Source organism: Adlercreutzia shanghongiae (genome assembly GCF_035830635.1).
In the GTDB taxonomy this organism is placed as follows: domain Bacteria; phylum Actinomycetota; class Coriobacteriia; order Coriobacteriales; family Eggerthellaceae; genus Adlercreutzia; species Adlercreutzia shanghongiae.
In genome coordinates this window covers 1-57,671 of sequence record NZ_JAYMFI010000015.1, presented here as the reverse complement: position 1 = coordinate 57,671, position 57,671 = coordinate 1, and the positions used below count along the sequence as shown (strand labels likewise).

Below are 57,671 nucleotides of genomic sequence, written 5' to 3'. Positions count from 1 at the left end.
GAAACAACAAGCAATCCCTGAGCGAGGTGCGCCGATGAAGGCTCATCTGCTTGCGGCCTTCACCGTTTTCGCGTGGGGCATCACGTTCGTTTCCACCAAGGTGCTGCTCGTCGATTTCTCGCCGATGCACATTCTGTTCATCCGGTTCGCGCTCGGTTTCATGCTGGCTATGAGCGGCGTCGCCGTCGTGAGCCTCGCCAGCGGGGGTTCCGCGGGTGCCGATACGACGTCCAACCTCATCGGCTGCGGCCTTGCGCTCGGAGCCGCCTGCGTGTGGGCCGCGTACTCTACCACGGTGGACCGCATCGCGGGCGCCGGCTACGAGACCCTCGCCTCAACCAAGCGCATTTTCGGCTGGGGCCTGCTGTTCATGATGCCCATGATCCCCTTCGGCGGCGCGCTTCCCGACATCTCCGCCCTCGCCAGCCCTGTCAATGCCGGCAATCTTTTATTCTTGGGCCTCGTCGCCTCGGCTGCCTGCTTTGCTACCTGGGGATTCGCCGTGAAGCACCTGGGGCCTGTTACCACGAGCACCTATATTTACCTCGTGCCCGCCATCACAGCCGCCACTTCGGTCATTATCCTCGGCGAGCCTTTCACTGCCACCATCGCCGCTGGCCTCGTCCTCACCATCGCCGGCCTCGTCATTTCCAATCGCTAATCTTCCTCATTCCGCTTGACGAGTGTGTATAGGTGTGTATATACTGTGCATGTAGGGTATATACACTATTCGCGCTTTCACGGAGCGGGGGACGCCCTTTCCGCGGAAGCCGACCAGAGCGCGCGCCTGGCCGGCCATCTTGGGGTAACCATCCGAGGCGGCCGGCAAGGTGGCGCGCCCTCAAGAAAGAGGCACCTTGGACATCATCATCGCAAACGGAAGCAGCGAGCCCATCTACGAGCAGATTGCGCGCCAGGTGAAGGCGGCCATCATGGCCGGCGACCTGGCCGAGGGCGACCCCCTTCCCTCCATCCGCGCCCTGGCGAATGACCTGCGCATCAGCGTTATCACCACCAAGCGCGCCTACGCCGAGCTGGAGGAGGCCGGATTCATCGACACGGTGCAGGGCAAGGGGTCGTTCGTGGCCGGCGGCAACCTGGAGCTTCTCCGCGAGGAGCGCCTGCGCCAGGTGGAGGGGCACCTCGCCCGCGCCGTGTCCGAGGCGGCCGGCGCGGGCATTGGAGCCGCCGACCTGCACGCCATGCTGGACGTGCTGCTGGAAGAGGAATAGCCGGTACGCGAGCTTTCGCGGGACGGGTTTTGACCTACTCGCGAATCGGAAGCCGAGCGGGCGGACTGAAGCCCGCCCCTACGGGACGATGCCGGGCGAGCGGGACGACGCCGGGGCGAGCGGGCGGGCTAAAGCCCGCTCCCACGGGAGGCCCGGCAAGAGAGCAAGTGAGGAACGAATATGACCAACTTAATAGAAATAGACAACCTGGGCAAGCGCTACGACGGGTTCATGCTCGCCGACGTGAACCTGGCCGTGGAGCCGGGCAGCGTCGTCGGGTTCATCGGCTCGAACGGCGCCGGCAAGACCACCACCCTGAAGGCGGCTCTCGGCCTCATCGGCGCCGATACGGGCACGGTGCGCCTGTTCGGCGAGGAGGTTCGCCCGGGCGCGTCCGCGCTGGACGCATTGAAGGCGCGCATCGGCGTGGTGCTGGACACCTGCGCCTTCCCCGGCACCTGCACGGTGAAGGCGGTGGGCTCCATCGGGCGCGCCGCCTACGCCAGCTGGGACAGTGCCCGTTTCGCCGCGCTGACCGAGCGCTTCGAGCTTGCTCCAAAGAAGAAGGTGTCCGAGCTGTCGCGCGGCATGGGCATGAAGCTCACACTGGCCTTCGCCCTGGCCCACCACCCCGAGCTGCTGATCCTGGACGAGGCCACGGCGGGGCTGGACCCGCTCGCCCGCGAGGACGTGCTCGAGCTTCTGCGCGAGTTCATGGCCGAGGGAGAGCGCGGCATTTTCATGTCCACCCATATCACCTCCGACCTGGAGAAAATCGCCGACGAGGTGATCTGCCTGGATGCGGGGCGCGTGGTGTTCTCGCTGCCGAAGGACGCCATCACCGACGAGGCCGGCGTGGCCCGCTGCCGCACCGCCGAATTGGAAGCGGTGCTGGCCGCGGACTTCCTGAGCGCCGATGCCATCCGCATCGAGCGCCACGGCTTCGGCTGCAACCTGCTCGTGCCCGACCGCTTCGCCTTCGCCCGCGCCTTCCCCGATATCCCCGTGGACGCAGCCACCATTGAAGACTACATGACCCTCACCCTGAAAGGGGAATCCCGATGAAGACCATGATGCTCTCCGATCTGCTCGTCGCCCGCAGTATGCTGCTGCAGATGCTCAGCATCTGCGTCTTCGTGGGCCTGGTGATGTGCTACGCCATGGACACCACCGTGGGCGGCATCGCCGCCGTTGCGGCCATGGTGCCCTTCATGTACCTGTTCACCATCGCCGGCATGGACGAGCAGAACGGTTGGGAGCGCTTCCGCCTCACCCTACCCGTAAGCCGCCGTCAGGTGGTGCTCGGCCGCTACGCCAGCGTGCTTCTGGTGGTGCTGGCCACTACCGTCGTGGCCATTTTGCTTGGGCTTGCCGTGGCCGCCGTTGCCAGCGCCATCGCCGGCGGCCAGCCAGACGCGCCCCTCGCGGGGCTGGCCCTGGACGCGAACCCGCCGGCCGCCATCGCCGCGAGCGCCCTTGCGGCCGCGCTCGTCATCTTGATGGGCGCGTCAGTGGCGCTTCCGCTCATCGCGCGGTTCGGCATGACGAAGGCAACCCGGTTCGCGCCACTTGTCGTGGTGCTCGTTTTGGCCGTGGGCGTCGGGCTGTTCGGAGAGAGCATTCCGGCCCTCGATTTGGTGACCAACCTGAACACCTGGCTGGCGGATGGCTCGTGGGGCGCAGTGGCAGCGCTGGTCGCGGGCGTTGTGGCCGGGGCACTGGCCGTCTACGCCGCAAGCGCATTCGTGGCCGTGAAGCTCTACGAGCAGCGCGCGTTCTAGCGCCTACCCGCTTCCAACCGCCCATTCGCTGGAAGGCCCTTCGCGTCCGAAGGGCCTTCCGCTCATCTTCGCGAGGCACCGGGCGAGAATGCGCTATGCTCTCGCGCGAAAAAACCGCTTCGCTGCGGCAAATCACATTATTGGGAGAGCCGAAACCCTCTTTCGAGAGTCTTATGCAAGAAAAAGTGCGATTGTGCGAGTCCAAACCCCCATTTTCGGGGCTACGTGCAGAGAAATGTGCGATTGTGCGAGCCTGAAACTCGCACAATCGCACATTTCTCTGCGCAAAATCGGAAATTCCCGTCACGGAGCCTTGGAAACCTTGTGAACCCCTTGCGTTAGTCTGATTTCGGACTATACTAACGTACTCGTTAGTCCGAAATCAGACCATTATTTGGGGAACCCATGAGCACCACGCCAGACGTCGCCCGCACCGCCCCGGCCCCTTGCCGCAGCGACGCACCCGCATGCGCCACCGCACCAGCAGGCGCCAACGACGCCGCCAAACACGCCCGCACCATGGACACCATCCGCGCCATCGACGACTTCTACCGGCGCACCGACGAGCTGTACCGCCAGACCGCCTGGCGCATGGGGCTCGCCGACTGCGCCTTCGACATCCTGTACGCGCTCCTCGACGAGGACGGCCTTACCCAAAAGCAGCTCTGCGAGCGCGGGTTCTCTTCGAAGCAGACGGTGCACTCCTCGGTGAAGCGCCTGCAAGCCAAGGGCCTCATCACCTTGCGCGGCGACAGTCCCCGCACCATGCGCGCCTACCTCACCGACCGCGGCCGCGAGGAGTACGGGGAGCACATCCGCGCCGTGCTGGAAGCCGAGAAGGAGGCCGTGGACATCTTCACCGACGAGGAGCAGCTCCGGCTCACCGAGGCCATGGCGCGCTACATCGACGCCCTGGACGCGCGCCTGTCGGCCCTCACCTTCCGCTAGCGGCACCGCGCGGCAACGGGCGAAGCGTCCTGCGCCTCGCGCCCCGCCCCGCACGACCGCCTGGCCCGCGGGGCGCAACCTACGCAGCCGGCCCCGGCGCCTCTGCGCACCTCGCAGACCTTCAGAGCCCTTCAAGCACCATCAGTACCATCCGAAAGGTTTTCCCATGTCAGTCGATATGTCCAAGCATTTCTCCACGAGCGCGCTTCTGCGCTTCACCCTGCCCACCATCGCCATGATGATCTTCACGTCGTGCTATACCATCGTGGACGGCTTCTTCGTGTCGAACTACGCCGGCAAGACGGCGCTCGCGGCCGTGAATCTGATCTTTCCCGCCGTCATGATCTTGGCATCGGTGGGCATGATGATCGGCACCGGCGGCAGCGCGCTGGTGGCCAAGACCCTCGGCGAGGGCAACCGTGGACGCGCCCGGCGCCATTTCTCGCTGCTCGTCATCTTCGCCTTCGTGGTCGGCTCGGTGCTGGCCATAGGCGGCTGGTTTTTCATGGAGCCCACCGCAGGCCTGCTCGGCGCCACCGGACAGATGGCGAAGGACGCCACGCTCTACGGGCGCATGATGATGATCTCGCTGCCCTTCTTCATCCTGCAGTACGCCTTCCAGAGCTTCTTCGTCACCGCGGGCAAGCCGAAGTACGGCTTTCTCGTCATCGTGGTGGCCGGCATGGCGAACATCCTGCTGGACTTCCTGTTCGTGGGCGTGTTCGGCTGGGGGCTCGTGGGCGCGGCGCTGGCCACTAACATCGGCGAGCTCATCGGCGGCGGCATCCCGCTCGTGTACTTCGCGCGCAAGCGCTCCACCCACCTGTACTTCGTGCGCCCGCACCTGCGCTGGCCCGTCATCGGGAAGGCCTGCGCGAACGGCTCGTCGGAGATGGTCACCAACATCGCCATGAGTCTCGTGGGCATCCTGTACAACTGGCAGCTGCTGCGGTTCATCGGCGAGGACGGCGTGGCGGCCTACGGCGTCATCATGTACACGGTGATGATTTTCTCGGCGGTGTTCATGGGCTATGCCGTGGGCACGTCACCGCTCATGAGCTTCCAGTATGGCGCCGGCAACCACACCGAGATGCGGTCGCTTCTGTGGAAGAGCCTGGGGCTGATCGGCGTGGCCAGCGTGGTGATGTTCCTGCTGGGGCAAGAGCTGGCCGCGCCCTTGTCGGCCATCTTCGTCAGCTACGACGCCGACCTGCTGGAGCTGACCACCAAGGCCTACCGCACCTACGCGCTGTGCTTTTTGTTCATGGGATTTGCCATGTACGCCTCGGCGTTCTTCACGGCGCTGAATAACGGCCTCGTCTCGGCGCTCATCTCGTTCCTGCGCACGCTAGTATTCCAGGTGGCGGCCGTCATCGTGCTGCCGATGATCTTCGGCATCGACGGCATCTGGCTGTCGGTGACCGTGGGCGACGCCCTCACGTGCCTGGTGGCCGCCACGTTCATGATCGCGCTCTCGGGCCGCTACGGCTACCGCAAGCGCGGCCTGAGCCCCAAGGCCCAGGCCAAGCTGGAGGCGAAGGCGTAAGAAGCCGATGCGGCGCTAGAACCGCAAAGAGCAAGGGAGCGAGGCGACCGAACCGCAACCGGGCAACGCGCCATTTCTTTGTAGGGGCCAGCTTTAGCTGGCCTTCGGCCCTGGCGCCGTCCGTTACCGGGAGCAGGAAAGGGGACGGCTGAAGCCGTCCCCTACGGGTTTCTTCCTCGCCAGAACGCCCGCGGGTTTCCTCCCCGGCAGAGCATCCGGAAAGATTCCGCATCTCCGACCGACAAAGAGGCGCCGCAGGCCCCTACACGGCGTCGGCGCGCAGGGCCTCCACCACGCTGTCGGCGCGGCAGCGGTGCATGCCGTAGGCCACCGAGATGCCCATGGCCGCCGCCGTGAGCCCCACAGCCAGCGCCACGTAGCCCCAGGGCAGCGTGAAGCCCAAACCGCTCATCGACTGGGTCACCACGGCCCACAGAAGCCACGCCACCAGCGCCGAGATGAGCAGCCCCGGCACCAGGCCGGCAATGCCGAAGCTCATGCACTCCTCGGCTATCATGCGGCGGAACTGGCGGTTCGAAAGGCCCACCGAGCGCATGACCGCGAACTCGCGGCGGCGCAGGATGAGGCCGTTCGTCACCGTGTTGAACACGTTCGCCATGGCGATGAGCGCCAGGATGACGGTGAACAGCAGGCAGAACACGTTCACCACCATCGCGAGCATCTGGGTGGAGTCCTGCTCGGCGATGAAATCGTTGTACGAGTAGAACGTGGGCTCGTAGCCCTCCACATCGTGGAAGTACTCGCCGCCCGCGCTCGACAACTCCTCGGCCAGGGCGACATGGTCGCCATCGGTCGGGTCGAAGTAGCTGTAGAACACCGGATCGGTGTTGCCGAACCCCTGGTAGGCGGCCACAGACATGGGCACGATGAGCTGCAGGCCGGCTCCGGGTCCGCCCACCACCGGGGGCGTCTCGTCCACCACGGCGGCCACCTCGAGCGAGACCGTCTGCACCTCCACGTCGGCCATGGTCAGGCTCGAGAGGGTGTCATCCGAACCTGCGGGGGCATAGGGCACGAAGGCGAACTGCAGCGAGTCATCGGCGCCAAGCTCCGCGCTCATGCCAAAGCCGGCCACAGGTTTTCCCTGATAGGTGGCCGTCGCGATGACGTCCACCACGCCCGGCTCGCGCAGCACGTCGAGCAGCTGGTAGAGGGAGCCGTTGTTGCCGTAGCCCCGGCCGAGCGCGATGGCGCGCAGGTGCACCGGGTCGCGGAAATCGGCGGGATCAAGCCCCGCCTCGCGCGCATAGGCGTCGAAGGAGGCATCGTCCAAATAGACCAGGGAGGCCACGGTGCCGTAGCGCCCGTCGGCCATCACGCCGCCCATCAGGCCGTCCTCATTCGTGAAGGCCTCCCCCACCATGGAGGCGGGAAGCACCACGTTCGCATCGCCTGAGAGCTTCCAGCCCATCGGGCTCGCGTTCGGAAGCGCACCTAAGGTGTCGAAGGCCTCCGCGAACACGGCGGCCTCGTCGGCAAGGCGCGCATTGTCCTCGGCCAGCAGGGCCTCGGGCGTGGTGGGCGCCGCGTCATCGGCGATCGCGTCGGCCCCATCGGCAGCGCCTTCCACACGCGCCGTGCCCGTCGCAGCGCCTTCCGCGCCCGGCACCTCGGCGGCAGCCCCATCGGCCGCAGTCCCGCCGTCGCCTTCGACCGCGCCCTCACCCGCGGAGCCTTCCGGCACCCCGTCGGCCTCGCCGTGGGTCACGGCCATGAGCTGGGTCGTCACCGACACCTGGCCGGCCGTCTCGCCGCCCCCGCTCACCACGTCGGTCAGCGTGCCCAGAAACACGTTCAGGGAGCCCGCCGTCATGAGCAGCACGATGGCCAGCGCCAGCGACACCGATGCCGCCCGGCCCTTCCCCGTGCCCCGCTTGCGGTTGATGCGCGCCAGCGTGCCGCCGATGCCGAACAGGCGCCCGGACACCCCGCGCGACTGCCACAGCCGGCATCCGGCCGCCGCCCGCGCCGCCGCCTTCTCGCCGCGCTTCGAGACGCGGGTTGCGCCCTGGGCCCGCAGCGAGTCGATGATGTTCGTGCGGCTCGCGCGCTTCGCAGGAATCCACACCGACACGAGCACCGTCACGAAGGTGAGCGCCGCCGCCAAGGCCAGCACCACCCCGTTCACCGCCAGGGTAAAGGGCACGTCCTCGGCGCCCGACAGCGTGGCGATCATGGGGCCGATGAAGGCGAAGGTGACCGCACAGCCGCCCAGGCCGACGAGCAGTCCCAGCGGAATGCCCACGAGCGCCACCAGGGCCCCTTCCAGCACCACCGCGCGGCGCAGCTGCCGGCGCGAGGCGCCCACCGACGACAGCAGGCCGAACTGCTTGATGCGCTCGGCCACCGAGATGTTGAAGGCGTTGAAGATGAGCGACACGCAGGCCACCACGATAACGCCCGCCAGCACCGCCACGATGCCGTAGAACGTGGACCACAGCGACGCGCCGTCGGAGATGCCCATGTAGCGCAGCATGGAGGTGTGCAGCACGATGTGGTCGTCGGAAAACAGCGCCTCGGCCTGCGCTGACACGTCCTGGGCGCTCGCGACGTCGCTCAGCGTGAGGTACACATTGGCGAAGGCATCCTCGCTGGCGGCCCCGGGGCCGGTGAGCGCCGTCATGCCCGCACCGGTGGACAGCGCGTAGCCGACCCTGTCGTAGAAGCCCACCACCGTGAAGGTGCGCTTTCCGGTATCCACCAGCTCCTCGTTGAACTTGCCGCCGTCGGAGGCCGCGTCGAAGACGCCCATGGACGAGTCGAGCGGCGTGCCGTCTTCGATGACGCTCTCCACGCCCTCACCGTCGTTCACGCCCCAGCCGAGCTCCTTCTCGCCGTGGACCTGCTCGCCCTCCTCGCCGGGGGCGAGCCGTGCCACGCGCCGGCCCACCTCCAAGGTGATCTCGTCGCCCAGCTCCAGGTTCTCATAGCTCTGCCAGGCGGCGAACAGCATGACCTCGTTTTCGTTCTCGGGCAGCCGCCCCTCGCTCGGCCGGATGCCGCAGATGGCGCTCACGTCGCCGGTAGCCGCGCGCACGGGCACGTAGGCGCCCAGCACGTTTTGCTGCTCGGGCGTCAGGCGCCCGAAGCCCACATCGCGCAGCGTGGCTACGGCCTCCACCAACGGGTCGGCCGCCGCGGCATCGATCCGCTCCTGCGTGGCGGCACCACCCGGCGCTTCCACGCAGGCCATCCACGTGCCCGACTGCTCGGCTTCCATGCGGTAGAGGAAGTCGTTCAGCGAGGCATAGGTGGTGAGCACCGCCGTGAGCAGGGCGGCGGCCAGGGCCACGCCCGCGATGGTCACCAGCGTGCGCACCCGGTTGGCGCGCAGCGATTTCACCGTGAAGTTGGCCATGGCGTTCATCGGCGGATCCTCTCGTCGCGCACGATGCGGCCGTCCTCCACGGCGATGATGCGATCGGCCGCCAGCGCAATCTCCTCGTCGTGGGTGATGACGATCATGGTCTGGCCGAACTCGCGGTTGGAATCGCGCAGAAGCTGCATGATCTCGCCGCTGTTGCGCGTATCCAGGTTGCCCGTGGGCTCGTCGGCCAGCACCACCGCCGGCGCGTTCATGAGCGCGCGCCCGATGGCCACGCGCTGCTGCTGGCCGCCGGAAAGCTGGCTCGGCAGATGCCCCTCGCGGCCGGCAAGCCCCAGGCGTCCCACCAAGCTCGCGAGGCGGTCCTCGTTCACCACGCGGCCGTCCAAGGCCACGGGCAGCGTCATGTTCTCCACCACGTTCAGCACCGGCACCAGATTGTAGAACTGATACACCAGCCCCACCTCGCGGCGGCGGAACACCGCCAGCTCCTCATCGCTTCGCGCGTACACATCGGCACCGTTTAAGAGCACGTGTCCCGACGTGGGGCGGTCCACCCCGCCGATGAGGTGCAGAAGCGTCGATTTGCCCGAGCCCGACGAGCCCACGATGGCCACGAACTCGCCCTCGGCCACGGAAAACGACACGTCGTCCAAAGCGCGCGTGGCCGCCTCACCCTCTCCGTAGATCTTCGTCAAGTGGCTGACCGTCAAGATGTCCATGCCAGATGCCTTTCTTCTCCTGGTTTCCCAATCTACGGAACAAGTATGGGCAAGCCTTCTTGCTCACCCCTAACGCGCCCATTACGATAGCGTAATGCAAAAGGCCCTTCACGTTAAGAACGAGAAGGGCCTTTATGCGACATCGCTTGATACATCAAGCGTACATTTGTTTTCTTAAACCAGGTAAATTATGTTATAATCAACGCACTGGGTGGTATGGCTATCTCATGATCCTCAGGAGGTATGCCATGGTTACTTGGATGGAATTGCTCACGCTCATCTTGGTTGTGATAGCGGTTGCTGATCTGACGGCGCGTCTCCGAAAGTGAAGTAGCCGCCCCCGTTAAACCGGAAGAACGGCTACTTCGGCAAGCTGAAAACTTGCAAAACGAGGTAGCCGCCGCTGCAACGGCAAGCCACCCAGCACCACGCAGTTTACCTCGCGAACCGTTTTCCGTCAATCAACCGAGTTTTCCATTTCTAATGGATGTTGACCCTTATACCGCCCTTATACCACCAGTTTGGGGAAGGATATCTCGAAGCGGGCGCCGCCGGCCGGGCTGTTCGCGGCGCGCAAGGTGCCGCCTTGGGCCGACACGAGAGCCTGGGCCAGGGAAAGCCCGATACCGAAACCGGCGGGCTGGCGCACATCATTGTTGCCGTCAGCCGCCCCCTCGGCCGTCCCCTCAGGCGCCACCGCGCCCGCGCTCCTTCCCCGATAGAAGCGCTCGAAGATGTGGGGCAGATCCTCGGGCGCGATGCCGGGACCCGTATCGGATACGGTAATGGAGCAGGCCAGGGCGTTTTCGCGCACGGCCACCGTCACCGTGCCGCCCGCCAGCGTGTGCTCCATGCAGTTCTTCGCGATGTTCTCCACGGCCTCGGCGGTCCACGGCGCATCGCCCTGGAAGGTGGCAGCCTCGTCCAGCTGAAGCACCAGGTTCACGTCGCGCAGGTCCATGGCCGTGGCCAAAGGCGCCACTGCCCGGCGCACCACGTCGGCGGCACGCACCTCGCGGCGCTCCACGTGCATAGCGCCGGCATCCACCTTCGCAATCTTCAAAAGCGTGGTCACGAGCCACGACACGCGTTCTATCATGGCCTCCAGCTCGCGCACAGCGCGTTTGCGCTCGCGCGGGTCGTCGGCGCGCTCCACCACCGGCAGCATAAGAGTGACGGCCGTCAGCGGCGTGCGAATCTGATGGGACACATCGGCCAAGGAATCAGCCAGAGCGTTGCGCTCAGCGGCCAGCTGGTCGCGGGTGCGCGACAGACGCGCCACCACCTTCCCCAGCTCGTTGGCAAGCACCGCCACGTCCCCCTCGCGGCAATTCGAGAAATCTACCGTACGGCCAGCATGCAGCACTTCGTCAATCTCCGCGGCAAGCCGGCGAATCTGGTGATGGCGGTACAGCGAGATGCCCGCAAAAATGGCCAGCAGCACGAAGCCCGTGCCCGCCACCCAAAGCTTTGCCTCAGCCGGAGCCGCCCAGGCGAGAACGGCCGCGACCATCATCACGAACGCGCACTGACGCAGCAGCGTCGAAAAGGACCCCACTTATATCCCCGCCCTTGCCTTGCGCCTGGTCGAGCAAGAGATCTTTCCGCTTTCCCCGACCATACCTGAAAGCCCTCTTCGACCCATCTATTTCCCCACCTTGTAGCCGAGTCCGCGCACCGTGACGATGAGCTGCGGGTCAGACGGGTCGGTTTCCACCTTCTCGCGCAGGCGCTTCACGTACACGTTCAGGGCATTGTCGGAAACGTACTCGCCGGCGCTGTCCCAAATGGCGTCGCGCAGGTTCTCGCGCGTCACGAGCTTCCCCTTATGCTGCAGAAAATAGAGCAACAGGCGGTATTCCAACGCCGAGAGGAACACCTCGCGGCCTTCTTTGGTCACCGCCGCTGAGGCCACGTCGAGGCGCACATCGCCCGCCGCGAGCACGTTGTCCGTGGGGTTCTTGCGCCGCAGCGCCCCCCGAATGCGCGAGACGAGCTCGCGGGCGCGGAAGGGCTTGGCGATGTAGTCCACCGCCCCCATATCGAGCCCGGCGACCGTGGAGTATTCGTCGTCGGAGGCGGTCAGGAAAATGACCGGCATCTCCGGCGCCGCCTCACGGGCTGCCGCGCACACGGCGAATCCGTTGCCCTGGGCAAGGGTCACGTCAAGCAGCGCGATATCGAACTCGTCGACGGCCAGAGCCGCGCAGGCTCCGTCCTGAGTTGCACAAGAGCGCACGGCGAAGCCCTCGCCTTCCAAAAGCTCCGTAAGCGCCCGCACGATGGCGTTGTCGTCCTCGACCAGCAAAACCCGCATAGGACCCCTTTCTCGTTAGGCACCATGATAGCGCGCCCCCGGCAAAAGACCCCTGCGCGACGGCGAAATCGGTCCACTCTTACAGATTCGTAATCCCCTCCCGTTGCGCACCCCCCGATCGAGGCGGAGCTATGCGCGCTCCTCAACCAACGCAGGGTTTTGCATGTTCCCCGACCAAAGCAGAGCCTGCAAATTCCCCAACCAAGACAGAGCCTGCAAACCCCGACCGAGGCCAGGCTTGCAAGCCTTCGACCCAAGAAAAGTTTTCGCGCCATTTTTGCAAGAAAAACGCAGTTGTTAGACATTCGGCCCGAATCGCTTCTGCGGAAGATCTCTTCCCTTCAAAGCGCAAATAGAAAAAGCCCAGGTCGTGAAGTTTTCGCCATGAAGCACTGCCGCAGCGGAAAAACCCCCACTGCAAACAAACCCGCTTTTCTCGCAAAACAGGGCGGAAAACTTTACTCGCTCTAGCGTGAAAGCTTCGCCGCCCAGACATGAGCGAGCGCTTCCGCTCCTGTGGGAGAGCCTCGTCGCCTCTGTGGGAGAGCTTTGCCGCTCCTATGGGAAATCCCTACGCGCCCGGGCGGGAGAGATGCCTGGCTACCACCTCTATGAGGCGGCGGGCCACATCGCGCTTGCTCATAAGGGGCAGCAGCACCTCGTCATCGGCGGTCACGAGCCACACCTCGTCATCATCGGTACCGAAGGCTAGCCCGTCGCCCACCTGGTTGGCCACAATCATGTCGGCGTGCTTTTTCTTAAGCTTGGCGTGGGCGTTCATGAGCACGTCGTTGGTTTCAGCGGCGAAACCCACGACGTGCTGGTCGGGGCGCTTGCCCGCGGCAAGCGTGGCCAGGATGTCGGGGTTCTCCGTCAGGGAGACGTTGGCCAAAGCCGCATCGTCGCGCCCCTTCTTCAACTTGCGGTCAGCGGGGTTGGCCGGGCGCAGGTCGGCCACGGCGGCGGCGAACACCGCAACGTCAGCCGCCGGAAACACCGATGAGGCAGCAGCCAGCATGTCGCGGGCCGTCCTCACCGGCACCACCTCCACGCCCTCTGGCGCGGGCAGGGCCACCGGGCCGGACACGAGCACCACGCGGGCACCCTGGGCCGCGGCGGCCTCGGCGATGGAATACCCCATCTTGCCCGAGGAGTAGTTGGAAATGTAGCGCACCGCATCGATGGGCTCTACGGTGGGGCCGGCCGTCACGAGCACGGTGCGCCCGCCCAAAGCCCCCGCGGGCACGGCAGCCTCACCGTCCGCCACGGCCCCGGGCTGGGGGGCTTCGGCAACAGGGGCAGCGGAGACATTCTTCGGCTCCGCGCCTTCGGCCTCGCACTCAGGATGACAGGGGGCGGAAGCCGCGGCGGGCTTGCTTTCGGGGGCGCCATCGAGCGAGGCCGCAGGGGCCGATGCGCAAGCCGCGGCAATCTGCTCTGCCACCGAAGCGAACAGCACCTCCCCGTGGGCCTCGCAGGCCGCGCGCAGGGCATCCTCGCCCACACGCTCGGCGAGCAGCGCCAACGTCTCGCGTACGACCACAGCCGGATCGGCCAAACGGCCGCGCCCCACATCGCCGCAGGCCAGATAGCCCGCGCTGCCCTCGATGAAGCGCACGCCGCGGCGGCGCAGCGTGGCCATGTTCTCCTGGGTGGCCGCCGCTTCGTACATATGCACGTTGGCCGCCGGCGCGATGGCCAGCGTAGCCGTGGTGGCCAGAGCGGTGGTGGACAGCAGGTCATCGGCAATGCCGCAGGCCACCTTCGCCATCACATTGGCCGTGCAGGGCGCGATGAGGAACACATCGCATTCCTGGGCAAGCGAAATATGGTGGATGGGGTCGCTCGGGTCATCGAACAGCCCCACCGCCACCTTCTCGTGGGAGAGCGCTCGGAACGTGACCGGGTCCACGAACTTCGTGGCATGCTCGGTCATGACCACCTTCACGCGCACCCCGGCCTTCTGCAGCCCGCGCAGAATCTCGCAGGCCTTGTAAGCGGCGATGCAGCCGGTGATGCCCAGCAGCACCAACGGACGTTCCTTCGACATAGCGCCTCCTTGAGTCGTGTTCCATCCATTATAAACGCTTGCCCGCTTACGTAGCTCGCGGGGGGCGACGGGGTCGTCGGCGATCCTCTCTGAACACTAACTATAAAGCGACCGAAGGTCGCCCATAAAAGCATGAAGGAGCGTAGCGCCTGAAGTCGAAGGCTGAACAGCGAAGCGGGAGGAGCGACGATGACCCCGTCACCCCCGCGAGCGGACCCGTAGACCGCACGAAAGCACATTCCCCCCGTCAGCACATCTTTCGCTTTAGCGCGCTAAAGTTCGCGGTATGCTGAAGGTGCCAGAGAAAGGAGCATCATGTACAAAATCTACTGCCTGAACAATATCTCGCCCGAGGGCCTGGCCCTGCTGACCGACAACTACGAGCTGACCGAGAACATCGACGAGGCCGACGCCATCCTCGTGCGCTCTGCCGACATGCACGAGATGGATATCCCGGCCAACCTGAAAGCCGTGGCCCGCGCCGGCGCCGGCGTGAACAACATCCCGCTCGACAAGTTCGCCGAGGCCGGCATCGCCGTGTTCAACACGCCGGGCGCCAACGCCAACGCCGTGAAGGAACTGGTGCTGGCCGGCATGCTGTTGGCGAGCCGCGACATCATCGGCGGCGTGCAGTGGGTTCGCAACAACGCCGATGACGAGAACGTGGGCAAGTCGGCCGAGAAGGCGAAAAAGCAGTTCGCCGGCGGCGAGATCACGGGCAAGACCCTGGGCATCATCGGCCTGGGCGCCATTGGCCGTCTCGTGGCCCAGTCCGCCGAGGCCCTCGGCATGAAGGTCGTCGGCTACGACCCGGCCATGGACGAGATTACCGTGCACGAGCAGATCTCCCCCACCGTCGAGTTCGCCGATTTGCCGAAGGTGCTCAAGGAAAGCGACTTCATCACCATCCATGTGCCGGCGCTGCCCGCCACCAAGGGCATGATCAACGCCGAGGCCATCGGCCAGATGAAGGACGGCGTCGTGTTCCTGAACTTCTCCCGCGACGTGCTCGTCGACGATGCCGCCATGGCCGAAGCCCTGGCCTCCGGCAAGGTGAGCACCTACGTGACCGACTTCGCCAATCCCGCCGTGGTGAAGATGGAGCGCGCCATTGTCATTCCGCATCTGGGCGCGTCCACCGCCGAGGCCGAGGACAACTGCGCCAAGATGGCCGTGGAAGAGGTCATGACCTACCTGGAGAGCGGCGAGAAGAGCCACTGCGTGAACATGTAGTTACGCGTTGGCGTGGTGCACGTAATCCTGAATGTGGAAGAGAAACGCCCGCTCGGTCTCGGCATGGGCCCGGGCGGGCGCGCACCCGTCCTCGATTCTCTGCTCGGCCTCGCGAATGTAGTGCAACGTGGCCGTGAGCACCATGCCCACGATGGCCACGGCCTCAAACGATGCGTCAACGCCAGCGCGAATGCTGCCCTCGCGCTGGCCTCGCTCGATCTGGGAGCGCAGCACAGCAAGCAGGCGCTCCTCTAAAACGCGCAGGGCATCCGACCATTCCCGTCCGCGACGCCACAGCTCAGATACGAGAAAACGCCCGAAATCGGCATTGCGGAAGATAACGGCGGCGAAGGATTCCATCATGGCCACGAGCGCATCGGTGGCCGAGGGCGCCGCGGCGGCAACGACCTCGAACTCATCGATAATCCCGCCGACCCCCTCAACCAGAATGCAGGTGGCGATATCGGCCTTGCTGGCGAAATGGTAGTAGGCCACGCCCTTGGATACGCCAGCCACTTCCACAATGCGATCCACCGTCGTATCAGCGTAGCCCCGCTCGGAAATGACCGAAAGCGCCGCATCGAGCAGCTGGCGCCGCGTGGCATCCGCCTTGTTCGTCTTCCCCCGCTGCTGGGCCATGACCCGCCTTCCGAACCAGCCGCGCCCCTCGGACGCAGCATAAAACACACCTCGCAGCCAAAACGCGCAGCAGAGCGCCTCGGCAATGCGCAACGATTATACCGCCCGCGCCAACGGCGCCGACCTTAAGCGAAAGACTCATCAAATCCCTTAAATTCCTGACTTGTCCGCTCAGCGTAAGAGGAAGGTTTTTCCCTGTTCGCGTCCGCTTTTTCGCGCATTTCCAACCATTTGATGTCCGCAAGGGAAAAGTGCTGTTACAATGCGCCCGTCATGAGGAGAAGAGGAAAGGCTCGAGCCGTGACTGCCAAGATCATCAAATTCCCGGGCCAACGGCCGTGCGCCGCCGAAGCTGCGTCGGGTGAGCTCGCCTTCGGGGGTGCTACCTTCGACGTGGTTATCGGCCTGGTGGACGGAGACCCCTCGCACCTGCGCAATGCCTCCGTGCGAGCCGATGACTCCCTCGCCGACCTGCACGGAGTCATCATGCGGCTTTTCGGGTGGGACGACGCCCACAATTACTACTTCAGCCAAGGCAGCTGCCGCTACGAAGATCCGCTTCTGTTCAGTACCCAAGATTGCCTGTCGGCCCGCTGCCGGCGCATTTACTGCGCCGCTGACGTGCCCGTAGGCCGGGTGCTCGCCCGCAGCGCCCCACCGCTCTTCTACATGTACAACCTGACCAACGGCCGGGAGCTCACGATTTCCCTCGATTCCGCCCAAGCGATGGAGCAGTTCGGCTAAGAGCCCTCGCCACCTTTCAGCAGGCGATAGGGAACCGAGGCGCCCTGGCGCTGAAACGTCCGCATGCCCGCAAGCTCTGGCCCCGCCTGGCGCACGGATATGCCCCGAATGCGCAGGCCGAGTCGGCGCGCCCGGGACACGATGGCGCCTCCGAAGCTGCGCGCAAGCCGCTTCATCGCCTCGGTGTCGTCCACGTAGAAGGTGAGCCAGTAGCGCTTCTCCCCTTGACGGCACCCCTCGCCCGCCGTCCCCTCGCCGGCATCCCTGGTCGCCGGCACTTCGTCCAGCGAGGCACCACGCACCTGCTCGAGGAACGCCCAGGCCTGCTCGGTGTCTTCGAACACCAGGTAGACAGCGCGCTTCACCACATCCAAAGCCCGCGACTCATCGCGCCCCTGAAGCGAGCGGCCCCCGGTGCGCTCAGATACCGCCGTCGCATCCTCCTCCCACAGCTCCGGGAACAGCCGGCGCTGGCGCATGTCCCATTTCGCCGGCATGAAGCGCAGCTCTTCCACAGAAAGACCCTCCTGGCGCAACGCCGTCAGCAGCACCGACTGCCAAGCATCCACCTCGGTGCGCACCATGGCGTCATCCAGGTAGATGCCGAACACCCAGATGTCGCGATCGCGATCGGGCCCTTTGCGCGGACGCTCGTCCTTGGCAATGTAGATGCCGTTGGTGTGCATGAGCACCAAGCGCGCCACCTCGGGGCGACCACGCCAAGCCCGCTCCACCGCGGCCCGGTAGCGCTCCTTGTTGCGCGAGCGCTTCAGCGCTGCCGCGGCCTTGGGCCCCAGGCGGTCCGTGAGGGCATTCAACCCTGTCGATAGGCTCTGCACCCGTCCCCCTTACGTTAGATCCCCGGACGCATCCAGCGAAACCGCCTCCCCCGAGGTGGCTACGGGAAGGCGCAGCAACGCCGCGTAGAAGTCCTTGGTGCGGGCGAGCACCTCGCGAATGCTGTAGCGCTGCTGGTTGTCGTAGGCGCCCTTGTCGCAGGCCACGCCCCACGTATCCATGCCAAGGCAGTCGGCGGCGAACATAGCGCGATAGAGGTGGTAGGCCTGGGTGGCCACGATGATGCGCTCGGCCCCGAAGACATGGCGCGCCCGCCACATCGATTCATAGGTGGTGTTCCCGGCGTGGTCTACGTACACATCCTCGCTCGGCACCCCCAGGGTCACGCAGTAGGCCTTCATAGCGTCGGATTCGTTGTAATGGGAGGTGCGGTTGTCGCCGCTGACGATAATCGCCCGGGCCGCGCCGGCCTTGTACAAGTCGCACGCCACTTCCAAGCGGTCGGCCAGAATGTCGCTCGGCGTGCCGTCAGGGTACACGCTTGCCCCCAGCACCACCACCGCATCGGCCGGGTCGGCGGCAAGGGCCGATGCCGCCCCGTCCACCGTGACGACCCTCTCGCGCGTCGCGGCCACGGTCACCACGTTGGCCACCGCCACCGCGAGCCCAGCCACAACAACCGCAACGAGAAGAACCGCGAGCACGCGGCGCCGCAGGGGCTTGGAACGGGTCTGGTCGCGCACCGCAGGGCACCTCCTCGTTACGTATTCGGAAAGCGGAAGGAACTACTATAGCAAATTTGAAGTTCCCTGGCAGTGAGGGAAATAAGCCCCGATAAAGTTGGTATACTGGGCAGGTTAAAAAACTGTTGCCTATTCGTAACGCTAACGAATCGCCGAGTGTTTTCAAAGGACGCGTGCTATGTACCAATGCCCGGTAACTTTCTACCTCGTTGGTCTGACCGACGAGATTGAACGCATCATTCGCGATGCAAAGCCTCTGCCTTCGTTTACCCATAGCTTCACTTCCAGCGACGAGCCCAATACCGAGCTGGCCGCGGGCGCCGGCACCATCTTCGCCGACGTCACCGGCAAAGACGCCGTGGCCTGGGCCGAGACGCTTCTCGCCCGCCGCAAGCCCACCTGCACCGTCACCCTTATCGCCTCCCACGAGCAGATCGACCAGCTCGCGCCTTTCTTCGGTCAAATTGCCGATATATGGACATCCCCCGTCAGCGCCGTCGAGGCAGCCTACCGCTTCGACCACTGGCAGCGCGGGTGCAAGCGCTACGCCGACGCCTGGGAAACGAGCCAGTTCCTCGAGGCCACCATCAACTCCATCCCGTCGCTGGTGTGGTACAAGTCCGACGACGGCATCCACCACAAGGTGAACGACGCTTTCTGCGCCACGGTGAACAAGGCCAAAGAGCAGGTGCAGGGCCGCGGCCATGCCTACATCTGGGACGTGGAAGCCGACGACCCCGCCTGCATCGAATCCGAGCGCCAGGTCATGGAGACGAAATCCACCATCGTCTCGGAAGAGACCGTGCAGACCAGCGACGGCACGCGGCTGCTCACCACTTACAAATCTCCGCTCTACAACATTGACGGCTCGGTCATGGGCACCGTCGGCGTCGGCATCGACGTCACCAAAGAGCGCGCCTTCGAAAACGAGATCGTCGAGAAGAACCGCACCATGGAGACCATCTTCACCACCATGGAGTGCGGCGTGATCACCCACTCGCTCGACGGCACGCGGCTTATCGGCGCCAACCAGGCCGCACTCAACATCTTGGGCTACGAGTCCAGCGACGAGCTCATGGCCGCCGGCTTCGACATGGTGGCCCCCTCGGTCATCCCCGAAGATGCCGCGCGGCTGCGCGACTCCATCAGCATGCTGAAGCACGTGGGCGACTCGGTTAGCACCGAGTACCGCGTGCGCCACAACAATGGCGACATCCTCCACGTTCTTGGCAGCGTGAAACTCATCGAGAATGACGGCGAGCTGTTCTACCAGCGCTTCCTTCTGGATTACACCGACAAGAAGCTGGAAGAGGTGCAGAGAGATCGCCGCCAGAACGACCTCATCCAGGCGCTTTCGGAAGACTATCTGGTCGTCTGCTCTTTCAGTCTCGATTCCGAGAAGGGCATGGCCTTGCGCGTGAGCGACGGCGAGCACCGTGGCTTGGACGAGCTGTTTGCCGGCGCTCTCAGCCTAGATAGCTGCATCGACGGCTACATCGAGGCGAACGTCGTCGAAGAGGACCAGCCCATGCTGCGCGAGGCACTTTCGGCGAAGGGCCTTCTCGAAGCGTTGGCCGACCAGGCGCGCACCCACGTGAACTACCGCATTCACCGCGACGACGCCACGGAGTATTGCCAAGCCACCGTCGTTCGCAGCGGCGATTGGCAATTCTCCCACGACGTCGTTTTGGGCCTGCGCAGCGTGGATGCCCAGACCCGCGAGGAGATGAAGAAAAAGGCGCTGCTGGAAGAGGCCCTCACCGAGGCCAACCGCGCCAACGCGGCCAAAAGCGCGTTTCTCTCCAACATGTCTCACGACATCCGCACGCCCATGAACGCCATCGTGGGCTTCACCACTCTGGCGGCCAGCCGCATCGACCAGCAGGAGAAGGTGCGCGAATATCTGGACAAGATTCAGTCCTCCAGCACCCACCTGCTGAACCTCATCAACGACATTCTGGACATGAGCCACATCGAGAGCGGCAAGGTGTCCTTGGACGAGCAGCCCTACAACCTCGTCGATCTGCTGGACGACCTCTACAGCATCATCCAGGCCGAAACGAGCGCGCGCCAGCTGTACTTCTCCGTGAACACCGACGGCATCCGCCACACCGACGTGCGCTGCGACAAGCTGCGCCTCAACCAGATTCTGCTGAACCTGCTCGGCAACGCGCTGAAATTCACCAAGCCCGGCGGATTTATCAAGGTGAAGGTGGAGGAGTTGGACGGGGCGCCGGCAGGCTACGGGCGCTTCCGCTTCAAGGTGTCGGACACCGGCATCGGCATGAGTCCCGAATTTGTCGAGCACATCTTCGACCCCTTCGAGCGCGAGCGCACCTCCACCATCAGCGGCATCCAGGGCACGGGGCTGGGCATGGCCATCACGAAGAACCTCGTTGACATGATGCACGGCTCTATCGCCGTGGAAAGCGAGAGAGACGCGGGTACCACCTTCACCATCGAGCTGGATTTGCAGCTGGCGAGCAAAAGCGATGCGGCCCAGGCCAAAGCAGCCAAGACGCCGCACCTCGACCCGAGCCATTCCATGCGCGGCAGCCGCATTCTGCTGGTGGACGACAACGACCTCAACCGCGAGATCGCCATCACCCTTCTGGAAGACGAGGGCTTCACGGTGGAATACGCCGTCAACGGCTGCGAGGCCGTCGAAAAGCTCATGGACGCCCCTTCGGGCCACTTCCAACTGGTGCTCATGGACGTGCAGATGCCCGTCATGAACGGCTACGAGGCGACCAAGGCCATCCGCCGCTTGAACGACCCGGCCCGCGCCCGCATCCCCATTCTCGCTATGACCGCCGACGCCTTCGAGGAAGACCGCCAGAAGGCCCTGCGCTCCGGCATGAACGGGCACCTCACCAAGCCCATCGAGATCGATAAGCTCTTCGCTGCCTTGGACGCAGTGCTGAGCTAGACGGCGACGATATTCACCAAACGGCCGGGGACGTAGACTTCCTTCTTTACGGTCTTATCCTGCAGATTGTTCAGCACGGCGGCGCGAGCGGCCTCGAGCACTTCGGGCTCGGGAGCGTCGGCAGGCACCTTAATGCGGCACTTGATCTTGCCGCAAATCTGCACGGCCAGCTCCACCTCGTCGGCCTTGGCCTGCTCAGGATCGAACTCGGGCCAGGGCTGGTCGTAGACGAAGCCCTCGTTGCCCAGCGCCACACGCCACAGCTCGTCGGCGAGATGCGGCGTGATGGGCGCCATGAGCTTCACCAGCACCTCGGCCACCTCGCGGCTGAACGCGCCGGCAGTTTCGCAACCCAGACGGCGCTCGGGCGACGCCGCACGCAAGAACGGCGTGGTCGCGTTCACGAGCTCCATGATGGCAGCGATGGCCGTGTTGAAGTTGTTGCGCGCGAAGTCTTCCTCGACCTTGCCCACCACGCGGTGACGCTCGCGGCGCAGCGCGTCCATCGCCTTGTGAGTGGTTTCCTTATCGGCCTCAGTGCCGCCGAACAGGGTGTCCTCCCCCGCCTGGCCACACAGATCGTGCACGACGCGCCACACGCGGTTCAGGAACTTGTACATGCCCGGCAAGCCGTCGTCGTTCCACAGCTTCTCCTTCTCGGGCGGGCCCAAGAACAGGATGTAGGCGCGCACGGCATCGGCGCCGTACTCGGCGATGACCGCCTCGGGCGAGACCACGTTGCCCTTCGACTTGCTCATCACATCGCCGTGGGCGTCCAGCACCATGCCCTGGCACAGCAGGTTCGTGAAGGGCTCGTCGAAGTCGAGCAGGCCCATGTCGCGCATCACCTTCGTGAAGAAGCGGCTGTACAAAAGGTGCAGGATGGCGTGCTCGATGCCGCCGATGTACTGGTCCACGGGCATCCAACCGTTGGCCTTTGCCGGGTCGAAGGGCGCATGGATGTTGTGCGGGTCGGTGTAGCGCATGTAGTACCAGCTGGAGCAGGTGAACGTGTCCATGGTGTCGGTCTCGCGCCGGGCCGGGCCGCCGCAGTGGGGGCAGGTGGTGTTCACGAAGCCCGCGTGGGTGGCGAGCGTCTCGCCGGCGGCCAGGTCGATGTCCTCGGGCAGGCGCACGGGCAGATCCTCCTCGGGCACGGGCACCACGCCGCACTGCTCGCAGTGGATGGCCGGGATGGGGTTGCCCCAGTAGCGCTGGCGGCTGATGAGCCAGTCGCGCAGGCGGAACTCCACGGTGCGCTTGCCGCGGCCCATGTCCATAAGGGCGGCCACCACAGCTTCTTCGCCTTCGGAATGCTTGCCACCGGTAAGGCCGGTGAAGCGGCCGCTTTGCACGAGCTGGCCCTCGGCGGCATAGGCCTGCGGCCAGTCCACCGAGGTGACCACACGGCCCTGCTCGTCTTTCAGCTGGGGATAGAGCGGGTCGTCCTCGGGCAGGATGATGGGGATGATGGGCAGATCGTATTTGCGGGCGAACTCGAAGTCGCGCTGATCGCCGCAAGGCACGGCCATGACGGCACCGGTGCCGTAGTCGGCCACGATGTAGTCGGCCACCCATACGGGCACCTTCTCGTTGTTGATGGGATTCACCACGTAGCGGCCCGTGAAGGCGCCGTGCTTCTCGTGGTCGCCCTGGGCGCGCTCCACGGCGGTCACCTTCTTGGCGGCTTCCACGATCTCCATGACCGGCGCCTCGTAGTCGGTGCCCTTCACCAGCGATTTCAGCAACTTACTCTCGGGGGCAAGCAAGAAGAAGCTGCAGCCGAAGAGCGTGTCGGCGCGGGTAGTGAACACGGTGATGATGTCGTCGTCGGCAGGCTCGGCCGGCACCACGCCCTCAGCGTCGCACAGGATGAAGTCGACGTTGGCGCCCTCGGAGCGGCCGATCCAGTTGGCCTGCTGCTGCTTCACGCGCTCGGGCCAGCCCTCCAGCTGGTCCAAATCGTCCAGCAGCTCCTGGGCGTAGTCGGTGATCTTGTAGTACCACTGGGTGAGGTCGCGCTTCTCCACCTCGGAATCGCACCTCCAGCAGCGGCCCTCGATGACCTGCTCGTTGGCAAGCACGGTAGCGCAACTGGGGCACCAGTTCACCGGCGAGTTGCGGCGCTCCACCAATCCGCGCTCCCAGAACTTCAGGAAGATCCACTGGCCCCAGCGGTAGTACTCGGGGTCGCACGCCACCACCTTGCGGTCCCAGTCGTAGGAAAAGCCCATGCGCGAGAAGCTCTTCTTCTGGGTCTCGATGTTCTCGTAGGTCCAGATAGCCGGGTGGCTGTGATGCTTGATGGCCGCGTTCTCGGCAGGCAGACCGAAGGCGTCCCAGCCCATGGGATGCAGCACGTCGAAGCCGCACATCTTGGCGTAGCGGGCGGCCACATCGCCGTAGGTGTAGTTGCTCGCATGCCCCATGTGCATGTCGCCCGAGGGGTACGGGAACATCTCCAGCACGTACTTCTTCGGACGATCGGAATTCTCCGGCACGGTGTACAGGCCGGCCTCTTCCCAGGCCAGCTGCAGGCGGGGCTCGATCTCATGGGGGTTGTAGGCTTTCATGGCGCTCCCTCGGAAAACGTGGCTTTCGACCGCGCGATTCCCGCGGCCGCGAGTTGATTTCCCCATTATAGCGATGCGCTGCCCCAAGAAACCCCCACGAGTTGGAACTGCGCCACCAAGCACGATGGGCGGAAAACAACAATGGACCCAGCGGACAAATCGCGCTAGACCCCATTAAAGAATCTCGGGAACCCGAAGGGAACAAAAGGTTGGTTGCAATATCTAAAGCTGGTTTCAGGAAAACTAACTCCCCAGGTCAAAACGGTGTATTTGGGAATTGACCCTACGCGCCAGGCGAACGAGAAATCTTCTTCCCCTTCCTCAGTTTTCGCATTAGGAGAAATAGTGGCTTGTATCTCTAGCCAATTTTGCTATTATTGGCTTTATTTCTAAGCCAATATTGGAGACTGGTCATGAACGAAACGATATTGGAAAAGATTCAGGGCTTTTCTCTCGATGCCTACCGACCCATCTTCCCCCGAGAACTGAATTTGGGCGAACCCCTTGAACCAAAGGCGGGTAATCTGGCTACCGTCATTACTGGCATGCGAAGGAGCGGAAAGAGCTACCGCTTATTTCAGGCTATGGATTCACTAGAGCAGTGCGGGGTGGAATCCTCTCGCATGCTCTATTTCAACTTCGAGGACGACCGACTCGATCCCGTAACCCCCCGAACAGGCGATGACGTGCTTGAAGCCTTCTTCTACCTGCACCCCGAAGCTCCCACGGAAGGGTGCTATCTTTTCTTCGATGAGCTACAGGAAATGACGGGGTGGGGAAAATGGCTTCGGCGCATCATTGACACCACGAAGGCAACAATCTTCGTAACGGGATCTTCATCGAAAATGCTATCGGCTGAGTTTTCTACCGAACTGCGAGGACGCACCCTTGAATTCATCCAATATCCCTACAGCTTCCGCGAGTATGTGCGGTTCCACTATTCGAATATCGACACTGATGCCCCTGCATTCTCCACTACTGATCGCGTGCGGCTTCAAGGCGCATTCCGAGATTACCTCCGGCGAGGGGGCTTTCCCGCCGTCCAGAACCAAAGCGAGCCACAGGCTGTTTCCATGCTTCAAGGGTATGCCCAGCGCGTAGTGGCCCGCGATGTGCTCGAGCGCCACGACCTCGGAAGCCCGCGCGGCATTACGGCCTTCTCGCGCAAAATCATGCGCTTGTGCGGCCGGCTACTGTCGCTGAGAAAAACCGAGAACGAGCTTAAGTCCGCCGGCTTTCCCATCGGACGGGCCCTCTTAAGCGATGCGCTTTCCTACTTCGGAGAGGCTTTTCTCATCTACTCTGTTCGGGAACGATCGCGCACGGTTGCCGACAAAGACGGCGGCATGGCAAAGGCGTATCCTATAGACCCAGGTCTCGCGCGCGCCAATGCGCCGGCATCAACCATCGATGAAGGACAGGCCCTCGAAGATGCCGTATGCATTGAACTGCTCCGATCCCTCGACGTCGCTCGCGATGCGGCCGTATCCTATCTCAAAACGAAAGAGCATGGCTACGAAGTCGACTTCGTTGCAGGGGATGCTCTTTTCGACAGCGACATTCAGCTCGTTCAGGTTGCCACGAACCTTGAGGGCGAAAAGACGCGCCGGCGAGAATACCGTGCCCTTTGGGAAGCTATGAGCGAATTCGGCCTAAAAGAATCCGTTCTTGTAATTGAGGAGGGATTCGAGGAAAACATCGAGCGTGGCGAAAGGGTCATTCATTGCATTCCTGCCTGGAAATGGTTCTTGCGACCTCTTGATCGCAGCGATTGGCCTCCCTCTGCTTCCTGAGCTAGACCGAATTCGTCGAGGCTGCCGCGTAAGCCAAACACCGCGTTTCGATTTCGCGAACGGGAGGTGGGACAATCGCGAACAGGGCGATGGGCCACCTGCGCACTGCGAGGGCTATACTTCGGATAAAGCACTCGCCTGACAGGGGATAAAGCGTCTGGACGCCTTTGCGAAAGGAGCGCATCATGCACGAAATGGCACTGGTCCACCCGATTGTCGATACCGTGCTCGAGCACGCCGCGAGCGTCGGCGTCGCCGAGGTATCCGCCGTCCACCTGACCATCGGCGACGGCCGCGACGTCATCGAGGACTATATGCAGGGGCTGTTCACCTTCCTGGCCCGCGGCACCGTGGCCGAAAACGCGAAGCTCGTCATCAGGCATGTCCCCTACACGGTGCGCTGCAACGAGTGCGGGCACGTGTTCCCGCTGAACGTGCGCGATTCCTCCACCTGGACCTGCCCCGGCTGCGGCGCCCACCGCAACTACCACCTGTATTCCGGCATGGAGTTCACCCTCGACCAGATTGTTGTCGCCCGCTTCGCCGACAGCGCAGTAGCCTAGGGCAGACACCGCCCTCGAGGATCCCTCGCCAGAACATACTTCCACCCCGCGGAATACCGCTCGCAAAAGCAGGGCTTGAGGGGGCACCGGCGCAAACGGGGTTCGGGAGACGCCAGTGCGAGCGGCAGCGCTCGATGCACGAAACTCCTTGCTTATTGACACTGCGAATGATATATCTTGTCTCGCCTGCATCGCAGAGGATCGGCCGTCCGTGGTAAAGTCCGATCAGTCGATCCCAGGCGAGGCGGAAGCAATGCGCTATGGAGAAGCGGGGGTATCTATGAGGCTGTCCTATCTCAAGGAATTAGTCACGCTGGCAAGCTACACGAAGCTCACGAGCGCCGCCCGGGCGCTGCACATGTCCCCTTCCACGCTCAGCCAGCACCTAGCCGCCATCGAGCGGGAAATAGGCTGCGAGCTTTTTTCCCGCGAGAACGGATTCACGCTGACCCGCGAGGGCGAGACCGCCCTCGAGCACGCGCAGAAGATCATGTTCGAGTACAACGAGCTTTTGCGCGATTGCGCGGTCGATGGCAACACCACCCTGCGCCTGAGCTTCCCGGAGTTCGATATCCTCGAGCCGCCCATCGCCGCAGCTAAGGAGGCCTTCCTCGCAAAGCACCCGGGCACTAAAGTTATCCTCAGCTCCAACGAATACGATTTCGAAGACCCCCTGGAAATTCTGGCCGATGGGCTGAGCGACGCCTCGGTCATCTTCCTCGTGCGGGGCGCCAGCCGCCCTATCGAAGGTACCGTGCCAAACGATGTCGCCTGGGCCCGCATCGGCTCCTACCACTGCGTTTTCGCCTGCACGCCCGAGCACCCCACGGCGGGCAAAACCACGCTGGGAGCAGCGGAACTCGACCGCGCGACGGTCATCGCCGCGCTGAATCCCGTCTCGTCCATCATCATGGAAGGCGTCACCGAGCGACTCGAGGAAAGCAACGTTTCCCTCCAGGTGCTCTACAAGCGCATCTTGCGCAATTCCGAGGCCTTCCTCAAGCACCTCGACGACGAGTACGTCTTCTGGCTCGAGCCCATGGAGGGCGCCCCCGGCGACTTCGACCTTCCTGACCATCCCTGTGCCCGGTTCGAGAGCGAGCTTATCGCCGACGCCTACTTGCTATACCGGCCTGCCTCGCTCAGCCTCCTCCAATGCGAGTACCTCAATCTCGTTAGAGATCTTAACTACCCTGTTTCCGCTGTTCAATAGGCTTTTCGCTTTTGCGAATCTTCCGTTTGCGTTTCGCGAAGCGGCGCTGCGTAAAACCTCAACGAGACGATAACCTAACCCTGTTGCTCAGCGTCTAGAATGAGGGCGTCTTCAAGGAGGAGACGCCCGAGATGTCCGACGGCGACCCGAAGGCGGCCCGCGGTCGGACAGACGCAAGAGACGGAGGATCTGCCATGATGGGGAACATTTCTCGTAGAAACTTTCTAAGCGCAATCGGTGCCATGGGCGCCCTCGGCGCTGCCGGCGCCATGGGCACGATGACCGGCTGCGCTCCCAAGGTGCTCAACGCGCCGGAGCTTCCCGACACAGGTACGGCCTACGCGGCCCAGGAGGGCGAGGTGGTGCTGAGCGACGGCACCGTGTGGCGCGGCACCCCGCCGGAGATCGCGGCCCTGGGCGGCTCCACCATGCCGCTCGAGGAGCTGAACCGCCGCCGTAAGGAGTACGTCGACGCGCAGACCGAGTGGGTGAAGGAGGACGGCACCGTGGTGCCCGCCGCCTACGTGAAGATGCGCGCGCTCATTCACACCCACGGCTTCGGCTGCGGCGAGGGCCTGAACGACGCCATGTTCGAGCGCATGATGGACACCTTCACCGAGGAGCAGGTGGAAGCCTACCTGGATATGCCCTGGGGCGTCGAGTTCACCGTGAACGAGTACTACCACAAGTGCCGCAAGGAGGGCATCGAGCGCACCTACGAAGAGTGCAAGGAGCTCTGCGAGTTCTTCAGCGAGAAGACCTACCTGCCCTTCCGCACGCGCAACGAGGGCCGCACCTACAACATCCCCGGCTTCGCCGAGGGCGTGAACACCTACACCTACTGCGACGAGTACTATGCCGATCCGGAGAACTTCGTGTGGCCCCTGCTCGGCAGCATGGGCCTGGCCGAGGACCATGCGCTGTCCGGCACGCCGGTGTTCATGTCGGTGCCCCTGAACAAGGACGTGGTCTCGGAGGAGAGCGAGCTTCTGGCCTACGACGACTTCGACCAGGTTATCCGCGATCACGAGTACATCGCCGTGCAGCCCTGCTCCTGCCGCTACGAGACCTACGTGTTCGAATGCCACGAGAAGGGCGAGCCCTTCCCCACCTTCAAGGATTTTGCCACAGGCGAGTTCACCGACTACCGCGACAACAACGGCGACTGCATCGAGACCTGCCTTGCCCTGGGCGACGATGCCGAGTACCTGGTGTCGCTGGGCCTCGGACGCCGCATTACCCAGGAAGAGGCGCTGGAGATTGTGCAGCGGGCGCGCGATGCGGGCTTCATCCTGCACTGCCTCTACGGCAAGGAGCACGCCTGGGCCTGCATGTGCAACCCGAAGGTCTGCGGCATCACCGCGCAGTGGGAAGCGGGAGCTGCGACCCTCGGCGGCTGGGAGGAGCTGCAGGAGCAGTCCGTCGCCTTCAACCATCGCTCCCACTATGAGCTGGAAGTCGACCTCACCGAGTGCATTACCTGCGGAACCTGCGCCGGCCGCTGCCCCATGGGAGCCATCACCATGGACGGCATGGGCGGATCCCCGCAAGTGACCGACTATCTCTGCCAGCGCTGCGGCCAGTGCGCCTACGTCTGCCCGCAAAAGGCCCGCAAGCTGGTCAAGCGTCCCGATGATGAGATTCCGGAGCTCCCGCACCAGCTGGAGGACGATTACAACCTGAAGGCCGCCTGGCGCTTCGAGCACAACCTCATCGGGCGCGACAACGCCCGCGAGAGCCTCGCCCACTTCTAAGCCGATGGGAGCATGGGAGAGCACGCCGGAGGCCATCGCCCGTCTGGGCGCCTCCACCATGCCCCTTTCCGAGCTCAACCGCCGGCGTCGGGCGTATATCGACGCGCAAGCACCTTGGGTCAACGGGGACGGCACCGTCGTCCCCTCCTGCTACGTGAAGATGCGGGCGCTCATCCACACCATGGGCTACGGCGCCGGCAGGGGTCTGAACGACGAGATGTTCAGGCCCCTGCAAAGGCTCTTCACCGAGCAAGAGGCCGAGGCCTATCTGCAACTGCCCTGGGGCGTGGAGTTCACTGTCGAGGAGTTCTTCGAGAAATCCCAGGCCGAAGGCGCAGATCGCAGCCGCGAGGAATGCGCGGCCCTTTGCGAGCGATTCAGCGCGGCAGGATTCCTCCCCTTCCATCGCCGCGCTCGAGGCCTCACCTACAGCGTTCCCGGCTTCGCCGAGGGCGTGAACACCTACGCTTACAACGATACATACTTCGAGAATCCCCGGGACTGCGACTGGCCGTGCCTGGGCGAGGGCCTCGCCGCCGACCATGCCCGAGGAGGCACGCCGGCCTACAGCGTCATCCCCCTCGGGCGGGAGATCATGGCCGAGGGAAGCGACCTGCTCGCCTTCGACGACGCAGAGGCGCTTCTGAGGAAAAGCCCCTATATCGCCGTGCAGCCCTGCTCCTGCCGCTATGAGCAGCTGGTCTACGAATGCCAGAGGCTCGGCGAGTCCTTCCCCACCTTCGCCGACTTCGCCCGGGGCGACTTGACCGAGTTCCAAGATCGAAACGGCGATCGCATCGAGACCTGCCTGGCCTTGGGCGACGACGCCGAGTACCTGGTGTCGCTGGGCCTGGCGCGACGCATCGACGCCGATGAGGCGCTGGCAATCTTCAAGAGAGCCCGTGACGACGGAGCTATTATCCACGGACTATACGGGCAAAACCACGCGTGGCTCTGCTTCTGCAATCCGAAGGTCTGCGGCATACTGGCCCAATGGGAAGCGGGAGCCCAAGACCTCGGCGGGTGGGACGCGCTCGCCGACCTTCCCGCCTTCGCACACCGATCGAGCTACGAGCTCGTCTTCCATCGCGCGCAATGCCGGCGCTGCGGCCTCTGCGCCGCGCGCTGCCCGACAAAGGCCATCAGACGAGACGGCGAGGGACTTCCCGTGCTCGCCAACGACCACCTCTGCCACCGCTGCGGCCAGTGCGCCCTCATCTGCCCTGCCAAGGCCCGCGCGCTCACGCCGCGCCGCGAGGAAGACCGGCTCGTTCCGCCGCGCGATATGCTGGAAGACTACAACCAGAAGGCCGCCTACCGCTTCGAGCACGGCCTCATCGACTAGCAGCCCCCTTCGCGCCCCTACCGCACACGACGGAGCGAGGCGCCGCAGTTCCAGCACACCTCGCGGGCACCGTCGTTGTCGGCGGCGCAGACGGCGCAGGTCTTCACTGGGTGCGGAGCATCCACCTCGGTGGTGGGCAGTGGGGCGCCGACCCCCATCCCCGCGCCCCCGGCAGCCGCCGCGCCGGCCTCCGGTCGACCGGTCGCTTCCTGGTCGCCCCCGGCCTCGCGCGCCAGCACGCCCATGGCGGCGCGGATGCCCTGCACGCCCGTGATGCGCGCCACTTCCAGCTTGTCGCTTCTCCCCTTTTCGGTCATTTCGCGCTCCCGTTCCACGCCAGCCGCCTCTTTCGGGTACCATACCAGCAGAACGGAAAAGGAGCACCTATGAACTTCCACAACGCATCGTTTAAGGCCGCTTACGGCACGTCGGCCCAACTGCCCGCCTCCACGGGCCCCGAGGTGTCCTTCGCGGGGCGCTCGAACGTGGGCAAGTCGTCGCTGCTCAACAAGCTCATGTACCGCAAAGGCCTGGCCAAGGTGTCGGCCACACCGGGCAAGACGGCCACCATCAACTTCTACGACGTGGACGGCCGCGACTTGGTAGACCTGCCCGGCTACGGCTTCGCGAAAGTGTCGAAATCAGAGAAGGGCCGCTGGTCGGAGCTCATCGAGGGCTACTACAACCAGGATCGCGACTTCGCGCTGGTGGTGTCGCTCATCGACATCCGCCACGACCCCTCGGCGCTCGACCGCAACATGGTACGCTTCCTGCAGGACGCCGAGCTGCCCTTCGCCATCGCGCTCACCAAGGCCGACAAGCTCTCCAAGCAGCAGCAGCAAAAGCAGCGCGCCGCCATCAAGAAGGCCCTCGACCTGCCGAAGGGCACGCCTATCGTGGCGACCTCCTCCGAAAAGGGCGACGGCATCGACGAGCTGCGCACCTTGATCGCCAGCGCCATGGAGGGATAGGACCGCGCTAAGGCCGCAAGGACCGCGAAAGCCCTCTGAAACAGGGAGCGCCCCGGAGGAGGACCGGAGCGCTAAGGAGAGAGAAAGAGCCGCCGGCAAGCCAAACGGAGGAGCGAGCCTGCTGGGGCGTTCGGTAGGTAACGACTATTCGGCAACCTCGGCAATCAGAACTGCCGGAGCCTCGGGAGCCTCCTTCGGGGCCTTTGCGGCCTTCGGCGTGCCGAAGAAGAACTTCATGAAGTGCACGAAGACGTAGGAGACCATGACGGCGGCGAACAGCGTCTCCACGGCGATGAGCGCCTGGATTGCCGGCAGCGCCGGAATGGAGAAGCCGGCCGCGTAGAGCGCCTGCACGCCCTTGCCGAGCGCCATGGCGGAGATGACGAAGGGGAAGGTCATGGCCGCATAGCTCGGGTAGAACTGCAGGGCGAGGAACTTCGGCACGCGGGTGACGACGCCGACGAGCATCAGCTGGCCCAAGGCCATGAGCACGGCCACGAACACCGGGTTCGGGTCGGGCATAACCGCCAGGTAGCCCACCAGCGACAGCCCCATGGGCGCCGCGTAGATGCAGAACAGCGGACGGGCCCCCTCGGGAATCTCGTGCTTGATGTAGCGCGTCGTCACCACGGCGAGCAGCACCAGATAGCAGGCGAAGCCGAACCAGAAGATGCCCTGGCCGAAGGCCTCGGCGCCGAAGGCCGGCGACGTCACCGCGGCCACGATGATGCCCACGTAGCAGATGAAGTAGGTGGGAAACACCTCGGTGAGCTTGAAGCGGCGGATGTAGTACATCGTGAACCAGGCCATCAGCATGAAGTGGCCCGCCACCGCCGAGCACCACAGCCCGAAGGCCGGCACGATGGCCACAGGCGCCAGGTATCCGGCCAGCTGCATCAGGGTCATGAAGAAGGTGGCGGATACGCTCGCGAAAATGGAGTTCTTCATGTCGGCGCGCAGCATGGAGGGAAACATAATCAGCTTGGCCACGAGCATGGATACCAGAAAGAGGGACAGCGTCCCGCAGGCGATATGGGCGATTTCAGCGTAGGGCTGCAGCAGGTTGCCTAAAGCGGCCAGGCCCAAGGCCACGCCCGCTGTGGGGATGGGTACTTTTTTGATGATGTCGCGCATGGACTGCCTTTCCTCGGACTCATTGCGTATTAAAGGAATCTCGACCACGCATCGCCGGAGGTCTCGCAGCGATCCGCAGGAGTGAAGTGGCCTCATTATGCGCCGATTCTTACCAAAAGAAAACTTATATATACTTATGCACCAATTAGCAAACTTTATTGCTATGATACCCGGGAAAGAACAGCGAAAACTAGCCCAGAGAAAGGTGGCCCTATGCAGGATTTTCGCGTGAAAACCTTCCTCACCGTGTGCCGCACCATGAATTACACCCGTGCCGCCGAAGAGCTGGCGCTCACCCAGCCGGCCGTCTCCCAGCACATCACCTACCTGGAGCGCGAGTACGGCGCGAAGCTGTTCTCCTACCACCACAAGAAGCTGGAGCTGACCCCGGCAGGACGAGTGCTGCGCGACGGGCTGGCCACCATGGCCCATGATGATGCGCTGCTGCACGAACGGGTGGGAGAAGTGGCCCACGGGGCGGCCGTCAAGCTCCGCATCGGCATGACGTTGACGGCCGGCGAGTACGTAGTGGCCGCCCTCCTCGCCCGCTACCTGGCCGCCCGGCCCGACGTGCACGTCGCCGTGCGGTCCGGGGGCACGCAGCACCTGCTGGAGCTTCTGGACGAGGGCGCCATCGACTGCGCCTTTGTGGAAGGCCTCTTCGACAAGGCCCGCTACGCCTCGCGGCCCTTCTCCAGCGAGCGGCTTGTGCCCATCTGCGCGGCCGACCACGTCTTCCCCGCGCCTCCGCGCACGATGGAAGACCTCTTGGGCGAGCGACTCATCCTACGCGAGGAGGGCAGCGGCAGCCGCAACGTCCTTACCCATGCCTTGGCCCAGCGCAACCTCTCCCCCGCCTCGTTCGCCGACCACTTCGTCGTGGAGAGCCTCGACATCATCAAGATCTTCGTTCGGGCCGACTTGGGAGCTTCCTTCGTCTACGAAGCTGCCGTGCAGCGGGAGGTGCAGGAGGGCACGCTGCGCATCATCCCCCTTGCCGATGCGAGCATCTTCCACGACATCAGCTTCGTGTATTTGCGCAACAGCCTGTACGAGCGGGATATGGAAGACCTCTTCGCGGCCTTGAGTGCCTCGGGCTCCTAGCGCAGACGGCAAAAGAAAAGGCGCCCCGCTTGCCGCGGAGCGCCCGGAACACGCGCAAGACGCAGCAGGCGGAGCGCAAACGCGATTCGCCGTGCTCGCGAGCTTAGCGCGTGTTGCTGGCGTAGGGAGCCTTGTCCTTCAGCAGAACGTCGTGGGCGCCGCCCTCAACGATGGAGGTGGCGCTCACCAGCGTGAGCTTCGCCTTGTCCTGGAACTCGGGGATGGTGAGCGCGCCGCAGTTGCACATGGTGCTCTTCAGCTTCAGCAGCGTGATGGCCATGTTGTCCTTCAGGCTGCCAGCGTAGGGCACGTAGGAGTCGACGCCCTCTTCGAAGGACAGCGACTTCTTGCCGCCCAGATCGTAACGGCCCCAGTTGCGAGCGCGGGCGGAACCCTCGCCCCAGTACTCCTTCATGTAGGTGCCGTTCACCATGACCTTGGCCGAGGGACTCTCGTCGAAGCGGGCGAAGTAGCGGCCCAGCATGACGAAGTCGGCGCCCATAGCGAGCGCCAGCGAGATGTGATGGTCGTAGACGATGCCACCGTCGGAGCAGATGGGCACGTACACGCCGGTCTCGCGGAAGTACTCGTCGCGAGCCTTCGCCACCTCGATGGTAGCCGTGGCCTGGCCGCGGCCGATGCCCTTGGTCTCGCGGGTGATGCAGATGGAGCCGCCGCCGATGCCAATCTTCACGAAGTCGGCACCCGCGTCAGCGAGGAAGCGGAAGCCCTCGGCATCAACCACGTTACCTGCGCCAATCTTCACCGTGTCGCCATAGTGCTCGCGCACCCACTCGATGGTCAGCTTCTGCCAGTCGGAATAGCCCTCGGAGCTATCGATGCACAGCACGTCGGCACCGGCCTCCACCAGCGCCGGCACGCGCTCGGCGTAGTCGCGGGAGTTGATACCGGCACCCACCATGTAGCGCTTGTGGGAGTCGAGCATCTCGTCGGGGTTGCTCTTGTGGGAGTCGTAGTCCTTGCGGAACACCAGCGCCACCAGGCAGTCGTCGGCGTCCACGATGGGCAGCGAGTTCAGCTTGTGGTCCCAGATGATATCGTTGGCGGCCTTCAACGTGGTATCGGCCGGCGCCACCACGAGCTTCTCGCGGGGCGTCATGAAGTCGGCAACCTTCTCGTCCATGGACATGCGGGAGAGGCGGTAGTCGCGCTCGGTTACAATGCCGAGCAGCTTGCCGTGGGCGCTGCCGTCGGCGGTGACGGGCATGGTGGAGTGGCCGTAGCGGTCCTTCAGCTCGACAACCTCAGCGAGGGTCATATCCGGCGACAGGTTCGCGTCGGAGGTGACGAAACCGGCCTTGTAGTCCTTCACGCGGGCCACCATGGCGGCCTCGTCCTCGATGGACTGGTTGCCGTAGATGAACGACAGGCCTCCCTCGGTGGCGAGCGCCACGGCCATCTTGTCGTCGGAGACGGCGGCCATGATGGCCGACACCATGGGCACGGAAAGGGTGAGCGGGCACTCCTCCTCGCCCTTGCGGTACTTCACCAGGGGCGTTTTCAGGCTGACCGCCGCAGGCACGCAGTCGGCGGGCGTGTGGCCCGGCACCAGCAGGTACTCGTTGAATGTACGGGACGGTTCCTCGAAATAGTAGGCCACGGCTGCGCTCCTTCTTTCAAATCGGTGCCCTGAACGGTTAATTGATTCATTATAGGCCGAGAGCGCGCCCCTTTCCAGAGCGCACCCAGAGCGCACCATATTTTCGGCAGCGGCCTTCCCAAGCGCCCCGCAGGGAAAGGGCTCTGTCCTTTCCGCCTTCGACCCGTTGCGCGCCCGTTGCCGGAAGCCCACGCACAATTTTACAGTGCCACCTCTTCTACGTCGCAGAAGAGGGCGACGTAGTCTTGGGCCGATAGGCGCTTGATGGGCGAGCGCGCGAAAGCCTTCTCGTCGCGGGAGATGATGAAGTCGGCGCGGACGCTCTCGGCGCACGCACGAATGAGGCCATCTTCGAAATCGGGCTCGTCCGACAAGGCGGCCATGCGGCAGAGAGCCGCATCCACGGCGACCACCTCAAACAAATCCATCATGGCCAGCACGAATTGACGGGCCGAAGACTCGTCGGCATATTTCCCCAGAATGTAATACACATCTTTAAGGGAACCGGCGCACACGTAACCGCGCACATCCTCATAGGCGATTTCGTCCACCAATAATGTGGCCGCCGCCCAACCCGGGCGCTCCCCCATGGCAGCATCCAAGAGAATGTTGGTGTCCACCAGCAGCTTCCTACTCATAGCGGCCCGCAATCAGGTCGCGCACCTCGGCATCGGACAAGCGCCCAACCTCGGGGTGGCGCGCCCGCGCCGCGAAGCCCTTGATGAACGCAGCGGCATCGCTCTTCCCCGATGATGGAGCAACCAACGAGGGCATAGTCCCCGTAGTCTGAATGGAATCGAGCAAAACGGTGCCGCAGTACTGGCCAAAGGAGAGCCCGTATTCCCGTTGAGCCAGAGCATCGGCAAACGCCAGCGCCCCCTCGTCCACACGCCCCGAAAACGTCTTCGTAGCCATTATCCCTCCTAGCTGTTTACTTGTTTACAGTATAGCAGACCGAAAGGACAATGGCCATAACCCTGCGCTTTCCAATGATTATAACTTCAGGAGAAGATGAGCCGAAAATGCACCTCGCAAAGCCCTTAGAGAACGCGCCTCGCCGCAAAGGGGCGGCAAGGGCAGAACCGTTGCCCTACGGGCGACAGAGAAGGTGCCCGCGCTCAACCCGACGGGCGGCCTGAAGGCCGCCCCTACGAGGCGCCATCCCGGCAATATCCGCGCGCCGCAAGAGCGACCCACCGCAGAAGCAGTCCACTGCGGGGGCGATCCGCCGCAGGGGCAGTCCACCGTAGGGGCGGGCTTTAGCTCGCCCGGGGTGCGGGACCGGCACCTCGAAGGCACCCCCCCCCCGAGCCCCGCCGGTTGCCGTAGGGACGAGGATCATTCTATGGGGGTGAAAACAGCGCCCTCAAGATTTACGAGCACCTGTATGGTGTCAGATAAGTTTCATTTTTGCGGAAAAATATTCCATATACTAAAAATGTTTCATTTTTATGGAACATATCGTACAATCAGAAGCCTTATCAGCCTCGCACCCAAGGAGGACATGTGGTCATCCGCGAATCGTATCTGGAAAGAATCCGGCCCTTTTACCACCAGAACCTCATCAAGGTGATCGTCGGCGTCCGCAGATGCGGAAAGTCGGTTCTGCTCAGACAGATTTGCGACGACCTCGTTTCCTCGGGCATATCAGCATCCGATATCACCTTGATCAACTTTGAGTCTTTCGAGCACAAAGGTCTCCGAGATGCAGATCGGCTTTACCGATACCTCAAAGAGCGCATCGTTCCGCACGGGAAAGCCTACTTCCTTCTTGACGAGATTCAGCTCGTCGAAGGCTTCGAGGACGTGGTGAACTCGCTCCACGCAGAGGGAGAGTCGAGCATCTTTGTAACCGGCTCGAACTCTCGACTCCTTGCCGGCGAACTTGCGACCCTTCTCAGCGGCCGGTACGTTTCCTTCCAGGTGATGCCCTTCAATTTTCGGGAGTATGTGCAATACCGCCGGCAGAGCACGGACGGGCTCGATTACTCTCACGACTTCCCCTTCAACTACGCCCCCTCCCCGGAAAGCCTCTTGCAAGACTATCTGCGCTGGGGAGGGTTTCCCCTTGTTTGCGCGCAATCGGACGACGATGCCCGCTCTGTTGTTATTGACGACCTCTACACGTCGATCGTCCTGCGCGACATAATGGACAGGAACAACGTGGCCAAGGGAGAGCCGCTTCAGAACGTGCTCAATTACCTGATCGCCAATTCCTCCAATTTCGTCAGCGGCAAAAAGATCGCCGACACCCTTACAAGCAGCAACCAGAGGATCTCCGCCACCAAAGTGTACGAATACCTCCAGTTCATCCAGGACGCATTCATTGTTTCCCTCGTGGAAAAATACGACATATCGGGTAAGACCCCCCTTAAGTACGAAAAGAAGGGCTTCGTTTGCGACCTCGGGCTTTTTCATGCAAAGAAGAACCCCTCGAAGAACGAGTTTTCCCACATCGCGGAAACAGTCGTCTACAACGAGCTTGTCTCTCGCGGCCTTCGTGTTTATGTGGGGAAAACGTTGCGGGGGGAAATCGACTTCGTTGTAACGCATGGGGAAAAGCGCTGCTACATTCAAGTCGCTTACCTGATGCAAGACGAGAGCACTGTTGAACGGGAATTTGGAGCGTTCGACCACGTGCGGGACGCATATCCGAAATACGTTATCTCCATGGACCCGATCACCCAGGACATCAATGGAGTGCGGCACTTGAGGCTTTACGACTTTCTCATGGACGACTCGTTGCTGGCTCTCGGCTAACATCGCCCGCACCCCACCCCGGAAGGTGGCCGTGCTCAACCCGGCGGGCGGCCTGAAGGCCGCCCCTACGAGGCGCCGTCCCGACAATATCCGCACACCACAGGGACGCCAGCCGCAGGGGCGGGCTTTAGCCCGCCCGCTTTTTGGCTGGGGCTCGCACAGGTCGCGTGCTGCGCCTACAGCAGGTCGGGGTAGGTAGCTTGCAGCCAGCCGGGAGTGGTGTCGTTCAGGAACACGTACAGCTCGCGGCGAGCTGCGGCTGAAGTGCACGTTGCGCTTGTTGGCGGCATCCAGGTAATACTTGGAGCGCTCTTCGGGGTGGCGCTGCGCCACCTCCTGCATCGCCGCGCGCACCAGCTCGAACGAGTAGTCCACCGACGGGGCCGGGCCATCCGAGGTGCCGGGCCGCGGGTTCTTCTCCAGGTGCTTCAGCATCAGGCCCACCACCAGGCTGTCGAAGGTGGTCACGTGAATGAGGGGCGCCTGCGGAAAGGGATGGATCAGGTGCCGCGCGTAATTGGCCATCTCGCGGTTGAAGCACACGAACAGCACGGGCTGGCGCGCCCAGCGCTCGCGTGGATCGCGGGGGTAGCGGCCGGCCTCGCCCAGCAGCTTGGCCAGCAGGCAGAAGGTTTTGCCGGTGCCCGCCTCGCCCTTGATGCGCACCAGAGTGCTGCGCGCCCCCTTGCGGGGATGCTCCAGAATGGCCTGCTGGTCGGGGGTGGCGGTGCCGGCGCCGTTCAGCATCGCGTTCAGGTAATCGGTTTCGCTCATCAGTTTTTCCATGGTGTAATCCTTTCTTAGTTTTGCTTGTCAGTTGCGGACGGGCTGATCCCCGCCCTGCTATGCCGTTGTCAAGGTGCCGGGGCGGCGGGATGCCGCCCCTGTCTCTCTCGATGTGGCAATCGCTGAGGACGAGGATCATTCTATGGAGGCGAAAAACAGCGCCCGTATGATTTACGGGCGCTGGCTAGGAGGGAACGCGACGTGGGTAGCCTCGCGAATCAGACTGCAGATTAGCCGCCCTTACCGCCCTCATTGCCTCGAAGCACACCTGTGGAACCCTCGCAATCGCGTTGACTTTTTCGAGATAAGGGCTTACAATTGCTAGCTGAAGATTTGCTCGTAGAGCGCGAGCAACGGAATATAAAGAAAGCTCACGAGGAAGATTTTGGTCGTAGGGCGCGACCAACGAAAACAAAAGAAAGTCCACTGAGAAGAGCGCCCTCCCTGTGAGGGCGCTCTCACTATAAGGAGGGGCTGCGTGAACAGAGTACGCTTTTTGGACAAACAAGGAAAGCCACTGCGGTATTGATTATTCAAAAGCAGTTGTTATCGAGAGCGATGAATTCATCGACACCCGCCGTACGCCCCGAATCAGGGACAACGAGTTCGATGCCTTGCGCGGCAAGGAGCACGACATCTACCGAGGTTTTCTTTCTTATATCGCTCAATACAAAAAAGCAGTACGAAGCGGGCATCCTCGATATCGCAATATGATTGCATTCTCTACGATGCAGAATTACGAGGACATTATCGGACTCTGATCTCGCGGGCATGCATCGCGCCAAACCATCCTCTAGAGATCACAAGTTAGAAGATCCAGCAGCGAAACCGTTGCCCTGCGTTTTAAGGGCTAAGGAAAGGTGTAGAAAGAGAAAATACCCCGGGGCGCTCCCTGTCGTGGCTCTCTTCTTACAATATGGATCTACGATCTATATTTATAAGAGAGCCACGACAGGGAGCGCCCTCGGGGTGGTGTTCTTTGCGTTTTTCATAGCGATCATCCTCAAGCAAAAAGGAAAGGAGCCCCGAGAGGCTCCTTCCTGTCGCATCTGTCGCTGCCATGCTTGCTTGGCGCGGGCTCGGCTGTACTTCGCCGGGCCGTGGGCGCCGTGGCCGCAGGCGAATCCGTTGTAGCGCGGCTTGCCCGCCAGCGTCGCCTCCTCGGACGACTGGCGCCACACTACCTCGTCCTTCGGCTTCGGCACGTGCACCGGCACCGCCTTCTTGCGCTTCTTCGACATATCCTCTCACCTCCTTCGAGCATCGCATTTCAGCAGAGGCATCTTAGCAAAAACTCAGAAAAGAGCAACGTTTTGCATCTTGAATTTCGAACATTAGTTTGCTATATTGCACTCATGAGCCAGTGTAAGGGCGGCAGGCGTCTCGCCGTCGTCAAAGTCCATCGGCAAGCGCGAGCAGCTTGGGCGCATCGGACGACCTAACTTGCAAGATCCTCATTCCCTTGGAAACAAGGCATTGACTTATAACATTTTTGTTATAACATGAAGGAGGATCGGATGGGCGAGTACGAAGTAATCTTTTATTGCAAGCCGAACGGAAGAGAGCCTGTCAGAGAATTTCTCGACGCGCTCCCAAGCAAACTACGCAGCGAAGCCCTCTCTGACCTGACCATTCTTGCGGAGATGGGACCTACATTACGCATGCCGCACTCGCGCCATCTTCGGCAAGGAGTCTTCGAGCTTCGCATCCAAGCAGAAGGAGACAACGCGCGCATCTTCTATTTTTTCTATCAGAGGGGAAAGATCGTCGTAACCAACGGCTTTATGAAAAAGACGAGAAAGACTCCCCTGAGAGAGCTGGAAAGAGCTTTTCGGTATAAACGCGATTGGGAGAAAAGGGCATAGCATGACGACGCTTAACGACTATCTTGCAGAACAACTGGAAGACCCCGATTTTGCTCGCGAATGGGAGCAGATTCAACCGGAACACGAAATTCGGCTCGCGATTCTTCGTGCCGAGAGGGAGCTGGGCCTCACGCAAAGCGAGTTCGCTCAGCGGTGCGGCATGAAGCAGAGCGCACTCAGCCGTTTGCAGACGGGAAAAACGAGCCCCACGCTGAAAACGCTGCAGCAACTCGCCGACGGCATGGGAAAGAAGTTGGTCATCCAGTTCCTGTAGACCGTCACGTTGTCGCGGGCGTTCTGGCATAAGAAGGATCGAACGCTTTGCCCCTCCCCGCCCCCCGCTAAAAACCTGGTTCGCAACGCCCCTCCTACTACACGAAAAAAAGCGGCCGCCCGAGGGACGGCCGCTTTCGCAAGGCGTGTTTTCCGCTGCTGAATTAGAACTTGCGGAACTTGTCGGCCGGGGTGAAGCAGATGGGGCACTTCTCGAAGTCGTCGCCCTTGTGGATGTAGCCGCAGACGGGGCACAGGTAGTAGGCCTCGTCGGTGGGGGCGTCGATGTTGTTGTAGGCGTCCATGTACAGCTCGGCGTGCACGGCCTCGGCGAGCTTGGCGCGGGTGAACACCATCTCGGCCTTCTTGTTGCCCTCCTCCTGGGCGACCTTGATGAAGCTCGGGTACATGTCGGAGGTCTCATAGATCTCGCCCAGGGCGCCGGCGATGAGGTTCAGGTCGGTGGCGATGCCCTCGGCCTCGGGGGCGGCGGGACGCTCGTAGCCCGGCTCGATCTCGCAAATCACGCCGGCCTCCAGGCCGATGTGGACCTGCTCGGCGGCGCTGGTGGCCTCGAACAGGCGGGCGATCTGGTCGAAGCCCTGCTCCTTGGCGGCCACAGCGCAGGCGGCGTACTTGGCCGACGCGCCGGTCTCGCCGCAGACGGCGGCCTTCAGGTTATCGAGCGTGGTGCCCACCTCGGTGATGGACTCGGGGACCACGTTGAAGTTGCTGGAGTTCTCAGCGGTGGGGATAACGTCACGCAGATTCATGGAATCGCTCCTTCTAACTCGTCTTCTTGCTCGGCAGTCGAATTGTTTGCCGCAAGACAGTATAGTGCGCGCGGCACCCGAAAGGCGACGGAACCGCAGGGGCTTCACAAACCCCTTATTTCGCCTCGCCCAGGCTGCGCGCACGTCCTTACGGCGGCCATTCGTCTGGGGCCATTATGGGCCAGCGTCCCTGGTTTTTCCCTGCATCCGGCCCCATCCGTTGCGGTTTCGTAGCATACTGGGCGAGAACATTCGGAACCTTCAGGGAAAGGGGCTTTTCGTGGAACGCGACGTGGCCTGGAAGAACTACGACGAGGCGGCGCTGGACGAGCTCGAGGCGCTGGCGGCCGACTACATCGACTTCATCTCCGAGAACAAGACCGAGCGCGAGTGCGCCACCGCCGCCATCGCCGCGGCCGAGGACGCCGGCTACGACTCGCTGGCCGACCTCATCGCCGCCGGCACGCCCGTGAGACCGGGCGCCAAGGTGTGGGCCTGCGCCCAGGGCAAGGCGGTCATCCTCGTGCACGTGGGCGCCGCGCCGTTGTCGGAGGGCATGAACATCTTGGGTGCGCATATCGACTCGCCGCGGCTCGACATCAAGCAGAACCCGCTGTACGAGGCCAACGACTTCGCGCTTTTGGACACTCACTACTACGGCGGCATCAAGAACTACCAGTGGACGGCGCTGCCCTTGTCCCTGCACGGCGTGGTGGCGACCACCGACGGCACCGTGGTGGAGGTGAACATCGGCGACGATGCGGGCGACCCCGTGTTCTGCGTGACCGACCTGCTGCCGCATTTGGGCGCCCAGCAAATGGACAAGAAGGGCTCGAAGGTGGTGGAAGGCGAGGATTTGGACCTGCTCGTGGGCAACCGGCCGCTCGTAGGCACCGCCGACTCCCCCGACTCCAAGGAAGTCGAAGATGACAAGGCCCCCAAGGACCCGGTGAAGGCCCACGTGCTGGCCCTTCTGGCCGACAAGTACGGCATCACCGAGGAGGACTTCCTCTCCGCCGAACTGGAAGTGGTGCCGGCTGGCCGTGCCCGAGACCTGGGACTGGACCGCTCCATGGTCATCGGCTACGGCCAGGACGACCGCGTGTGCGCCTACACGTCGCTGGCGGCCCAGCTGGCCTTGGGCGACGACATCCCGGCCCGCACCGCCGTGTGCGTGCTGGTGGACAAGGAGGAGATCGGCAGCGTGGGCGCCTCGGGGATGGCCTCGATGTTCTTCGAGAACACCATCGCCGAGATCATGGCGCTTTCCGGCGAGGACTCCCCCATCGCCCTGCGCCGGGCGCTCACCCGCTCGCGCATGCTGTCCTCGGACGTATCCGCCGGCTTCGATCCGGCCTACGCGAGCGTCTTCGAGGCGAAGAACTCCGCCTACCTGGGCCGCGGCCTCGTGTTCAACAAGTACACCGGCTCCCGCGGCAAGAGCGGCTCCAACGACGCCTCGGCCGAGTACGTGGCCCAGGTGCGCCGCATCATGGACGACGCGCACGTCAGCTTCCAAACCGCCGAACTGGGACGTGTGGACGCGGGCGGCGGCGGAACCATCGCCTACATCCCGGCCAAGTACGGCATGGACGTCATCGACTCGGGCGTGCCGGTGCTTTCCATGCACTCCCCCTGGGAAGTCACCAGCAAGGCCGACATCTACGAGGCGCGCCGCGGTTACGAGGCCTTCCTGCGCGCGTAAGAACGCCGGGCGTACTTGCGAGTCGATTCCCGCTCGACAGTCGGAGGGAAAGCAGACGGCTCTTCTCCGTAGGAACGAACCTCAGTCCGTCCCCCCAAGCGCGAACAGGACATGTAGCATAATTGCGGGGCGACCGAAGTCGCCCCCTGCGGGATCGGTCCGCACACCAGAAGTTCTACGAGCTCAGCCCCATATCGCTGAGCGCAATCAGAGTGCAGCTCGATTGTGTTGCCGCTTCGCGGCATTGGTCGGTGAATCCGCTTTTCGAGAAGAGGAAGAGGCGCACTTCCCTACCATCCGCGATCAGCCCAGCTCGGTGCTCCAGCGTTCGGAGAACATCGACATCCGAGAGCTTGTTTTGCCACTTGCATTCCCCGCAGATCATAGAGCCGTCGTCGCACAGCGCGACAATGTCGAGCTCGGCTTGCTCTTTCCTCTCGTTGTCCGTTCCCCACCAACGCCCGATGTCGTTTATCAAGGGGACGCCCGCCTCACCCATCGAGCTCACGAGCCACTGTCGACAGACGTCTTCGAAAACCGGCCCAAGAAACGTCGAGAGGTGGTCGCCCACGATAAGCCTGGCCACTTCCTCGCAACGCCCCGCCTGCAACGGCGTGAGATAATGGGGCACGAAACGGTACCAGAAACGGAACAGGTTGTCGGAGAGCACATAACGCATTTTCTTCCGATTAGCGTCAACAACGGGCTGCTCTCGACGGACAACACCGAGCTCCATCAGCCCTTTGAGGTAGGCCGTTATCGTAGCTTTATCGATCCCCGCTACGCTAGAGATATCCGAGAGCCGCCCCTCCCCGCTGGCGATGGCGCGAATGATGGCATTGTAGCGCGCCGGCTCCCGCACTTCTTGCTGAAGGAAGGAGTCCGGCTCGCCGTAAAGGAAGCTGTCGGGCCTCAAGACATTGTGCGCGAGATTCTCTTGCAAGCTCAAGGATCTGTCGAATTGCTCGAGGTACAAGGGGATGCCGCCGACAATTCCGTACCAGGAGACGATTTCCTCGAGCCCGACGCCTTCAAGCAGCCGCGCTGCCTGAACAATATCGAAGGGCATGACCTTGATCTGCGCCGTTCGCCTCCCGTAGAGAGGGCTTTTATAGCCCATGACCTGGTGCTCCATAAAGCTCATGGACGAGCCGCACAGGATGAGGAACAGCCTACTTTCCTCATGTTCCCTGTCGATACAGTGCTGGAGCAAGGAGGAAACAGCTCGATAGCTTTGCGCCAAATTGGGATACTTGTCAATAACGAAGACGAGGCGCTGCTTGCGCGCAAGCTCGAAAATGTACGCGAAGGCGTGATCGAAGCTCTCGAAAACGGGCGCCGGCCTGTCGGACTCCCGCAGCGCGCCGCCGGACTCGAAGCGAGCGATAGCCTCGCTGAGCGCTATCAGGTTCTCCCGCTCGGTCGACTCTCGCGCGGAGAAGAAGATCGCCGGCTTTCCTTCGACGAAGTGAGCAATGAGCGACGTCTTGCCCACGCGACGACGACCGTAAATGGCCGGCATCTGAAATTTGCCCGTCGCATAGAGCCTCTCAAGGGTCGCTAGCTCGCATTCTCTTCCGACAAAGGCCATGGAAATTTCCTTTTGAATTTTTTGTAGTATCGTAATTATACTAAGTACGTTTCAATAAATTCAAAAGGAGCTCTTTCAACTCGGAATTCTAACGCAGAGAGGGCGGCTCCTTTTCCGGAACCGCCCTCTCTTGGTGCAGGCTATACTTCGGCCCGCTCAACTTTCTCTCGCCTAGCTGGCGAATCGCAGCTTCCCTTACGCCTTGGGCTCCTGCTGGGTGATGCAGTGGATGTTGCCGCCGCCGTAGACGACCTGATCGGACTGGACGCCCACGCACTTGTAGACGCCCTCGCCCCACACCTCGTCGTAGATCTGCTGCAACGCGTCCACGGCCAGCTGGTCGTTCTCATCGCCGTACTGCGGCACGATGACGCCGCCGTTGGTCACCAGGTAGTTCATGTAGGAGGCGATCAGCGGCTCGTCGGCCACGCGGGGCTCGGCGTTCTCGTCCACGTCGATGGTGTCGCAGGAGGCCTGATCCATGTACAGCGGGTTCACCGGCATGGGCAGCTTGTACACCTTGATGGCGCGACCCTTCGCGTCCACCGCGCCCGACAGCGTCTCGTAGGCCTCATGACACTGGCGGTAGAAGGGGTAGTCCGGGTCGTCGGTCCAGATGCAGGCCATGACGCCAGGGGCGATGAAGGTGGCCACGTCGTCGATGTGGCCGTTGGTCTCCTCGGGGTCGATGCCCTCCTTCACCCAGATGACCTTCTCCACGCCCAGATAGGCCTTCAGGTGCTCGTCCATATAAGCACGCAACTCCTCGCTCCAGGGCTGGAACTTCTTGGCGTAGACGGGCCAGATGGTGTCCTCGTCGGCCTCGTCGGCCAACACGGCAGAGGCGGTGCGGCCCGGGGAGAGCAGGCACTGGTCGGTCACCACGAGAGTGCCCTCGCCGTCCACGGTGATGGAGCCGCCCTCGAGAATCATGTCATCAGGACGGTAGCGGCGGCAGTGCGACAGCTCGGCCATCTTGCAGGCGATCTGATCGTCGGCCTTCCACGGGAAGTACAGGCCGTCGATAAGCCCGCCGTAGGCATTGAAGTGCCAGTCACAGGCGCGCTTGTCGCCCTTACCGTTAATGACGTAGGTGGCCCCGGTGTCGCGGAACCAGGCGTCGTCGGTAGTCATCTCGATAACGGTCACATTCTCATCGTCCTCGAAGACGGCTTTGCAGTTGGCGTAATCGTCCTCGTTGGCGCACATGACGACCGGCGTGAACTCGGCGATGGCCCGAGCGATGGCAGCGTACTGCTTCTGAGCCGGCTTAGCGCCATGGGCCCAGGTGTCGGTGCGATGGGGCCAGCCTATCCACACGCGATCCTGCGGGGCGAACTCGGCGGGCATGAAGAAACCGTCGGCGGCGGGGGTGGACTCGGACTCGTAAATGGTCTTCATGATGAAATCCTTTCGGAAGCTAAACTACAGGACCTTCTCAGATTTGCCACCATCGGCGGCGAGGATGGCCTCTACCTGGGCCGGGTCAGCGGGCGCGAGCTCGTCGGCCTCGCCTTCGGCCTCTTCGGCGAGGCGCTGGGCGGCCATTTCGGGCGTGAGGCCCTCGAACTCTTCCTTGCGACCGCGGGCGCTCACGATGCGCACCACCTCACCCATGACGAGGAACACAAGGAAGATGATGATCATGGGCACCTTGTCCGCTACTTCCTCGGCCGAGAACGGCACGAGCGTGGCCACGACGGCCAGCACCAGCTCGATGACCGGGATGGCCAGCACCACCGTCATGGCCGTGCCCGCAAAGGGGAAGCGGTACACGCGGGGGCGGTTGGCGTCCACCTTGCGCAGCTTGATGAACGCCGGGAACATGGGGATGTAGGTGAGCAGCAGGAACACGACCGAGGTGGCGAACAGCGTCCAGAACAACCCGTTAGAGATGGCCTCGTTGGGGATGAGCTGGATGAGCAGCACGGCGGTAGCCACGATGCCGTTCACAACGGCGGCACCGGTGGGCATGCCAGTCTTCGGATTCTCGTGGGCGAAGACCTTCGGCATGTTCTGGTTCTTCGCGGCGTACTGGGCCACGGCGTTCACGCCGAAGGACCAGGAGGCCATGTTCGCGAACAGGGTGATGAGGAACACCACGGCGATGATGATGAAGATGGGGGAGGCTTCGCCCACCATGGTCATTACGGCCAAGATCATGCCGAAGTCGGGGTCGATCTGGTCGGCCGGGATGGCGGCGCCGATGCCGAAGCCGCAGAACAGGTAGATGGCGCCGATGGCCAGGCCGCCCAGGATGATGGCCTTCGGGATGTCGCGGGCCGGGTTCTGCATGTCCTTGGCGAAGGTGCAGACCACCTCGAAGCCCGTGAAGTTGAAGATAATGATGGACAAATAGCCGAGCGCGGCAGTGTTGGTCACGTCGGGCAGGAACGTCTCGGGGGCCATGGATCCGGCAAATCCGTTGGCGCAAGCATACCAGATACCGAGCACACCCACCGACACGGCCACGAGCACCTTCAAGACGGCTCCGCCGTTCAGAATCCACTCGGAGTCGGACACCTTGGAGAAGCTCATGAGCACGACAATCCACACGAACGCGATCTCGATGGCCAGCGTGAGCACCAGATTCGACTCGATGTCGGCCCCGAACACCATACCGAGGATCGGCGGGAACAGGGTGGCCAAGCTGGCGATCCACAGCGGGAAGTTGATCCAGTAGTACCAGCTGATACGGGCACCCCACTTGTCGCCCAAAGCATCGCGCACCCAGTCGTAGATGCCGCCCTCAGAGTCGTAGGCGGTGCCGAGCTCGGCCGCCACCATGCCGTAGGGCAGAAGGAAGGTGATGATAAGGAAGATCCACCAGAAGAACTGCTGGTTGCCGATGGCAGCAGCCGGCGCCGCCGCCTCGCACACGAACACCACGCAGATCACCGACAGAATAACGGACACGAAGGAGAATTTCTTCTTACCACTCATAGTGTGGCTCCTTACTTGGAAGATAAAGGCGGGGGAGCCGCAGCTCCCCCGACCTGGTACGTCTTACAGACCGTGCTTACCGAGGGCCGCCATGCGCTCATCGATGGTGGCGCGGTAGGCCGTGGCCTTCTGCTCGTCGGGCTCGCTCTGGGGGCAGAGAGTGGCCAGGATGGCGCGAATGGAGTGCTTGCGGTTCTCGGCCTCGTCCCAGCACAAGCTGCGCGCGGGGTCGTCCATTACCTCGTCCACCACTTCTTCGCCACGGTTGGCGGGCAGGCAGTGCATGAACATGCTGTTCGGACCGGCCACGTTCATCATATCCCAGGTCACCTGGTACTTCGGATAGAACACGTCCATGTAGCTGGAGCTGGAGACCTCCTCGTCGTAGAGGCCGTACCACACGTCGGTGTAGACGAAGTCGGCGCCCTCGATGCAGGAGATGTCGTCAGAAATGGTGATGGTGCCGCCGGAGACCTTGCAGTTCTCCTCGCCGATAGCCATGAGCTGCTTGCCAAAGGCAGCGCGCTCCTCATCGGTGCCTATATGCAGGGCGCCGTCGGGAATCTGATGCCCCTTCGGCCCGAACTGCACGAAATCCATGCCCATCTTCGAGCAGATGAACATGAGCGACACGCAGGTCTGGGTGGCATCGCCGATGAAGGCAAACTTGCAGTCCTCGATCTTCTTGCCGACGGGCAGGTTCTCGATCATGGTCATGAGGTCGCCGAGCTCCTGGGTGGGATGGTTGTACTCGCTCATGCCGTTGATGACGGGGGCCGCGGAGTACTTCGCCAAGCTCACTACATCCTTATGACGATCGACGCGGGCCATGAGGATGTCGACGAGGCTTCCCATGACGCGGCCGGAGTCCTCGATGGACTCATGGCCACCCAGCTGGATGGAGCCGGGGCCGAAGAACTGGGCGTGACCGCCGAGGTCGGTCATGGCCGTCTCGAAGGAGATGCGGGTACGGGTGGACACCTGCTGGAAGATCATGCCGAGGGTCTTGTTCTTCAGCAGCAGCGGGTACTCGCCGCCCTCCTTGATGAGCCCCTTCATGGCGATGGCCAGATCTACCATGCCGAGCAGCTCCTCCTTGGTGAAGTCGTTGGTGTCGATGTAATCCTTGACCATTGAAACCTCCTCAAAATTCGTTGGCCGGGCCGCCCCTTGCGGACCGCGCTCCCTAGAAGCGCCCCGAAATGAGCGAGACACTTCTTCCGCCGCACAGCATGGGGCGCACCCGTAGTTTTGAGAAGAAATAACCGGGATTATTTTCAGATGGCAAAAGCTCACCGCACACCTAATCCCAAATAATCCTACCGCCTAGACGTATTGAACTGGTTTCTGTGGTAGAAGAAGGCCAATGCATTTTGTTACCGGATTCTCAACGCGTGACGCAGCCTAACCCGCTCTAGATCGCCATGGTTCATCATCGGACTCCGTGCATTATCAAGGAGGCTCGCTATGGAGACAGCGTTCTACCTCTACACCATCGTCGTGATGCTCGTATGCGTGGCGTCGGGCTCGGTGTCGCTCTCGGCCTATTTCGTTTCCCGCCGCCGCTCGTTCCTCTTCGCCGCGGCCATGCTGCTGTTCTACTTCCTCGATCTCGCGCTTATCTTTCAATACGAGTATTTGGGCCAGAACGTCGAGTATTCCATCAACCAGTTCTATACCATCGACCATCCGCAGCTGAAGATACTGCTCGCCCTGGGCACCCTCGAGCCCATGTGGCTCATCCTGTGCGACTTCGTGAACGAGCGCCGGCGCACCTGGCGCCTCGTCCCGGCCCTGGCGTTCATCGCAGTGAGCGAGATCGTGGTGCTGTGCCTGCCCGTAGACGAGTTCCGCCAGTGGCTCTTCTACACGCTACGTCAGGTCTTTCTCCTGTGGTGCCTGGCTTTCGGTGCCTATCGCTACTGCACTGCCCGCAACGAGGTGGAGAAGGCCCGCCTGCGCCGCCAGGAGCCGCTGTTCTTCGTCACGTCGGCCCTGTGCCTGTGCATCCTCATCGAAGATATCGGCATGATCCTTATCCTCGATGCCAGCTTCTTTGCGAATGCCGATCTTTTGCCTCTCTATATCAGCGAGCGGAACTTCTCCGAGAACATCCTGCTTTTGGCCCTGTCGTTCTTCACCCTGCGCGCTGCCGCCGACACCCTGCGTCTCCGTTCCAAGGAGCCGCCGAGCACCGACGCACCCGATACCCAGGAATACGTGGACGAGCTGCTTCCCGCCTTCTGCGAGCGCTATCACCTGACCGCGCGCGAGCGCGTCATCTTGGAAGAAGTGCTGCAGGGCAAGGACAATCAGAACATCGCCAGTTCGCTGCAACTGGCCCTGGGCACTGTGAAGGCCCATGTGCACAACATTCTGAAGAAAACCGGCACCACCACCCGCCAAGAACTCACCCAACTGTTCTGGAAGGGATGAGGAGCAACGGAGGCGCCCGGCCCCGTAGGGGGCGGCCGCATAGCCGCACCGACCCACAGCCTCTCAGAACCCGGCCCTCTTGCGGCCGCGCAGTTCCTCTCTAAGTTTTTGCGCAAGCTCGTCTCGGCTACTCACACCAAGCTTGGCATAAACATTCGATATGTGGGTTTTCACCGTGTTGACGGAAATGTATTCTTGCTCGGCAATCTCCTTGTTCGACACGCCCTTTTCGAGTAGCGACAACAGCACTTCCTCACGCTTGGTCAGCCCGTATTCGCGAGCGATCCAGGGTACAAGGGATTCCGCCAGCTTCGCATTGCGCATCCTCCGATGATGCGCGAGGAAGACGTACGCAGCCACGGTGAAGCAGAGTGCCATAACCTCGACGGGAGCCTTACGAGGAGAAGCAAAGCCTCCACCGTTCGCCTGTCCAAAGAAGTCCAAGTACGTTGCCGTTTCTCCCAGAGCATATACAAGCACAAGCACAAGCGAGAAAACCCATCGCCAACGGCTCATGTGTTGAAGCTCCGCTACCAAACAGCAGGCACCGTACCCTATCACCCACAATGCCAGCAACCTGGCAAAGAGGAACTCGCGCCATAATGCAACCGTTTCGACCGATGAAGCGCCGCTTGCCCAAGCCACCATCATGCAAACCGCCCAAAAGAATCCCTCGATAGGAGAAAACCTGCGCGAGAGCAAGCTGCCGAGCACAAGCCGATACAGGAGGATTACAACCATGTTATATGCAGTGTGGAACATGGGATAGGCGTTTCGTGCGCCCTCGAATTGCATCGCGAATTCCGGAACGAACTCGTACATGAATAATAGAACGATATCTATCGTGTATGCAAGGAAGATGAGCGCGACGAAGAGATAGCCCCGCCTGCGCTCGACATAGTACAGACTCCCATAGGCAGCACTGACCAACGCATAGGCGATGCAACTTGCCACATTGTAGAGAAAAGCGAGAGACACGGCTCCTCCTTCATCAGGCAGCAAACATTATAGACAATTTGGCAGCTAAGGCTAACGACTTGCCCGGCACCCAACCTAATCTCCCATGTTTTCGCAGCTCAAGGGCGGGGGATAAAAATTCATCCTCCGATTAATCTAAAAGCCCTCTCTGTTTTTCTTAACAAAGGACCCCCTGGTTCTTAGAGTTAAATCACTGCAGCGCCAAAAGAAGACAGCGCTGCGAACGAATTAAGGAGGGTTTTATGAGCGCACCCCATGTCGAACAACTTCTCAGCCGTCGTCATTTTGTCATTGGATCGAGCGCCCTTGCGGCCGCCGCGTTCTCGGGCGGACTTTGGGGATGCGCATCCGGGGAGCCGCTTGGATCAACCGGCACACCCGTTTCCCCCGATCAAAACATTGCCGATATCGTACTCCACAACGGTCATGTGCAGACCATGGTGTCGGAAGGCGATGTCGCTTCAGCTGTGGCTATCGCGGGCAACAAGATCGTGTACGTGGGTGATGATTCAGGCATCGACGCTTTCGTAGGAGACACTACTCAAGTCATCGACCTCGATGGCAAGTTCGTCTCCCCCGGCTTCATGGACGGCCACATCCACGCCCCTGGCAACTGGTACACCAACCTCTACCAAATCGATCTAACGGGACTTAGCACCAATGAGGAATACCTCGAGGCAATCCGCTCTTTCGTGGAAGCCCATCCCGACGAAGAAGCCTACATCGGAACGCCTTTCATGCTCAATGCCTACCAGCGCCCCGACGGCTCGAATCCCGGGCCCTCGAAAGAGGATCTAGACGCCATCTGCCCCGATAAGCCCATGCTCATCCACGACGTCTCCTACCACGCCGCTTGGGTCAATTCCAAGGCCCTCGAATTGGCCGGCGTAACCGCCGACACCCCCGACCCAGAAGGCGGCCTGTTCTATCGCAACGAAAAGGGCGAGCCTTCGGGGTGCGTCAGCGATGCCGCCAAGGGAATAGTATTCGCCATCATGCCCGACACCATGACCAACGACAAGCTGGAAAAGGCCATGGGCAAATTCATGGAGGAAGCAAACTCCTATGGCATAACCGGCATTACGAATATCACCCAAGGTGGTTTTGATGTTATCGATATGTACCACAAGGTGGAGCACGAGGGCAATTTGACCCTGCGCATGCGCGTCGTCCCCACTATGAAAGCGACTTTCACCTATGACGAAGTGCTTTCCACCATCAAGTCCTACAACGACTCCGCCACAGACATGATTTCTTCGAATACCGTGAAGATTTTCTACGACGGAGTGACCGAAAGCGGCACCGCCGTCATGCTGCAACCCTACCTGGAATCAGCGGGACTCGGTGAGCATTGGTGCGGCACACCCGTTTGGTCTCAGGAAGACTTTACCCGTCTTGTACACGACTTTGATGCAGAAGGCATTCAGGTGCATGTGCACGCCATCGGCGACGGCGCCGTTCACGGCACCCTTGATGCCTACGAGGAGGCTCGGGCGACTAATGGGGAGCGCGACGCGCGGCACACGATCACCCACGTATGCGCCATTACCGATGAGGATATCCAGCGCATGGCCGATTTGGATGTAGTGGCGACACTCCAATTCCTGATGATGTACCACGATGATCTCTGCGACCTGGAGCGTGCCTATGTCGGCGACGAGCGCGCCATGGCGATGTACCCAGTAAAGCACATGGCCGAGGCAGGCATCTGCATCAGCGGCTCCTCAGACGCCCCCGTCATTCCATTTGTTCCGCTCGATGCGATCGAGGCCGGCATTACCCGCAACTCGCCCTATCCTGAGGAAGAGGACACCGACATGACCCGTTGGCCCGAACAGGGGCTCACAGCCTACCAGATGCTCGAGGCCTACACCAAGAACGTCGCTTACCAGAACTTCATGGACGATATCATTGGCACCGTTGAAGTGGGCAAGTTCGCCGATCTCGTCGTGCTGGACACCAACATTCTCGAAGCCGATGCCAAGGCCATCTCCGACACGCGCGTGGTCTACACCATCTCCGACGGCCGCATCGTCTACGAGGGATAGAACCACGCCAGAAGGTGCCAGCCATACAGAACGGCTCACAAACCTTCAGAACACAGGCCCCCGCGGCTCTGCGGTCGTATTAGTCCCGCAGAGCCGCGGGGGCCCAATCTATGCGCCCGCGCAGCCCTTGCCGGCACTGCGGCAAACACGCAAACACGCAGTATCCCGAAAAAGCGTTCCAGCCTCCTGGACTCACCCTCCCTATTCCAGAATGAATGAGAAGCCCGAAGAGCATCTCGCTTTCCAATTTGCTTAAGTACATTTTACTAAAGTCTACTTTACTAAAATTGATTCTAGTAATAGCATCTTCCAACAACGAGGCTTCGGTTCATTTAACCGCCCTGCAGAAGGAGGGCGCCCATCGTGGGGAACAAGAAGGGAGGGCTTAAAGCCCTCCCCTACGGGGAAGCACATTCCCCACCTGCGCTTGGGATATACCGTCAGTGTTCCGCAAACTTAGTTGAAGATTACATTTTCAGTCGTATAAGATGCCTGGGCATATCGCTGGGCATTGGCAAATTGCGAAGTTGCAAGACCATACAAGATCGCAGCCTGTTCCTTATCGCCCTGCGCTCCGGCGCAATCAGCCATGGTTGTGTAATTGCATCCTGTGTGCACCGCCTCAGCAGCCATATTGTAGTATTCCAACGAGCCATCATCTACCGAGTCGTTCTTGTACAATTCAGCTCCTGCATTTCTTACTGCAATGCGCGCATCGGTTTCTGCCTGCTTATTAGTAGCCTGCATGTTTTCTCCGAGAATAAGCCTGCAGTAGTTAGCCGTACCATAGGGAACGTCTGAGCGGAATTTCTCGTCATGGCCCCTCAAAACATACATCTCAAGATCAGTCCCGTCAAAAATTGTCCTGAAAATTGTCTTGAACTCTAAGTCATCGCCCTCCGGAGAGTGGAACTGATAGAAACCACCGAAATCCCAGTTTTCCTCGCTCCATTTGCCCTCGTCATAGTAGCGAATGCTTCCGAGTCCGTTTGCAAGCGTAAGTGGGGTGACATCGCCGTTTTCGTCTAGCATAACCCTTTCCAGAGTATTAGCTCTCGGTACGCTGTCAGGATATGCTTCATAGGAATCGTTCATCCATGACTCATCCCTGAAATGATTTGCCGCGATGAGATAATCCGTCTCACCATAGTCGCCGGCCTTGCGTACTACAAATGCATTATCCTTTTGCTCGATGAGATATGCGTTTCCGCTGTTGTCGGAAACGTTGATGTTGCCCGTATGGATCCACTCGGTTTCCGTAAGCATCTTAACCGCTTCGTCTGCTGTAGCGCACTTTGTAGCTGCGTACCAATAAGCAAACAAGGTATCGAGGAAGGTGCCTTCCCTATCAATCACCTCCGCACCTTCGCTCGGCGATGCCTGAGGCCCTCCAGCGTAGGTGATAATAAGGCCTTCGGAATTCATGAACGCATTTCCCTGCAATCCGCCTGATGCAATAACCGCATAGCCATCATCCGGATAAGAAATCATCCCCGAGAACATTGCAGCGGGCGTCGCGCTGATTGCATCGAGGTTGGCGCCTCCAAGATGATGGCCATCCTGAGTCATATTCCCCCATGCAGATACATTCATACATGTTTTTGAACGCTCAGGATCGTAATGCATCATGAGATCATAGTTAAGAACAGATGAGCCCATAACTGCAACCACTGCATCTTCCTTTGAGATTCCTGCCCCATCAGCTATCCCTGACAAGAAATCAAATACAGCTGGCTCATCCTCTTCGTAGTGCTTCAAAATCTTACCCATAGCTTCGTTATACGCAGCATCGTCTGCCTCCGTATAAATTAGAGCCATTACAGACGCCCAGTTATTCTCCAGTTGCTCTTTCTGCTGTGATCCATACTGCCTTCCCATGTCAAACCATGAGCCATTTACATATACAACTTCCTGCGCATTCCCTGCGTTGACAGTTGCATCAAACACCCCATCAAACCCTTGATTTTCAGGAGTTGACGCTACATCTGCCGATGTATCGCCTGATGTTGCATTCGGCGCATTCTCTGTCGAACATCCTGCGCATGCCAGCATGCTTAAGCATAAGCTGGCGCAACATAGTGCGCTGACTGCCTTTCTTTTCATAATCTAGCCCTTCCTCTCTCACCGAAAGCTTTGCATTGCCGACAGCTTGGTAGCTCGAGCAAAAGCTCCCCATCGTCGGCAACCTAATGGCTAGATTATGTAGTTCTTCAAACTATTTTCACATGAACTAGCCCCTATAAAAATGTTCATTCTTAACCTATACCCTGGTTTAGTGCTCTATGAACTCTGGTTCATTCTGCCCAGAGCAGGTGTGAGCAAAAGGGAGCTGGATTCATATCGATCGATCCAGCTTAATCGGCGCTATAAATATTTGATTTTCTGCAGCAACTGCATCCTGTTGCCAACGCCGGCCTTTTGATAGATGTTATGCGTATGCGACTTGACCGTACCGACCGAGATAAACAGCAATTCAGATATCTCCTGTGCGCTCTTTTCTTCAAGCAAGAATCCCAAAATCTCTCGCTCTCGGAGACTGAGGCCAACAGATGTTGCATAGGTATCTACGACTTCTTCCGGAAGCCTCTCCGTCGAACCCTCATCATGAATCGGCTTCGCTGCGATCTTGCCAACAAAGAAATGCCCCGCAACAGCGATGAGATATACGGCAATGATTATTTGAAAAATATTCTCGCCAGTATTACGGCTTCGAATTGCTCCACTGGCCACCAGGCCCGCAACGTCATTACCGAGCCCATAGTATAGTCCCGTAACGACATCTTCAAAGACAATCACTATCCCAAGAATTCCAACCACTCTCAAGAATACATCTAACTTCAAAAATATGCTTTTCTGCGTTACCCCGCCGAAGGACTTGCTGCCGATAAAAGCCAGCACGATAACCAGAAGCTGGAATGGCAGCAAGTAACAGATATACAAGAATCCCGTACGTACCCCCAGTAAAGGGAACATGACAAGCCAAATGAACAAGAGCACTTCCACCGGCACTAATATCCATGCTCTTGATTTATCAAGAGCCCTCCTGAATAAACAACATACGAGAAAGACGGACGCGCAATAGAGAAGCGACTTGATCACCACGGGCGCTGAAAAATAACTATGGAGGTAACAGTAAATTGGCGAACCAGTCTCGTACCCTCGAACCATCAACTCAATCAAGTACTGGCTTAGCATAAATAGAGCGATATACAGATATTCCTTCTTTCAATCTCCAATAAAGAGAATTAAATACAGGGTTGCGGAGATCACACAGCCAGACCTTATTAATAAACTTACAGCAGCAGACAGTACCAGCATCAGGCTCCATCCTTTATTTTGTAATACAGATACTAGCGATAACGTCCCAGTACGAACATGCCTCCAAAGACGGTGCACTCGAGATTGCAAAAGGAGAGCGGTCGGCTGGAAACTGCATCGGAGTCATACCTGTATTCGGTAAAATAGGGACTGTCGGAATCAGGCCACACACGGCAAGCGATCTTATGCACTTTTTCACTTCAGTCATTGAAGAAACCTCCTTACCGACAATGCCGATTCCTTTTATGGCGCGAAGGGTCCCGCTCGATTCATATTATTTGGCCACAATCCATCTTCCAGATTTCTTCACTCCGCTTCTGGCAAGCAAGCCTTTCTCCCGCAGCTTCTTCAGCATTCCTTCAATAGCGCGTCATATGATACCAAGCAGCAGACGCATCATCCGCTATGAACGTCGCCGCCGAGCAAGCGATGACGGACGATGGGTCACCTACCGCAGCGGCAAAGCCAGTGTACCGCCGGGCCGGAGGGCACCCGCCGCATCTGTGCGAGACCCTTCATCCCCAGCAGGGCGGGAAGGCCTGACGCACGAATCGCACGCTGGCCCCGGAGCGACAGCACGGCAGGGCCTAGAAGAGCGAAGCGGGAAGGACCACCGCCCTCCCCGCCTTTTCCTGGAGCACTATTATTGGATCCGGCCGCGCAACGCCTGGGGCCTCCGCCTCTGTCGCACACCTTCGGCGCAACCCCCTATTTCGAGCAACTTAATCGGCGACGATGACGGTGCCCGTCTCGCCGCGAAGTCCCGCGGCCGCGCACTCGAGCGAGGTGATGAGGGCGCGGCCCTCGGGGAAGGCCTCGACGTACTCGATGCAGGCCTCCACCTTCGGCAGCATGCTTCCGGGGGCGAACTGGCCCTGGGCGATGTACTCCTCGGCCTGGGCCACGTCCATCTCGGAGATGGACTCCTGCTCGGGGGTGTTGAAGTTGACGCACACCTTCTCCACGGCGGTGAGGATCACCAGCATGTCGGCGCCGAGCTCGGCGGCCATGAGGGCGCTCGAGCGGTCCTTGTCGATGACCGCGGGGGTGCCCACGTAGCCGCCCTCGGTCTCGAACACCGGGACCCCGCCGCCGC

The 57,671-nt window shown here is 61.7% G+C and carries 47 protein-coding genes; 23 read left to right on the top strand and 24 right to left on the bottom strand.

The genetic code is table 11. The features are described from left to right. Positions 1–34 precede the first annotated feature (34 nt). From VJ923_RS08170 to VJ923_RS08145, 6 genes are all read left to right on the top strand, one after another. Positions 35–661: a DMT family transporter gene (locus tag VJ923_RS08170; RefSeq protein WP_326440383.1), complete on the top strand. Its 627-nt coding sequence runs from the start codon at positions 35–37 to the stop codon at positions 659–661. A gap of 196 nt (positions 662–857) precedes the next feature. Then, entirely contained in the window at positions 858–1,232 is a 375-nt protein-coding gene (locus VJ923_RS08165) for a GntR family transcriptional regulator (RefSeq protein ID WP_326440381.1), read from the top strand. A gap of 180 nt (positions 1,233–1,412) precedes the next feature. Next, a complete protein-coding gene (locus tag VJ923_RS08160) occupies positions 1,413–2,297 on the top strand; it encodes an ABC transporter ATP-binding protein (protein ID WP_326440379.1) in 885 nt (294 codons plus the stop codon). Then, positions 2,294–3,013: an ABC-2 transporter permease gene (locus VJ923_RS08155; protein ID WP_326440376.1), complete on the top strand. Its 720-nt coding sequence runs from the start codon at positions 2,294–2,296 to the stop codon at positions 3,011–3,013. The genes VJ923_RS08160 and VJ923_RS08155 overlap by 4 nt, the downstream gene beginning before the upstream one ends. 405 nt (positions 3,014–3,418) lie before the next feature. Then, a complete protein-coding gene (locus VJ923_RS08150; protein ID WP_326440374.1) occupies positions 3,419–3,961 on the top strand; it encodes a MarR family winged helix-turn-helix transcriptional regulator in 543 nt (180 codons plus the stop codon). 166 nt (positions 3,962–4,127) lie between these two features. Further along, on the top strand, positions 4,128–5,507 hold the full coding sequence (locus VJ923_RS08145) for an MATE family efflux transporter (protein ID WP_326440372.1): 1,380 nt from the start codon (positions 4,128–4,130) through the stop codon (positions 5,505–5,507). A 262-nt stretch (positions 5,508–5,769) separates the two neighbouring features. Here VJ923_RS08145 and VJ923_RS08140 read toward each other — a convergent pair whose 3' ends face one another. The 5 genes from VJ923_RS08140 to VJ923_RS08120 form a co-directional block, all read right to left on the bottom strand. Then, positions 5,770–8,895, bottom strand: coding sequence for an ABC transporter permease (locus VJ923_RS08140; protein WP_326440370.1), 3,126 nt, complete (start codon positions 8,893–8,895; stop codon positions 5,770–5,772). Next, positions 8,892–9,575, bottom strand: coding sequence for an ABC transporter ATP-binding protein (locus VJ923_RS08135; protein WP_326440368.1), 684 nt, complete (start codon positions 9,573–9,575; stop codon positions 8,892–8,894). The genes VJ923_RS08140 and VJ923_RS08135 overlap by 4 nt, the downstream gene beginning before the upstream one ends. Before the next feature lie 508 nt (positions 9,576–10,083). Next, positions 10,084–11,133 carry a sensor histidine kinase gene (locus VJ923_RS08130; protein ID WP_326440366.1) on the bottom strand — a complete coding sequence of 350 codons (1,050 nt, stop codon included), beginning with the start codon at positions 11,131–11,133 and terminating at the stop codon, positions 10,084–10,086. A gap of 87 nt (positions 11,134–11,220) precedes the next feature. Next, positions 11,221–11,892 carry a response regulator transcription factor gene (locus tag VJ923_RS08125; protein ID WP_326440364.1) on the bottom strand — a complete coding sequence of 224 codons (672 nt, stop codon included), beginning with the start codon at positions 11,890–11,892 and terminating at the stop codon, positions 11,221–11,223. Between the two features lie 571 nt (positions 11,893–12,463). After that, complete coding sequence (locus VJ923_RS08120) at positions 12,464–13,942, bottom strand: bifunctional phosphopantothenoylcysteine decarboxylase/phosphopantothenate synthase (protein WP_326440362.1); 1,479 nt, start codon at positions 13,940–13,942, stop codon at positions 12,464–12,466. A gap of 315 nt (positions 13,943–14,257) precedes the next feature. Between VJ923_RS08120 and VJ923_RS08115 the strand changes: the two genes are divergently transcribed. Further along, the gene (locus tag VJ923_RS08115; protein ID WP_326440361.1) at positions 14,258–15,175 is read left to right on the top strand and encodes a 3-phosphoglycerate dehydrogenase; all 918 of its coding nucleotides are present in this window, start codon (positions 14,258–14,260) and stop codon (positions 15,173–15,175) included. Here VJ923_RS08115 and VJ923_RS08110 read toward each other — a convergent pair whose 3' ends face one another. After that, positions 15,176–15,814: a TetR/AcrR family transcriptional regulator gene (locus tag VJ923_RS08110; RefSeq protein ID WP_326440359.1), complete on the bottom strand. Its 639-nt coding sequence runs from the start codon at positions 15,812–15,814 to the stop codon at positions 15,176–15,178. It abuts the gene before it with no gap. 300 nt (positions 15,815–16,114) lie between these two features. Here VJ923_RS08110 and VJ923_RS08105 point away from each other — a divergent pair, with 300 nt between their 5' ends. Further along, entirely contained in the window at positions 16,115–16,558 is a 444-nt protein-coding gene (locus tag VJ923_RS08105; RefSeq protein ID WP_326440357.1) for an IS1096 element passenger TnpR family protein, read from the top strand. Here the strand turns inward: VJ923_RS08105 and VJ923_RS08100 are convergent. After that, on the bottom strand, positions 16,555–17,397 hold the full coding sequence (locus VJ923_RS08100; protein WP_326440355.1) for a hypothetical protein: 843 nt from the start codon (positions 17,395–17,397) through the stop codon (positions 16,555–16,557). The genes VJ923_RS08105 and VJ923_RS08100 overlap by 4 nt on opposite strands. Positions 17,398–17,406: 9 nt before the next feature. After that, a complete protein-coding gene (locus VJ923_RS08095) occupies positions 17,407–18,099 on the bottom strand; it encodes a SanA/YdcF family protein (RefSeq protein WP_326440353.1) in 693 nt (230 codons plus the stop codon). A gap of 178 nt (positions 18,100–18,277) precedes the next feature. Between VJ923_RS08095 and VJ923_RS08090 the strand changes: the two genes are divergently transcribed. Continuing rightward, on the top strand, positions 18,278–21,028 hold the full coding sequence (locus VJ923_RS08090; RefSeq protein ID WP_326440351.1) for a PAS domain-containing hybrid sensor histidine kinase/response regulator: 2,751 nt from the start codon (positions 18,278–18,280) through the stop codon (positions 21,026–21,028). Here the strand turns inward: VJ923_RS08090 and leuS are convergent. Further along, positions 21,025–23,601, bottom strand: a complete 2,577-nt coding sequence (gene leuS, locus VJ923_RS08085; RefSeq protein ID WP_326440349.1) for a leucine--tRNA ligase — start codon at positions 23,599–23,601, stop codon at positions 21,025–21,027. The two genes, VJ923_RS08090 and leuS, sit on opposite strands and share 4 nt — an antisense overlap. A gap of 413 nt (positions 23,602–24,014) precedes the next feature. Between leuS and VJ923_RS08080 the strand changes: the two genes are divergently transcribed. The 5 genes from VJ923_RS08080 (at position 24,015) to VJ923_RS08060 (ending at position 30,269) form a co-directional block, all read left to right on the top strand. After that, positions 24,015–25,394 carry an ATP-binding protein gene (locus VJ923_RS08080; protein ID WP_326440347.1) on the top strand — a complete coding sequence of 460 codons (1,380 nt, stop codon included), beginning with the start codon at positions 24,015–24,017 and terminating at the stop codon, positions 25,392–25,394. Positions 25,395–25,579: 185 nt separating this feature from the next. Beyond that, on the top strand, positions 25,580–25,957 hold the full coding sequence (locus VJ923_RS08075; RefSeq protein ID WP_326440345.1) for a hydrogenase maturation nickel metallochaperone HypA/HybF: 378 nt from the start codon (positions 25,580–25,582) through the stop codon (positions 25,955–25,957). A 253-nt stretch (positions 25,958–26,210) separates the two neighbouring features. After that, positions 26,211–27,170: a LysR family transcriptional regulator gene (locus VJ923_RS08070; protein ID WP_326440343.1), complete on the top strand. Its 960-nt coding sequence runs from the start codon at positions 26,211–26,213 to the stop codon at positions 27,168–27,170. Positions 27,171–27,364: 194 nt separating this feature from the next. Further along, positions 27,365–28,924: an ATP-binding protein gene (locus tag VJ923_RS08065; protein ID WP_326440341.1), complete on the top strand. Its 1,560-nt coding sequence runs from the start codon at positions 27,365–27,367 to the stop codon at positions 28,922–28,924. 4 nt (positions 28,925–28,928) lie between these two features. Beyond that, positions 28,929–30,269, top strand: coding sequence for an ATP-binding protein (locus VJ923_RS08060; RefSeq protein WP_326440339.1), 1,341 nt, complete (start codon positions 28,929–28,931; stop codon positions 30,267–30,269). Between the two features lie 17 nt (positions 30,270–30,286). On the opposite strand, the gene VJ923_RS08055 is transcribed toward VJ923_RS08060, so the two are convergent. Beyond that, positions 30,287–30,604: a hypothetical protein gene (locus tag VJ923_RS08055; RefSeq protein WP_326440337.1), complete on the bottom strand. Its 318-nt coding sequence runs from the start codon at positions 30,602–30,604 to the stop codon at positions 30,287–30,289. Between the two features lie 51 nt (positions 30,605–30,655). Between VJ923_RS08055 and yihA the strand changes: the two genes are divergently transcribed. Beyond that, positions 30,656–31,240: a ribosome biogenesis GTP-binding protein YihA/YsxC gene (gene yihA / locus VJ923_RS08050; RefSeq protein ID WP_326440335.1), complete on the top strand. Its 585-nt coding sequence runs from the start codon at positions 30,656–30,658 to the stop codon at positions 31,238–31,240. A 144-nt stretch (positions 31,241–31,384) separates the two neighbouring features. Here yihA and VJ923_RS08045 read toward each other — a convergent pair whose 3' ends face one another. Beyond that, entirely contained in the window at positions 31,385–32,374 is a 990-nt protein-coding gene (locus VJ923_RS08045) for a TDT family transporter (RefSeq protein ID WP_326440333.1), read from the bottom strand. Positions 32,375–32,587: 213 nt separating this feature from the next. Between VJ923_RS08045 and VJ923_RS08040 the strand changes: the two genes are divergently transcribed. Further along, entirely contained in the window at positions 32,588–33,478 is an 891-nt protein-coding gene (locus VJ923_RS08040) for a LysR family transcriptional regulator (protein WP_326440331.1), read from the top strand. 103 nt (positions 33,479–33,581) lie between these two features. On the opposite strand, the gene VJ923_RS08035 is transcribed toward VJ923_RS08040, so the two are convergent. From VJ923_RS08035 to VJ923_RS08025, 3 genes are all read right to left on the bottom strand, one after another. After that, positions 33,582–35,099, bottom strand: a complete 1,518-nt coding sequence (locus tag VJ923_RS08035; protein WP_326440329.1) for an IMP dehydrogenase — start codon at positions 35,097–35,099, stop codon at positions 33,582–33,584. Positions 35,100–35,299: 200 nt separating this feature from the next. Further along, positions 35,300–35,737 carry a PIN domain-containing protein gene (locus tag VJ923_RS08030; protein WP_326440327.1) on the bottom strand — a complete coding sequence of 146 codons (438 nt, stop codon included), beginning with the start codon at positions 35,735–35,737 and terminating at the stop codon, positions 35,300–35,302. After that, entirely contained in the window at positions 35,730–36,014 is a 285-nt protein-coding gene (locus VJ923_RS08025; protein ID WP_326440325.1) for a hypothetical protein, read from the bottom strand. Before VJ923_RS08025 ends, VJ923_RS08030 begins: the two co-directional genes overlap by 8 nt. 591 nt (positions 36,015–36,605) lie before the next feature. On the opposite strand from VJ923_RS08025, the gene VJ923_RS12280 reads away from it, so the two are divergent. Beyond that, positions 36,606–37,859 carry an ATP-binding protein gene (locus VJ923_RS12280; RefSeq protein WP_338211305.1) on the top strand — a complete coding sequence of 418 codons (1,254 nt, stop codon included), beginning with the start codon at positions 36,606–36,608 and terminating at the stop codon, positions 37,857–37,859. A 468-nt stretch (positions 37,860–38,327) separates the two neighbouring features. Beyond that, on the top strand, positions 38,328–38,663 hold the full coding sequence (locus VJ923_RS12275) for a hypothetical protein (protein WP_407651372.1): 336 nt from the start codon (positions 38,328–38,330) through the stop codon (positions 38,661–38,663). A 917-nt stretch (positions 38,664–39,580) separates the two neighbouring features. Here VJ923_RS12275 and VJ923_RS08015 read toward each other — a convergent pair. Further along, on the bottom strand, positions 39,581–39,886 hold the full coding sequence (locus VJ923_RS08015) for a hypothetical protein (protein ID WP_326440321.1): 306 nt from the start codon (positions 39,884–39,886) through the stop codon (positions 39,581–39,583). A gap of 276 nt (positions 39,887–40,162) precedes the next feature. On the opposite strand from VJ923_RS08015, the gene VJ923_RS08010 reads away from it, so the two are divergent. Beyond that, entirely contained in the window at positions 40,163–40,510 is a 348-nt protein-coding gene (locus tag VJ923_RS08010) for a type II toxin-antitoxin system RelE/ParE family toxin (protein ID WP_326440319.1), read from the top strand. 1 nt (position 40,511) lies between these two features. Then, positions 40,512–40,784 carry a helix-turn-helix domain-containing protein gene (locus VJ923_RS08005; RefSeq protein WP_326440317.1) on the top strand — a complete coding sequence of 91 codons (273 nt, stop codon included), beginning with the start codon at positions 40,512–40,514 and terminating at the stop codon, positions 40,782–40,784. 163 nt (positions 40,785–40,947) lie between these two features. Here the strand turns inward: VJ923_RS08005 and ngr are convergent, their stop codons facing one another. Continuing rightward, the gene (gene ngr, locus VJ923_RS08000; RefSeq protein ID WP_326440316.1) at positions 40,948–41,556 is read right to left on the bottom strand and encodes a nigerythrin; all 609 of its coding nucleotides are present in this window, start codon (positions 41,554–41,556) and stop codon (positions 40,948–40,950) included. Between the two features lie 280 nt (positions 41,557–41,836). On the opposite strand from ngr, the gene VJ923_RS07995 reads away from it, so the two are divergent. Continuing rightward, positions 41,837–43,261 (top strand): aminopeptidase, encoded by a 1,425-nt coding sequence (locus VJ923_RS07995; RefSeq protein WP_326440314.1) that lies wholly within the window; start codon positions 41,837–41,839, stop codon positions 43,259–43,261. Positions 43,262–43,436: 175 nt separating this feature from the next. On the opposite strand, the gene VJ923_RS07990 is transcribed toward VJ923_RS07995, so the two are convergent. The 4 genes from VJ923_RS07990 to ptcA all read right to left on the bottom strand — a co-directional run bounded on the left by VJ923_RS07990 (position 43,437) and on the right by ptcA (position 48,929). Further along, complete coding sequence (locus VJ923_RS07990) at positions 43,437–44,852, bottom strand: ATP-binding protein (RefSeq protein ID WP_326440312.1); 1,416 nt, start codon at positions 44,850–44,852, stop codon at positions 43,437–43,439. Between the two features lie 195 nt (positions 44,853–45,047). Beyond that, positions 45,048–46,253, bottom strand: coding sequence for an agmatine deiminase family protein (locus VJ923_RS07985; protein WP_326440311.1), 1,206 nt, complete (start codon positions 46,251–46,253; stop codon positions 45,048–45,050). A gap of 24 nt (positions 46,254–46,277) precedes the next feature. Beyond that, positions 46,278–47,795, bottom strand: a complete 1,518-nt coding sequence (locus VJ923_RS07980; RefSeq protein WP_326440309.1) for an APC family permease — start codon at positions 47,793–47,795, stop codon at positions 46,278–46,280. A 63-nt stretch (positions 47,796–47,858) separates the two neighbouring features. After that, a complete protein-coding gene (gene ptcA / locus VJ923_RS07975; protein ID WP_326440308.1) occupies positions 47,859–48,929 on the bottom strand; it encodes a putrescine carbamoyltransferase in 1,071 nt (356 codons plus the stop codon). Positions 48,930–49,262: 333 nt separating this feature from the next. Here ptcA and VJ923_RS07970 point away from each other — a divergent pair, with 333 nt between their 5' ends. Continuing rightward, the gene (locus VJ923_RS07970; protein ID WP_326440306.1) at positions 49,263–50,231 is read left to right on the top strand and encodes a helix-turn-helix transcriptional regulator; all 969 of its coding nucleotides are present in this window, start codon (positions 49,263–49,265) and stop codon (positions 50,229–50,231) included. A gap of 63 nt (positions 50,232–50,294) precedes the next feature. Here the strand turns inward: VJ923_RS07970 and VJ923_RS07965 are convergent, their stop codons facing one another. Beyond that, on the bottom strand, positions 50,295–51,209 hold the full coding sequence (locus VJ923_RS07965; protein ID WP_326440305.1) for a helix-turn-helix transcriptional regulator: 915 nt from the start codon (positions 51,207–51,209) through the stop codon (positions 50,295–50,297). A gap of 242 nt (positions 51,210–51,451) precedes the next feature. Here VJ923_RS07965 and VJ923_RS07960 point away from each other — a divergent pair, with 242 nt between their 5' ends. Continuing rightward, a complete protein-coding gene (locus VJ923_RS07960) occupies positions 51,452–53,257 on the top strand; it encodes an amidohydrolase (protein ID WP_326440303.1) in 1,806 nt (601 codons plus the stop codon). A 456-nt stretch (positions 53,258–53,713) separates the two neighbouring features. Here VJ923_RS07960 and VJ923_RS07955 read toward each other — a convergent pair whose 3' ends face one another. From VJ923_RS07955 to VJ923_RS07945, 3 genes are all read right to left on the bottom strand, one after another. Beyond that, on the bottom strand, positions 53,714–55,360 hold the full coding sequence (locus tag VJ923_RS07955) for a C45 family peptidase (RefSeq protein WP_326440302.1): 1,647 nt from the start codon (positions 55,358–55,360) through the stop codon (positions 53,714–53,716). A gap of 261 nt (positions 55,361–55,621) precedes the next feature. Then, on the bottom strand, positions 55,622–56,266 hold the full coding sequence (locus VJ923_RS07950; protein ID WP_326440300.1) for a helix-turn-helix domain-containing protein: 645 nt from the start codon (positions 56,264–56,266) through the stop codon (positions 55,622–55,624). A 1,031-nt stretch (positions 56,267–57,297) separates the two neighbouring features. Continuing rightward, a partial coding sequence (locus VJ923_RS07945) for an amino acid kinase family protein (RefSeq protein WP_456049074.1) occupies positions 57,298–57,671 on the bottom strand: 374 nt, incomplete at its 5' end.

Excerpts from the sequence above, each read along its gene's own strand:
- VJ923_RS08170 (WP_326440383.1), top strand. The coding sequence starts at position 35 with ATGAAGGCTCATCTGCTTGCGGCCTTCACCGTTTTCGCGTGGGGCATC.
- VJ923_RS08160 (WP_326440379.1), top strand. The coding sequence starts at position 1,413 with ATGACCAACTTAATAGAAATAGACAACCTGGGCAAGCGCTACGACGGG.
- VJ923_RS08155 (WP_326440376.1), top strand. The coding sequence starts at position 2,294 with ATGAAGACCATGATGCTCTCCGATCTGCTCGTCGCCCGCAGTATGCTG.
- VJ923_RS08150 (WP_326440374.1), top strand. The coding sequence starts at position 3,419 with ATGAGCACCACGCCAGACGTCGCCCGCACCGCCCCGGCCCCTTGCCGC.
- VJ923_RS08145 (WP_326440372.1), top strand. The coding sequence starts at position 4,128 with ATGTCAGTCGATATGTCCAAGCATTTCTCCACGAGCGCGCTTCTGCGC.
- VJ923_RS08140 (WP_326440370.1), bottom strand. The coding sequence starts at position 8,895 with ATGAACGCCATGGCCAACTTCACGGTGAAATCGCTGCGCGCCAACCGG.
- VJ923_RS08135 (WP_326440368.1), bottom strand. The coding sequence starts at position 9,575 with ATGGACATCTTGACGGTCAGCCACTTGACGAAGATCTACGGAGAGGGT.
- VJ923_RS08125 (WP_326440364.1), bottom strand. The coding sequence starts at position 11,892 with ATGCGGGTTTTGCTGGTCGAGGACGACAACGCCATCGTGCGGGCGCTT.
- VJ923_RS08120 (WP_326440362.1), bottom strand. The coding sequence starts at position 13,942 with ATGTCGAAGGAACGTCCGTTGGTGCTGCTGGGCATCACCGGCTGCATC.
- VJ923_RS08115 (WP_326440361.1), top strand. The coding sequence starts at position 14,258 with ATGTACAAAATCTACTGCCTGAACAATATCTCGCCCGAGGGCCTGGCC.
- VJ923_RS08110 (WP_326440359.1), bottom strand. The coding sequence starts at position 15,814 with ATGGCCCAGCAGCGGGGGAAGACGAACAAGGCGGATGCCACGCGGCGC.
- VJ923_RS08090 (WP_326440351.1), top strand. The coding sequence starts at position 18,278 with ATGTACCAATGCCCGGTAACTTTCTACCTCGTTGGTCTGACCGACGAG.
- leuS (WP_326440349.1), bottom strand. The coding sequence starts at position 23,601 with ATGAAAGCCTACAACCCCCATGAGATCGAGCCCCGCCTGCAGCTGGCC.
- VJ923_RS08080 (WP_326440347.1), top strand. The coding sequence starts at position 24,015 with ATGAACGAAACGATATTGGAAAAGATTCAGGGCTTTTCTCTCGATGCC.
- VJ923_RS08075 (WP_326440345.1), top strand. The coding sequence starts at position 25,580 with ATGCACGAAATGGCACTGGTCCACCCGATTGTCGATACCGTGCTCGAG.
- VJ923_RS08070 (WP_326440343.1), top strand. The coding sequence starts at position 26,211 with ATGCGCTATGGAGAAGCGGGGGTATCTATGAGGCTGTCCTATCTCAAG.
- VJ923_RS08065 (WP_326440341.1), top strand. The coding sequence starts at position 27,365 with ATGATGGGGAACATTTCTCGTAGAAACTTTCTAAGCGCAATCGGTGCC.
- VJ923_RS08060 (WP_326440339.1), top strand. The coding sequence starts at position 28,929 with ATGGGAGCATGGGAGAGCACGCCGGAGGCCATCGCCCGTCTGGGCGCC.
- yihA (WP_326440335.1), top strand. The coding sequence starts at position 30,656 with ATGAACTTCCACAACGCATCGTTTAAGGCCGCTTACGGCACGTCGGCC.
- VJ923_RS08045 (WP_326440333.1), bottom strand. The coding sequence starts at position 32,374 with ATGCGCGACATCATCAAAAAAGTACCCATCCCCACAGCGGGCGTGGCC.
- VJ923_RS08040 (WP_326440331.1), top strand. The coding sequence starts at position 32,588 with ATGCAGGATTTTCGCGTGAAAACCTTCCTCACCGTGTGCCGCACCATG.
- VJ923_RS08030 (WP_326440327.1), bottom strand. The coding sequence starts at position 35,737 with ATGAGTAGGAAGCTGCTGGTGGACACCAACATTCTCTTGGATGCTGCC.
- VJ923_RS08025 (WP_326440325.1), bottom strand. The coding sequence starts at position 36,014 with ATGGCTACGAAGACGTTTTCGGGGCGTGTGGACGAGGGGGCGCTGGCG.
- VJ923_RS08015 (WP_326440321.1), bottom strand. The coding sequence starts at position 39,886 with ATGTCGAAGAAGCGCAAGAAGGCGGTGCCGGTGCACGTGCCGAAGCCG.
- VJ923_RS08010 (WP_326440319.1), top strand. The coding sequence starts at position 40,163 with ATGGGCGAGTACGAAGTAATCTTTTATTGCAAGCCGAACGGAAGAGAG.
- VJ923_RS08005 (WP_326440317.1), top strand. The coding sequence starts at position 40,512 with ATGACGACGCTTAACGACTATCTTGCAGAACAACTGGAAGACCCCGAT.
- ngr (WP_326440316.1), bottom strand. The coding sequence starts at position 41,556 with ATGAATCTGCGTGACGTTATCCCCACCGCTGAGAACTCCAGCAACTTC.
- VJ923_RS07990 (WP_326440312.1), bottom strand. The coding sequence starts at position 44,852 with ATGGCCTTTGTCGGAAGAGAATGCGAGCTAGCGACCCTTGAGAGGCTC.
- VJ923_RS07985 (WP_326440311.1), bottom strand. The coding sequence starts at position 46,253 with ATGAAGACCATTTACGAGTCCGAGTCCACCCCCGCCGCCGACGGTTTC.
- VJ923_RS07980 (WP_326440309.1), bottom strand. The coding sequence starts at position 47,795 with ATGAGTGGTAAGAAGAAATTCTCCTTCGTGTCCGTTATTCTGTCGGTG.
- ptcA (WP_326440308.1), bottom strand. The coding sequence starts at position 48,929 with ATGGTCAAGGATTACATCGACACCAACGACTTCACCAAGGAGGAGCTG.
- VJ923_RS07970 (WP_326440306.1), top strand. The coding sequence starts at position 49,263 with ATGGAGACAGCGTTCTACCTCTACACCATCGTCGTGATGCTCGTATGC.
- VJ923_RS07960 (WP_326440303.1), top strand. The coding sequence starts at position 51,452 with ATGAGCGCACCCCATGTCGAACAACTTCTCAGCCGTCGTCATTTTGTC.
- VJ923_RS07955 (WP_326440302.1), bottom strand. The coding sequence starts at position 55,360 with ATGAAAAGAAAGGCAGTCAGCGCACTATGTTGCGCCAGCTTATGCTTA.